This is a genomic window from Paenibacillus sp. GQ49, from assembly GCF_059759055.1.
On the sequence record NZ_JCAXEL010000004.1, the window covers coordinates 345,859 to 403,529 of the forward strand.

A 57,671-nucleotide genomic window follows, 5' to 3' on the forward strand; every position below is an offset into this window, starting at 1 on the left:
ATCCTCTAGCGACAGTGGCTCCAGATAATGATCTTCGATAAATGAAATGGCATTTGCCAGATGCATCAGATTATTACCTTCGATCCCTTTCTCCTGCGTATCATATTGCCTCGACAAATAAACAACCATCTCCGTAAGACGTGAGATCAACATCGTCTGATACCCTTGCTGTTTACTCTGATACTCCTCAATCATGAACGATATCAGTGATTCTACATACTCCAGACTGGAAATAGATAACGCCAATTTACTCGGAAAGGAGTGAATATTTCGATAAAACGGTTCCAAAACAAACAGCGCCTGGAAGCCGTTAGATTTTCTCAGATCGGGCCCAGCCGAAGCAAGCATCTCGGGACTGAACATAATGTTACAGATCCTAAAATCATGAGGGTCTTTATACGCGTGATGGGTGTCGCCATTAATCACAAATGCATTCCCTTTTTTAATGAAAAATTCCTCGGTGTTCACCACATGGGTTGCATGACCACTCAGAACAATGACAAGTTCCGTAAAGTCCACATGATTATGAAGTTCCATGTCCTCAACATGTCCACCGTACTGAATAAAAAACGGAAATTGTTGATGGTCCGAGGTAAACCATCTCAAATATGCATTACTCAAAAGCATTCCCCTCCGCGAACAAAGTTGGGTTGAATGTCTATATCATGCTATTCCAAGACCGAAAAATCAAGGTTGGAAATGATTAAAGACGATATAATTCCCCTTGTAGCAAGGATACATCTCATACGTTCACGTTCAGATCCATATTAAACTTTCGAAATGATTAGGAGCATAACATGATGAAATATACCAATCCGGTGATTCCGGGGTTTTATCCAGATCCAAGTATCTGCCGTGTAAACGAAGACTATTATCTGGTAACCAGTACCTTTGAATATTTCCCCGGTGTGCCTATCTTCCACAGCAAAGACCTTGTGAACTGGCAACAGATCGGCCATGTCCTCACAACAACTGAGCAACTCCCTTTAGCGAATGCAGGCAGCTCAGGCGGCATTTTTGCCCCAACACTCCGGTACCATGATGGCTGGTTCTACATGACAACAACCAATGTCAGCGGCGGCGGAAATTTTTATGTGCGTAGTGCCCAGCCTGAGGGACCATGGTCTGCTCCGATTTTTGTTGATCAGGGCGGCATTGATCCCTCTTTTCTCTTTGATGAAGATGGACATGTGTATTTTCAAACGGCCTGTAACGGCGATGAAGGCGAGGGCATCTATCAGTGCGAGATAGACATCACGACCGGAGCCAAACTAACCGATAGCCGATTGATTTGGACCGGAACCGGAGGAGCAGCCCCTGAAGCTCCACACATGTATAAAATAAACGGCCTCTACTATCTGATGATCGCCGAAGGTGGAACCGAGTATGGTCATATGGAGACCATTGCTCGTAGCACAGAGCCATACGGACCATTTGATCCGTGTCCACATAATCCGATTCTGTCCAATCGGAGCATGAAATCCAGCATCCATGCAACCGGTCATGCAGACCTTGTCCAGATCCAGGATGGAAGCTGGTGGGCCGTATCTCTTGGCATTCGTCCAGCAGGTTACCCCATGCGACACCATCTGGGACGTGAAACGTTCCTGGCACCTGTCACTTGGACGGATACCGGTTGGCCAATGATCGGTGTGAACGGACATATTGAGCAGGAGATGACTGGGCCTTTGTTGACTGAGCACCCTTGGTCGCCCCAGGCTATTCGGGATGATTTTGACGAACCATCATTAGGTTTGAACTGGATCTTCTTACGTAATCCGGCTCCGGGTAGTTGGACGCTCACTGAAAATCCCGGGCAGCTCATCCTTCGTGGTCATTCGGTTTCACTCGATGATGGACAAAATCCAGCCTTTGTCGGGCGTCGATTGAGCCATTTTTTATGCAAAATGGCAACCGAGCTGCATTATGAACCAAGTGCGAGCGGCGGAGAAGCGGGATTAACGGTATTTATGAATGATAAATATCATTACGATTTGGCTGTAACACAGGTCGATGGGCAGAAGAAAATCGTATTGCGGCGAACCGTCGGCTCTCTGCGAACCGAACAGGCGCTTAACTGTGACAAGGGGCCGGTTGTATTACAAATCAAGGCTGACCGTAATCACTTCACGTTCCTCTACCAGCAAGGTTCATCCGATGCCATCGAAGTGGGTTCAGGAGAAACACATCTGTTATCTACCGAAGTGGCAAGTGGTTTCACAGGTGTGATGATCGCCATGTACGCTTATGCTCCATCGGGGGAGTGTACGCCTGCAAGTTACGATTGGTTTGACTATGAACCTCTGGACGAATAATCGTTGTAACTCCCATATTCAGTAATAGAAAATATAATATATGATCAGCTAGAATTATCCCCTTAAAGTAGTTACTCTTTGAAAAGCCTTGTGTGGTAGCATAAGGAAATGAGTGAACTTTGAGGGGATTTTACTATAGCTATATCTTTCTTACGGATTGCACTGGAATTTATAAAAGAACCATTGCTTTATTAGAGAAGTTCTCCTAGTATTTTTAGAAGGAACACCCCAGCAGCTCCCATCTTGGCAATAGCTTCACTGCCCATATGAGAGCGCTATCGCTGCAGCACTAAGATAAACGGGAGGTTGCAGATATGAAATGGAATCACTTCAAGTCCAAGCTTCTGCTTAAGTACACCCTATCCTATATCTCCATTTTCCTTATCCCTCTTGTTATTTTAACCATCATTATTTATCACAACGCTGTGGACACGCTCCGTTCAGAGATTGAACAGACCAATGTCAACCAGCTCACTCAAGCCAAAACTGTCATTGATGATCGCATGAAGGAACTCCAAGACATTGCTTTTCGCATCGCTTACGATGAGCAGTTAACGCGGTATTGGACCCACCATCCGTACTATAGCCGGGAATCCATCGGCGCATTGGTCAAATACAAAGCTACCAGTTCCATTATCGATGAGTTATTCCTGTTCTTCCGTGGAGATGATAACATCTATTCTTCTCAAGGTTCTGAGAACCTGGATGTATTCACTGGCCGCTACAAATTTACTACGTGGAACAAAACAGACATGATCCGGGATTTGAATAACGTACAGTCCCCCACAATACGTCCAGCGGAGCAGGTCGTCCAAGGAACCAGAATACCCAATTCCATGCTGGCATACCTTGTACCGATTGCACCTAACAATACTCCTGCCCATGGAACTGTCATGTACTTGATTCACGAGTCCAATCTGACGGGCTTAATTGATTCCATCCTTAGCGACTATCACGGGATGACTTATATTTTCGATAATTTCGGGCAAGTACTGGCAGCCAATTACAAGGGAGAAATCATATCTGAACAGGAAGTCAACGCTCTGTTTGCCCTTGAACCCGGGACGCACAGCATCTCCTTAAATCAAGAACCACATTCGGTTGTATCCGTTAAATCGGATGCGGGTTGGACTTATGTGACTGCTATGCCCAGCAACCAATTTTTTAGCCGAATCGTTCATATTCGCACCTTTGTTGTTCTCGTTTTCTCCTTCATGGTGGTGATGGGCACGTTCCTCGCCATTATGTTGGCCCGAAGACAGTACCATCCGATTTCAGACTTAATGGAGTTCATTCGGTTGAAAAATGATCCTGATCCATCCTCCACCACCAACGAGCTGGAATGGATTAAGAAAACACTGCATGATTATAGTCAGCGCGTAGATCTTCAGGAGCCCTATGCTCGCAATCACATTTTGCTCATGTTGCTGAAGCACGGTCACACCGGAGATTTCCCCTCTGAGTTTACGGATAAGCTTGGTATACGCTTTAACCGATCCCATTATTTTGTCATGATCATGGGCTGGGAAATGCATGCTTTTCCTATCGGTGATAACCCCGAGCAACCTACTGTCATGCAGCTGATGAACGATGTGGAGCTGCCGGAGTTGTCTGCATATGCTTACGGCGTAGAGCTGCCACAGGCAGACCAATTGGCCCTTATCGTGGGATTCGATGCCGAAATCGGGCATGAAGGTAGCCTGAATACCCGTATGGAGCCTATCGTTGAAAAACTGCAATGGATGGTGACAGAACACACCAGGGTCGCGCCCGCAATCGGGATAGGCAATCGGTACACTTATCCGAAACAGCTGAATCAGTCCTACATCGAGGCCTCGACCGCTCTGGAAGCATCGATGCTGCATGGACAGGGCAGCAGTACATACTTTAACAACCTTTCCGGTTCCGGTGTACAGGATTCTTCCTTCTGGGTCCCTAAGGATGTATTGTTGAAGCTGGTTCAGAGCTTAAAACAAGGCAGCTATGATGTGGCAGTTCAGATGGTATCAACTGCGTTGAATACCCTGAAATCCGAAATGCCATCTGTACCGCTGCTGCGTTGCATCTGCTTTGATATTCTGAATACAATGCTCAAAACCGCTTCGGAGCTTGGAATCCATCATGTGGTTGATCAACTTCCAAGGATCACTTCCTACGACTCGTTGGAGGATTTGGAGAAAAAACTGACAGGCCTTGCCGCCGAAATCTGCGCCCATGTCGAGGCGAAGAGCGAGACGGAAGAAAGCTCTCTTATGGATGAAATCGTGGCTTATATCGATGCCAATTTCTCTGATTATGATCTCAGTTTAGGTACGATTTCATCGAAATTCACGATCTCTTCATCCTATTTCAGTCGTTCTTTCAAAGAAAAGATCGGCATGAACTTTACCCAATATATCTGGCAGAAACGGATGGATGAGGTCATTCGACTACTGCTGCATACTACCGATCCGTTAAAAGATATCATCACGCGTGTCGGTTACCTGGATACACCAAACTTCATCCGCAAATTCAAAAAAGAGACGGGTTATACCCCAGGGCAATACCGTAAAATGCACCGTCCCAATGGCTCCGCCGATTCTCCTGATGATGATGACGAGGAATGTATTGGATAAATGATGATATCGTCTAACATGTGCCAGATTCATTAGACCAAAATATCGCAAACAAGGGGCCGTCCTATACGTCATGAGCATGACGTATAGGACGGCCCCTTCGTATGTTTTTAGTCCGTAGACATAATCTGATTCGTCGCGGCCGGCGGCCTTATCCGATTTTCCCAGCCGGAAGATCCTTCAGCCCTTGATGCACTGCACCCAGCAAACGGTGAGTTGGATCACAACCGTACTCCCAGAACATGATCCCGGCCAGACCTTGATCCTTTACGTAATCACATTTGCATTGGATCGATTCTTCATCATCATAAGATATGAGGCTGGACCCATTAAACAAAAACGGTGCACAGGCTTCTTCATCCCAATAACGGATGTATCCATTCTTGTTAATGTACTTCGCTTCCAGCTCGGCAAATGATGGTCCATATCCGCCTGTACTACCGGCCATTTGATGGAGCCCGTGGTTTCGGTCAGGAACCTCAGTCCAGATCCGGGAATAGAACGCGGCTCCGATCACAATTTTCTCCTTCGGAACGCCTGCGTGAACAAACAGGTTCACGGAAGCATCCGTGCTAATCCGAAACAGATCTCCTGTTGGCGTGTACAGATTCGTATGGTGTCCGGTCAGAACCTGAAAACCGCCGCGCATATCATAGGTCATCAACTGCACGTAGTCCAGGTACTGCTGCACCTCAGCCATCTCTGTACCATCAACGTAGTATTGATCAGCCCCTGCCGCAATGGTGAGCAGATAATGACGGCCATCCGCTTCTCCCTTGGTACTCAGTGCCTCCCGCATCGTCTTGAGAAGTAAAGTGAAATTCCGTTTATCATCTGGGCTGGATGCGATACCAGCTTCACCGTAACAAGGATATTCCCAGTCCAGATCGATCCCGTCAAAAGGAAATTCCTCCAGCACCCTTACCGCCGATGCAGCCATGCTGTCCCTCCCCGCCTGAGTTGAGGCGGCTTCGGAAAAACCGCCAGCGCTCCACCCACCAACAGACAGCAGCACTGTAAGATTCGGATGCTCCCGCTTGATGTGCTGGATCACATGGCCGTTTTTTAAATGCTCGGTGGTGATTGCATCATTCTTGACATGTCCGAAGGCTACGTTGAGATGTGTTAACTTCGACAGGTCTTCATGTGTCATATCGGGAAGAACCGAATCAACGGCATAACCCGCAGCAATATATTTCGTCACCCTCTTCACTCCGATCCGTTCGATGATTGAGATATCGCAGCAGCAATCTGCAAGGCTTCCTTCCCGGTACCAATCTTATACCCGGAAGCCGAATAACGAACTTGATGCTGAGTATCCAGCACGAACAGATGTGGATAACCCGCTTCGTGAGTTGCAGGCTTCGAAATGAAGCCGGACAAGGAAGCATAACTGGAATCTCGTACAAAAACCGTGCGCACAGGAAGATTCGGATAACCAACAGGACTAAAGGCAGCGTTCCATTCCATATCTCCGATCATGAGCACGATTGGTATACCAAGCTTATCCAGCGGCTCTGCCAGCTCACACAGTTCACGAATCAGATGTTTGGTCGGTTCCCGCTCCGGCTCAATCCAGGCAGCAATGGCACCCTCCGATCCCAGAAGTTCCTCCAGTTCTACCTCTGAGCCATCCAGACGGGTCAGAATACTTTCTGGTACCAGTTTACCCAGTACAGGAATATCAACCTCAGTCTCGCGATAAGACAAGACAACCTCAGCGGTATCTCCGGCGTTCACGGTAAAGTAAACGAATCGTACTTTTGCCGTTCCATCTTTCAGACGAACGCCTGTCGTTAAACGATAAGCTCCTGCCTCAACCTCATATGGCTCACTATAGACATCCGTACTGCCATAAGGATAAATCAATGTCTTGTAGACGCCATCTTCCAGACGGGCAAACGTAAAGTTCTCGAAATAAGATGCTTCAGCTGTATCGTGTGGAGCTTTTATATCCCTATGAAGTTGGAGCATTCCCCAGCTTGTGCTCTCCTGAGTTAGAGGTGAGGTGAGACTAAACACTGCATCCTCCCAGCCTCTGTCACTTAGATACTGTGGTTTCTGTGCGCTCGGATGTAATCGGGCCGGAATACCCAAACTGCGACATACAGCCACAAACAAAATATCCAGCGACTGAGAGTCTCCCTTCATTAGACTAAACGTCCCTATTGGATTCCCTTTGCCTTTTAGATTAGGAAGATCTTCATAGTATTCATATTGCTGTTCCAGTATTCGGGCAAGTGTCGAGGGATTCTCCCTGAACGCTGCCGCCTCATCTGCCGAAAAGGCGCTCTGGAATACACCCCGATAAGGGACCAGCATCTCATAGGAGATCCGCGGACACAGGATGTATCTCACAAAAGTATCTTCCGCCCATGATCCTTGCTGCGAGAGCGCACCGATCAGATGATCGTCCAGCGTCTGCTGGAAGGTATCAATTAAATCTTTTTCATTCATCGACTCCAGCAACCGGAGCGGCCACTCACCGTATGGATTGGAACGTTCCTCTAGGAAAGCTGCAATCTCCCGGCTGTTCCCCCGTGCCTTGTGGAGAACATCCCACACACGTACCGAGGGCAGTCCAACCTTTTTAGCCAGCGAGATAGCTTCCTCCTCACTCAGGAACGTGTCCTCATACTCGCTCCGGGTCTGCGCTCCTTCCTCCAGACGACGATTATGAATCTCAATCTTCTCTTCCGGTAATGCAACCACAACCTCTCCCTCCCTTTCCGGAGGAGGAACCATATCGAAATCTACACTCCCTGTGGGCTGCTCTGACGAGTCCAGCACAAGCTCTATAACCTTGTTTTCCTGAGCCTTGTATAGGATTTCACTCCACTTGCCGTCGCTGACCACACGAATCAAAAGGTCGCCACAGCCTGTCTTAAAGGTCGCTCCCCCTTGTGCGTCCGTCCTGATTTCGGCAATTGGATAGAATTCAGCCGTATTGTACAGCTCAAAACGGACACTCGCGCCCGGTACGGGCTCTCCCTGTTCATTTTTCACCTTCACATAGATGTTGCGTGTGGGCGCATAGTTCTCAAGTAAATTAATTTCCGTATATCCCTTTTCCGAGAGCGTAATATCCTCTGGTCCGGGATAGTCGGCATAGATCCTCGTATTAATCAGCATGGCCCTGCGGGCTGGCGGGCTGAACCACCCTTGGTTCAGACGGGCTTCCGGCTCGCATGCCCCGATGTAATACCATTGACCATCTGCCCAGGCTTCTACCCAAGCATGATTGCTGTCACAGTGAGCCCAGCGCGGTGTGTAGACCTGACGGGCAGGTATGCCGATGCTGCGAAGAGCGGCTACTGCCAGCGTGGATTCTTCGCCGCATCGGCCACGAGCATTTCGGATCATCGTCAGCGGTGATATCGTGCGCAGATCGCTGCCTATATAGGTCGCTTTTTCATGACACCAGTAATTGGTCTCCAAAATTGCATCTGCCATGGATAAGTTCGTAGTCCGCTCGACTAATTCGCCATACATCAAGCCGCGGTAATCTTCAATATTTTCCGTATTTATCCGATAAGGCAGCACAAAATGAAGGAACAGATGATCCGGAACGCGATCTCCCCAAGGCACACGTTTACGGGTGTCCAAAGCCCGGCGCACATGGCTCAAGAACAAGTCCCCGTTATAATCAGCCATGTCGTTTACCGGCATATAGGCATAGACATACTTCAATGCCCATGTCTCTTCTTGTGTTAGCTCCTGCTGAAAAATATGAAACAACTCCGATTTGCGGGCCTCTGCAAAACGTACCTTCTCTTGGAACTTCTGCTCGATCCTCTCCAATGACTGTGCATCAAGGGAAAATACCAAGGTTTGGCTGGTCATTGTGTTCTCACTCCTTCCACAGCTTTCCGTCTTCCCGAATACAGATCAAGGCCGTGGCGTCCGAAGACGGCGCAGTAATCTGGAACAGGCTGCGAGTCGTTTCAATAACAGGATTACAGCTCAACAATTCCTCACCCATAAGCAACTTCATATCTTGGGTAAATTCACCATGCTTTTCATAATAATTACGTTCACGGTAATAAAGCTTGCGAAGCTCCCATTTGATTCGTTCGTCTTCCGGCAACTCAAATGACTGATCCGTTCCGTCATCCGAGAATACAACATAACCCCACAACTCTGGATAATGCATGTTGATGATGCCCATAGGTGACCACACCCAGTTGTCCTCCGGATAAGGGTTGCCCGTATCCGGATTAAGCACTTTGCGGTACTCATCGCCCTGTACCTCGGTCTGCCACTCCACACGCGAGAAGTTGACACGCCAGAACTCACCCGGCGCAGGTGGACGGTTTCCCTCGGCGCATTCCTTTAGACTGGTCCAGGGAATCGCGACTTCCACGCTCCATTTTCGGTTATCAGCCCTAGGTCTGTTCAGTTCCCCATCGATATATACAGCCGTCTTGAGACCGCTGATATCCCAACCGTTAACCGGAGGCCCACCATCCCGATAAGGCTTCACTAATAACAGGTCCCATACCGTATTGAGCGCATTGATCTCGAACTCATAATATTGATGGGAATCCCCGTCGGGATCGATAAAAATCTCAAAGTCATTGTCATAAAAAATAACGGAATCACGTTCAGTCAGGGTAGCCCATATCTGATCTTCAATCAGCTCTGCAGCAAAATAGAAATAGTCGTCATCCCACAGCATTTTTACCCGTGTCTGTTTCTCTGGCTTCGGACGAAGATCACCTTCGATATCAACGAAATCCTCCGTCCAATGAGCCGCATTCCAAAATGCCTTATCCACACGACCGTCTAACACCAACGGTTCCTGCGCACGCTTGCATATATAATGTTTGGGAGCATACTCAATCCTGGGTTCTGGCACTCCACTTCTGTTCATGTCACTCTCTCCAATTCGTAAGGGAGGGCATGCATCTACCAGCACACGCCCTCCCCGTAATGGTTAGTTATGGGTGACAACGGCTCCAGAGCCGCCGTACATTTCCAGCTCCTCATCAAATTCGAGCTTAAGAACGGTCACCTGTTCATGCGTGTCCTCCGGGGTCATCTTGATCCACGTTGTCCCCGGGATATTGAACCAAGGCACGCCCCCATGAATCTCATGATTAAGCTCTTTGCCCGAATGCAGCACGGTAATTTTCTTGATCGGATTACAGAGACCCTTGATGCACACATTCTCTTTTGGATCGTCATACACAAACAGGTACAGCGTCTTTCGATCCTCGGATACGGTGCTTCCCCCCAGATAATAGCGAGGCATAATGCCTTCACCCGTGCCAAAGACGGCCTCTTCATGGGTTCGGATCCAAGCTCCCAGTCCAAGCAGAATATCCTCCTGCCTCTGATCGATGGTGCCATCTTCACGCGGACCGATATCCAGCAACATATTACCGCCCATCGAAATGCAGTCGCAGAACATTCGAATGATCTGAATTAACGATTTGTATTTATGATCTGTTGGCACATAACCCCAAGATCTATTGATCGTGGTGCAGAATTCCCAGGGTCCCTCCGGTCTTGTGATCGGAATGCCTTGCTCAGGCGTTTTGTAATCCCCATAACCTTGAAGGCGGGAGTTGATGATGATATCCGAGTTAAAAGATTGCAGATAATGCTTGAACTCCGGCAGATTCCACTGCTCGGCACTCCGTTCCCAGTCCCCATCGAACCACAGCAGATCCACCTTTCCGTAATTTGTTAAAATCTCTCCTAGTTGATGGTTATTGAATTGCAGGAACTTCTGCCACTTTGCCTGATCCTGAACGCCGTCCACAGGACTTGAATGCCGGTTGACACTGCTGAGGTCCTCCGGTACTTTCCCACCTTCATACACGCTAGGATAATCCGGATGTGACCAATCAATGAGCGAGTAATACACCCCCAGATGAATGCCCTTTTCCCGAATCGCTTCCGCATATTCCTTCACAATGTCCCGATTCGCTGGTGTCTGTTTGACAACATTGAGATCGCTATATTGCGTATCCCATAACGCAACGCCATCATGATGCTTCGTTGTTAATACGGCATACCGGGCACCAGACTTCTCAATCAAGTCCGCCCACTTCTCAGCATTGAATTTCGATGCCGTAAAACCATCCAACTGTTTCATATATTCTTCATAGGATATCCTGCCATTATAGAAGGACCAGGATTCCGCAACCCCGTCCACCGCATAGATGCCATAGTGAATGAATATCCCCAGCTTGGCTTCTTCAAACCATTTCTGCATAACGCGCCACACCTCCCCCGAGAATTAGGCTTTTTTATTGCCCGGAATTCCAGCGGTCATATGCCGCCTGATACAGTTCGATGATACGGTCACTGCCCATTTTCTTCATCTGTGCAATGTACTTATCCCAGTTCTCAAGTGCTTCCTGGCCGGTCACAAACTTCGCTTCCATCTGTTTGACGTACGTATCCAGATCAGACAATAGAGCGGTTGCTTCGCTTTGCTCTTCATTCGTCAAATAAACGTTAGGAAATGGTGCTTTTCCGATAGGTACCAACTTCTCTTGATTCTGCTGGTCAATCCACTCATCAAATTCGGTGCGTAGACCCTTCGCTACATCCGGATCATTGATACCCGGTGTCAGGATACCAAAGTTCGGTGTGATTTTACCCCGGTATTCCTCACGATCACCGCCGCCAGGAACGGGGAGCCACTCTTTAACATGATTTTCCTTGTCTTTGAATTTCCACAGCACACCTTCCGGACCTTGATTGAACAGTGTCGCACCTTCATAGCTGTATAAATAATCGATCCATCGCATCGTCGCCTCGGGTGACGGGTTGCTGCTTGTAATAGCAAAGGTACCGCGAGCCGACATACCCGGATGCTTGCCGTATACCGGAGAGTCTGCCACCTCGCTCTTCACGGGTGTCATCAGCGGATGATCCGTGCTAGGTTCACCGCCAAGCGTGAAGTATGGATGATAATCGTTGAACAGTGCAAGTTTGTTGCTTTCACCTTTTGCTTTTTTCTGATCACCTGTTTGAGAAAAGGTCTCATGATCCAGCAAGTCTTCTTTCCACAAGCGGTTCATGAATGTCAGATAACCTTTGTAACCTTCTTCTTGATAAGGATAGTGAACTTTTCCGTCTTTATCGGAATAGATGCCTTCGTTGTACATTCCCCAGAAGCCGAAGAAAAACATGCGAAGATCATCCAGTTTTACAGAAGTAAGCGGAATTTCATCTTGCTGGCCATTGCCATTAGGGTCTTCTTCTTTTACACGCTTGAGATACGAATACAATTCCTCCGTAGTCTTGGGCTCTTCTACGTTAAGTGCCTTCAAGAATTCCCCGTTGTACCACATTGGGCCTCTATACCACACGGCCGCTTTATCAATGAATGGGAGTGCATACATATGCCCATCAGGTGTTGTAAATGATTTGCGGACATCCGGGTTCTCATCGAGGATCTTTTTGATATTGGGTGCGTAACCTTCGTCAATGTATTTTTCCAACGGAATCAGGATGCCCTGGCTGCCATAAGTCACCTGCTCAGCTGGCTTGAGGTCTGCAGCATAGAACATATCTGGCAAGTCCCCGCTCGCGAAAACCAGATTTTTCTTCGTTTCAAAGCTGTCGATTGGTGAGAGCTGGTACTCCAGCTTGATGCCCGACAGTTTCTCCATTTCTTGCAGCACAGGCATGGTGCTCCAGTCGGCTACGCCCGCATCTTGGGACATGACCTTCAACGTTAGTGTTTTGTCTACAATGGGGAACCCTTCTTTTTTGACCCCCTCTACTTTGGAGGTCGTGCTTCCGTCCTCATTGGTTGAACCACAAGCTGCAAGCAATGTTGCGAATAAGGTGAGACAGAGTGTAATGGATGAAGCCTTGCGAAGCTTTTTCATAACAACAACTCCCCTTGTTTAATGTGGTATATGGATTAAGATCATCCCTTAACGGAACCGATCATAACACCCTGTACAAAGTAACGCTGGAGGAATGGATACACCGCAATGACCGGTAGGGTGGCAACAATAATGACAGCATATTTGACCAGTGCAGCGATCTCCGCTTTGGTATTCATCGCTGTTGCTGAAGAGGTATCGATAGCGCCTCCCCCTTGAGCCGCCATTTCTTGAAGCACCAGAATCTGGCGCAGAAAGAGCTGCAGTGGGTACTTGGAAGAATCATTCAGATAGATCATGGCACTAAAATAGCTGTTCCAGTGTCCGACTCCATAGAAGAGCGCCATCACTGCAATGATTGGCATGGAAAGCGGGAGCACAATCTTGATGAACAACCGGGTGTTGGTACACCCATCAATATGCGCCGCTTCCTGTAACTCCTTGGGGATGGTCGATTGGAAGAACGTTCGGCATACGATAATATTCCAGATGGATGCAGCTCCAGGCAGAATAAGTGCCCACATGCTGTTCACCATACCAAGATCCTTAACCAGCAGGTAACTTGGGACAAGCCCTCCGCCGAAGAACATCGTTACCATAAACATCGCCATGAAGAATCCACGTCCCACAAAGTCCGAGCGGCTGAGCGCATAGGCTGCGGGTAGTGTAACAATCAGGTTAACGATGGTGCCTACAACGGTATAGATAATCGTATTTTTGTACCCAATCCAGATGTTGGTGTTCTCAAACACCCGGGCGTAACCTTCAAACGTAATCCCTTTTGGTAGCAGCCACATCTCACCGGAGGCTACATATTTGGGATCACTGATTGAAGCACTGATGATGTATAACAGCGGATACAGCACAATGACGAGTGCTACCGTCAGATAGATGTAATTGCACAATAAGAACAATTTATCACTTCTGCTTTCTTTCACAGCGGATGACATATGTATTCCCTCCTTTTACCATAGGCTGTTTTCACTGGTGCGGCGTGCAATCTGATTCACGGTAATAAGCAGAATCGCATTCACTACGGAGTTGAACAATCCCACCGCCGTAGAGAAACTGTACTGCGCATCGACCAGACCGGATCGATAGACAAATGTTGAGATGACATCGGACGAGCCCATGTTCAGCGGATTTTGCAGCAGCAGGATTTTCTCGAATCCGACGCCCAGAATACTGCCCATATTCAGAATTAACAAGATGGTGATCGTAGGGATGATCGCTGGAATGTTAATATGCAAAATCCGTTTGAACCGGCTCGCACCATCCACCACAGCCGCTTCATGCAGTTGCGGGTCCACACCCGATAGAGCGGCAAGGTATATAATGGTGCCCCAGCCTGCACTTTGCCAGACTCCTGACAGTACATACACTGTTTTGAACCACGCAGGGTCCGTCAGGAATTGAGGTGACTGAAATCCAAGGGCCTGTACCAAATTGACAATCATGCCTGACGAGGGTGATAAAAAGGTAATGATCATCCCCGACATCACAACGACCGAAATGAAATGCGGTGCATACGTGACGGTCTGCACAGTACGCTTAAAGAAGGAATCCTTCACTTCATTGAACGCTAACGCCAGAATAATCGGCAATGGAAAACCTATAGCCAGCTCATACAAGCTGATGCTAAGGGTATTCCATAATAAATCCCAGAAATAATACGAATTGAAGAAACGGATGAAATGATCGAATCCGACCCATGGGCTTCCTGTGACACCAAGCGTTGGGATAAAGTTTTTAAATGCAATTTGTATGCCGTACATCGGACCATAATGGAATATCAGAAAGTATAAAAAGGCTGGCGCAATAAACAGATACAACTCCCAGTTCCGAATCGTCCTTCTCCATAATTTATTTTTCTTGCTATTCGGAATCGTGTTTACCGTTAAGTTTTGCGTCGAGGGAGACTCCCCATTTAGCTGCATCAGTTGTTTCCTCCTTTTCTAATGAAAATCCGGCCGTTTGTGAGGAAGAGCCCAGCACGCCTGTTTAAATATAAGGAAGGATTTCCGAACCGCGTTTCCATGACGAGCAGCTCTGTTCCACTTCCTAATTGGTAACGCTTACATATCGAGTTTATGGTTCATTTTCTAATCCGTAAATATGCCATTTCCATCTTCACTCTTAAAATCACGGAATATACTGTTACAACGGGGGTTTACACTTTTGTGATCAGCTTGTCATTGTCATTTTGGGGAAGTAAAACATGTAGAATTTGACCCTCTTCCCTCCTTTAGATGTCATTTGGAGTTGTATCCTACGAACCTGGAAAGATGTTGGATCTAAACGGAGGTTAGAAAACAGGCCTTAAAGTCAAAACCCACATACTTACCTGACCAGGGTGTTCATGTCTAAACGCATCATACTGCAGGGAAAGCCACTTAAATGTTAAATCGAAGTGTAATATTATCTTCCATATACCTATCGCATATTACAAACCTGTAATTGCTTGCCCTTATTCTATAATTCTCCTCCCTCTTTCGTATATATGTTGTTTTTATCTTTGCCTATAGGATACACAAACGCCTGTAAACACTGGGGATATCGAGTCGTATATGTAGATTTTGCACAAGGCTTGTAAACTGGGTCCTGTGAGTTTTTTGGAAAAGACCATAATGTATGCCGCTACGATAACACAAATCTAGCTATATAACCCTAACAAATACCCATTATATATTTCATCGATTAGAGAATTCATGTTAATAAAAATAACACAAATGATTTATAAAACTTCATAAAGTGTAATTTAAATTATCATACAAAAGAAAAGTTGTCATGTAACCCGACTGAGATGAATTCACTTCAACTCAAATGAAAAACCCACCCTCCATACATATATGGAAGGTGGGTTTGAGGATACATATCCGTTTAATTAGCGTTTAGTTTGTATGGTTTGCAGTGAATTTACTTACCAGAAGGTTGAGCTTCTGCCGTATATCCCGTTGGGATATCCGTTTCTGCAGTCACATTGGTGATAACCATCGGATACATCATGTCTGGATCAGGTTGAATAATGGAATAGAGCACGATAGCGCGTCCATCCTTCTCCAATTTCACATCATCAATCTTCAATCCATAACCAGGGTGCGGCATTTCAGCACTGAGTTTAACTTTGGTTGTTTTGTCATCTACCTTCGTCGTTGTCACTTCAGGTACGATCGCTTGCTGGCCTTCACCTGGAGTGGTTGGAGCTGGCTCTGCTGAGCCGCCATTGCCGTGTTTATCCACAAATTCAAGTGCATTGAAGATCATGCTTGCAGCCTCCATACGGGTAAGCGACTGATCTGGACGGAAATTCCCGTCCTTATCCAGTTCAATGATGTTCATGTTCAGCAGGTTCTGGACTGCAGATATGGCGTCCTTACCGATTTTATTTTCGTCCTTAACAAGATTATACTTCATGGTGACCGGATAATTCCCGGTTGTGTTAATCCCTTCATGTAGCAAAATGACAAACAGTTCACGCGTCATCTTGCCCTGCGGGTTCACTTCAACCGGAATGGACAGGCCATTCTGAGTAGCGGCCTGCACCGCATCGGCATACCACGTATCCGGACTGATTTTATTCTGAGCGGATGCTTCCGCAAATTCATTTTTCAGACCAAAAGCATTCACAATCAGTTGAACACCTTGTGGCTCGGACAATGCAAGATCTGGACGGAACAGATCCGCTGTTACTCCGTTAACAATACCTTTTGATTTCAATGAATCCACAACCGACTTCTGCCCTTCATCCTTCACATCTGTGAAAGCAAATACCGATGCACCTCCTGCTGTCAAAGAAACGCAGAGCGCTAGTGTTGCGGCCAATCCTTTTTTATGTTTCATTTCCTGGCACCTCCATATGATTAGTAAAGCCTATTTTTTACCTCTTCTTTCCTACAGACGGGGTATCCCTAGAAAATGTTTCAGTAATTTCGACATCTGGTGAATACAACACGAGAACACGGCATAGAACTCTTCTCCAACGCCGATAATCTAAATCACCTGCTTTTTGGTAAGTGGCTTCGTTGACATCCCATCGGATTAGCGCAAAAATAAGAATAGAGAAATCCATCGGATGACGGATAAACAACGAACCAGATCGCATACAGTAAGAGGGCACGACGCGCTAAGAACAGGTGTCGGCCCTTTTCTTGACTCCACCTGCTGAACTGACTTCACCTATAACAAAAGGAGAACAACGCTTATGTCCAAGAAAGGATTACTTCGCGGTTATGTTGTGTCGAACTGGCCTGTTTATCTGGTTGCTGTTCTTCTGATTATTGCCTCCAATGTCGGGCAAGCATCCTTGCCCCGCATACTCGGTAGCTTCACGGATCAGTTGATGCAGAACACGCTTCAGATGCAGACGGTCGTAAGGTACAGCCTGTCCCTTCTGGCTATTGCCATCGGGTATAATCTGCTGTTCGGTACCGGGCAATTCATGATTATGAAGCTCGGTCGACGCTTCGAATTCATGACACGTGAGCGTATATTCAGTAAGTTTTCCGAACTTAGCGAACATTATTTCTCCAAACAGGGTAACGGAAAGCTGCTCAGTTATGTCATGAATGACGTTACTTCCGTACGTGAAGCGATATCCAATGGCGTGACACTCATGACCAATGCTACTTTCCTGCTGTTATCCTGCATTGTCATGATGCTGCTTAGCGGGATTCCGTTGACCCTCATTCTAATCAGTGTTGTTCCTTTGCTGGCGATTCCATTTCTGGTCGTGTTTTTTGGTCCGCGGATTCGCAAGCGCTCTCGCGACGTTCAGGAAGCTCTTGCTACCATGACGGAATCGGCGGAAGAGCAACTGGGTGGCATTCGCGTCACCAAGACGTTTGCCATCGAAGACAGTGCCCGTGAACGTTTTGGAACCACCGTCGATGCGATCAAAAGCAAACAGCTGCGGCTTGTTCGCCTGTCTTCCCTGTTTCAGGCTTTGCTCCCGCTGCTGGGAGCCATCTCATTGGTCGTTTCTCTACTTGTTGGAGGTATTATGACCATGCAGAACTCTATTACACTCGGGAGTTTTGTCGCTTTAACCTTATATCTGCGCATAATCATGGGACCGCTTCAACAGATCGGCAATGTTATTAATACCGTTCAGCGTTCAGGCGCATCACTGGAGCGGGTGAATGACCTGCTCAGCGAAGTAGCCGATGTGCGTGAGCTTCCTGAAGCCACAGCGCTCCAAACCGTACAAGATATCACCATGGAGAATCTAACCTTCTCCTACCCTGGCAGTTCATCTCCTGCTCTCCAAAACATTCAACTCCATATCCGTGCAGGGCGAACAGTCGGTATTGTAGGCAAGACCGGCTCAGGTAAAAGTACCCTCGTTAAGCTATTGCTGCGTACATATGAACCACCTGAAGGAACGATTCGCATCAATGGTACCGATATTCGGCAGCTGTCCCTGGAAAGTCTAAGATCGCGCATCGCCTATGTCCCTCAGGATGGATTCCTGTTTAGTACCACCATCCGGGATAACATCGCATTTAGCGATCGGGAAGTATCGCTGGATACAGTGGAACATAGTGCACGACAAGCCATGATCTATGATAATATTGTCCGTTTTCCTGATCGCTTCGATACACTGCTTGGCGAACGTGGACTCACCCTGTCTGGTGGACAGCGTCAGCGAACCAGCCTTGCAAGAGGACTGATCAAACAAGCACAGTTACTTATTCTGGATGACAGCATGAGTGCGGTTGATGCTGTCACCGAGAGTGGTATTCTGCGCAGTTTGCGCGAGATCGGCAAGGGCAAGACTACATTAATCATCTCTCACCGCATCAGCGCAGTCCGTCATGCCGACGATATTATTGTTCTGGATGAAGGGCGAATTGTTGAGCAGGGAACACATACGCAGTTGATGGCTGCCAAAGGGTTATATGCGGCCACCTACCGTTTGCAGGAGGAGGGATTACATCATGTCTAACGCTAACCCTGAACTTCGCCCAGACGCAGAAGACGATCAGAGTAAAAGAACTTCGTTTAAAGCGATGATGGCATACGCCAAACCGCATAAATGGGCTTTTGCCGGTATCTTCTTCTGTTCACTGCTTGGCATATCGGCAGATTTGTTACAACCCTATCTGGTGAAGATCGCCATCGATGATCATCTGGCCGTAGGCCAGACCAGTGTGGGCTTTCTCGTTCAACTCGCAGCCATCTTTCTTGGGCTGGCTGTCATCAGTTTTATTTTTACCTATATCCAGAATAATCTGTTGCAGCACGTAGGACAGAACATTGTATCCCGGATCAGAAAGGACCTGTTCAAGCATATCTCCAAGATGTCCATGTCCTTCTTTGACCGTTTTCATATCGGCAGTCTGGTCACAAACGTATCCAGTGATACTGAGACCATCAGCAGCTTTTTCACTCAAGTACTGCTCAGTCTGATTCGGGATGGTATGATGCTGGTGCTCATTATCGTCTTTATGTTTCAGCTTGATCCTGTTCTGGCAACATACTCCCTGATCGTTCTGCCCGTCATTGCGGTGGTTGCGGTATTATTCCGTAGTCGACTGCGGAAAGCTTATCAAAATGCGCGCACCCGGCTTTCCCGTCTGATCGCTTTTACGGCGGAGAACTTGTCCGGCATGTTTTTGATTCAAGCTTTTCACCAGGAAGAAGAACAGAAGAAACGTTTCTCGGAACAAAATGCGCTCCATCTGAAAGCCAACATTGCGCAAGCCCGCTCCAATGTCATCTTCAACCGCACGTTTGATATCCTGGGCAATGCGGCTCTGGTCATGATGGTCTGGCTTGGAGGTCGCGCTGTACTGGGTGAGTCCCTGCAAGTCGGGGTATTGTATGCATTTATCAGCTATATCCGTCAGTTCTTTCAACCAATTAACCAGATTACGATGCAATGGAATACATTCCAGTCCACCACCGTATCAATGGATCGCATCTGGAACATTCTGAATACGCGGCCCGAAGTTGCTGATCCCAAAACCGGTATGGCCTCCTCGCTGGAACCACAAAATGTGATGGGCCAGATTGATTTTAACGATGTGTCGTTTGGTTATCGGGCAGACCGTCCCTTGATCCAACAGATGAACCTGCACCTCTATCCGGGTGAAATGGTAGGTATCGTGGGAACAACCGGCGCTGGTAAAAGCACACTGATCTCCCTGCTCAATCGCTTCTATGATGTAGACAAGGGCAGTATCGAGATTGACGGTACCGATATCCGGCATCTGCCGCAGGCTAAGCTTCATCGGATCGTGGGTCTGATTCAACAGGAACCCTTCCTGTTCTCCGGCTCCATCATTGATAATGTGAGAATGTTTCGTGAGGATATTACGCGAGAGCAGGCGATTGAGGCCTGCCGGTTTGTCGGAGCACATGCGATGATTTCACGTTTGCCTCAAGGATATGATACACATTTATCCGAACGCGGAAGCGGACTATCCGCCGGGGAACGCCAGTTGATTTCATTTGCCCGAATCGTGGTGTTCCAGCCCCGAGTGCTCATCCTGGATGAGGCAACCGCCAATCTGGACTCACACACGGAACAACTTGTGCAGCAGGCGCTGGAATCGGTATCCCAAGGACGCACCACCATTGTCATTGCTCATCGCCTGTCCACAGTGATGCATGCTGATCGAATTCTGGTGATGGAGAATGGTGAGATTGTGGAGGAAGGACCGCACCAGGAACTAATCGCAGCCAAAGGTGTATATGCAGACTTGTACACCCATGCGCGTGATGCAGGTAAAAATTCAGCTATATCAGGGTAATGAACCTGAGTTATAGTAAATACAGAACGTTGAACATGCCGCTCTGCTTATGCAGGCGGCACGTTTGGCATATCGATCAGCATTGTTAATTAGGAGGAACATCTATGCAACAACCCGAAACACCCAAGCGTGACCATCAGCAGATTCGTTACCAACGCAGCACAGCTCTATGGAAGGGAAGTCTATGCTTCCTTTTCCTTCTCTTGTGCGTGAGCTTGTTATGGATCATCGTGGACGGACAAGCGGAAAGACTGGAGACCATATACTATTCCATCGCTGCCGTGCTGGGTATGTGGTTGATCGGACCGCTATTCTTCATGTTTGTGTCACGACTAACCAGAACCCCTGCCGTATTGTTATCCTGGGATGAGGATGCGTTGAGCACAGGCAAACAGAAGATTGCTTGGAGCCAAATTCGCAAAGTTGAACTCGCTTCACCTGCCCGTAGCAAGTGGCTCCTGTCTGCTTCTCCCATGTTTGTCCTGTACTTAAAGGCCGGCACACGCTCTCATATTCAGACAGATCATCTGCTGAGCAAAAAAGAGTTGAACCAGGCGGTGACCTTGCTTCAGGAGACTTTGCAGCAACAGAAGCAGGATTGTTGAGTACCGGGATGGATGAGGGCAAGTTCCCCACATATCACTGTGATTTCTCAACACCTATGGACAGACTGACTCTGTAATTGCCGTAAGATAGCAACGCTTCAAGCAGTTGGCCAAGCTGCTCTGTGGTGCCAGTCTGCACTCTCATCAGATAACAGCCTTCTCCGCTGACGCGATGGACTTCAACGATGTCCTTACGATCAGCAATGAATGTACGAAAGGCGGCATGTCTGTCGCCGGAGTTCAAGAAAACTGTGACAAAGGCCTGTAGACCGAGGCCAAGGCGTTCCGGGTTCCATTTTACCGTGTACCCTTCAATCACACCCAGATCTTGCAGCTTGCGCACTCTTGCACCGACGGCCTGTCCTGTGAGATGAACCTCTTCACCGATCTCTTTGTGAGAACGTTTGGCATCCTGAATCAGAATCCGCAAAATACGTATATCCGTGTCATCTATGATTTCATTCATCTTGCTTCAGCAATCCTTTCACGGTGAAATTAGTGTGGCCTAATTCCATTCATCATGTTATGTACGCCGTTAAACGGGTTGTATACCATATAGGGTAATACTATTAAACAACTCGAAGGAGTGCAAATATAATGAAAATTCAATTGATTCGCAATGCTACACTGTGGCTGGAATACGGAGGGCTGAACATTCTCGTTGATCCGATGTTGATGGACGCCGAAGTCATGCCTGCTTTTCCAAACACACCGAATGAGCTACGTAATCCAAGAGTGAGTTTGCCCGAAACCGAAACGGATTATCTGAATCCGGATCTGTTGATTGTTACACACACCCATGTGGACCACTGGGATGAAGCCGCGGCAAAACAACTTGGCAAAGACATTCCCCTGATCTGCCAGCCTGGGGACGAGAATGTATTTCTGGGTGCCGGATTCACGAATGTAACAGCTGTAGATGAAAAACATGAGCATCACTCTGTCCGATTCGCCCGTACATCCGGGCTTCATGGCACAGGTGAAATCGGTGAACGTATGGGCAAGGTGTCCGGCTTTGTACTTGAAGCAGATGGAGAACCTGTCACCTATATTGCGGGGGATACGATCTGGTGTGAAGAACCCGCCGAGGCTATTCGCCAATATAGCCCTGAAGTCATTGTCCTAAACGCCGGAGGAGCTCGCTTCGTAGAGGGTGATCCCATTACAATGGACGGGCCAGACGTTGCAGCCGTGAAGCGCCATGCACCATCTGCTCATGTCATCGCAGTGCACATGGATGCGATTAACCATTGTGTGATGTCTCGTAGGGATCTTGCGACTTATCTGGCATCCGAGCAGTTGGACGGTCAGGTGCTCATTCCACGTGATGGCGAAAGTTTTGAGTTTAAAGCGTAAGTGAGACCGTAGCACGTGACGAAAAAAAGCTGGATGCGATGAACTCGCACCCAGCTTTTTTGATTGAAGGAACACGCTGAACCGCTGGCTTCCTTCTCGAGCATCATGTCTGCCATTGCGCTCTCACGTGTCCAGTGCCTTTATGCTATCCCTTACTGGACTTTCAAACGGATTACGTTCCATGATGCTTTTGCCAAGCTCGCCGTAATCAGGGTATCGGATACAACTGCACCCCCGCGATTATGAGGAGCAACACGGTTTGGTTGTGCTGCCGTATTCGATGCTTTGAGATCATCACTTTCCAGCACGATGTGCTCGATCACGGTACACTTCCCGAAGCTGCGCAGATCCACTTCGAGCGGAAGGGATTCTTCCAGATGACGGTTGACTGCAAATACAGTCACTTCACCCTGCTCTTCGTTATGAACCGCAATAGCTTCCAGATAAGGAACATCTGTGATTTGTTTAGTATCGTATTTTGGAGACTGAATCAATGGCACCAATGCTGTTCCACGTCCGAAGAGGGACGTATGCATGAATGGATAGAAGATTGTCTGTCTCCATGAACCACCGCCCGTATCTGTCATGATCGGTGCAATTACGTTAACGAGTTGTGCCAGACATGCCATTTTGACCCGATCCGCATGTTTGAGCATACTGATCAACATACATCCAACAAGCAGTGCATCCTCGTGGTTATAGATATCCTCCAGCTGTGGCGGAGCAATCTGCCAAGGGTCCATCTTCGAATCATTTTCATTGGAGTGATACCATACATTCCACTCATCAAAGGACAGATACATCGTCTTTTTGCTGCGTTTCTTCGCTTTGATATAATCACAAGTCGCCTTCACGGTATCGATAAAACGATCCATTTCAAGCGAGCGTGCCAGGAACGTTGGCGTATCTTGCTCTTGATTGCCGTAGTATTGATGCAGGGACAGATACTCGACGTGATCATACGTATGATCCAGCACCGTTGCTTCCCATTCCGGGAACGATGGCATATTCAGATTCGAACTTCCGCAGGCTACCAGCTCAATCGTCGGGTCCGTCCACTTCATGACTTTTGCCGCTTCAACAGCTAACCGTCCATACTCATCTGCCGTTTTGTGACCAATCTGCCAAGGACCATCCATCTCGTTGCCCAGACACCATGTTTTGATCGCATGCGGCTGCTTGTATCCATGCTTGATGCGAAGATCACTATAGTACGAACCTTCCGGATGGTTGCTGTACTCCACAATGTTGCGAGCTGCATCCGTACCCCGTGTTCCCAGATTGACCGCCATCATCACTTCAGAATTAGCCTGTTTTGCCCAGTCCACGAATTCGTTGAAGCCAAATTCATTCGTCTCAATCGTTCTCCAGGCCAGTTCCAGTCTGCGTTTGCGTTCTGACACAGGTCCAACCGAATCTTCCCAATTGTAACCGGATACAAAATTACCTCCAGGATAACGTACAATCGGTACATTCAACTCCTTGACCATCTCCAGCACATCCGTGCGGAAACCCTGTTCGTTCGCTGATGGATGGCCTGGCTCGTAAATCCCGCCATAGACGGCACGTCCCAGATGCTCAATAAATGATCCGTACAAGCGCTTATCCACTACACCAATAGTAAAATCTTTATCTACCGTCATTTTTGCTTTTTCCATAATGAATTTCAACTCCCTAAGATTAATATAAAAATTAATTGATATTCTATGGATCAACGTTCATATTTATATTAAAATCGATTATAGCCTTAATTTCAACCTGAATTTTGCAAAATGTTATTCTTTTTACTGAATTTATGTTTAACTTAATTCTATACAGATAAAATGGAGGAACAATTGTGATCAGAGCAAATACCGATGCCGAATGGCTACCCCTATATGAAGCACTTGCCAGTGAAGTCCGTTTACAGATCATCCGCCTTGTTGCAGAGACTCCGATGAATGTGAAAGACCTTGCTGCTTCACTGGGTCTGAGTAGTGCCATCGTGACCATGCATGTCCGCAAACTTCAGGATGTGGGCATTATTCAGTCCAAAATGATACGCAAAGACGGCGGCACACATAAAATGAACAGCCTTGCTGTAGACTGGATTGGCATCTCCATGCCGCAGGAAAGTGGCACAGCCCGCAAGCTGCACGAGGTTTCCGTCCCTGTGGGACACTACACCCACTTTGACGTCTATCCGACATGTGGTCTGGCTACATCCAATCATGTTATCGGTCAGTATGATGACCCTCGTTATTTTCTCGACCCCGAGCGGATGCATGCGCATATTCTGTGGTTTGGCCGTGGATTTGTGGAGTATAAAATTCCAAACTATATTTTATCCGGACAACAGATCAATGCGATTGAATTGTCCCTTGAGATCGGATCAGAAGCCCCTTCGGTGAATCCGAATTGGCCCTCGGATATTACATTTATGCTGAATGGCATCCGATTAGGGGAATGGACAAGCCCTGGAGATTCAGGCAACGGACGCGGCATGTTCACTCCGGAATGGTGGAGTGACAGTGTCAATCAGTACGGCATGCTCAAGGTACTGCGAATTACCAATGAGGGTACGTTTATTGATGGACAACATCTATCCGACATTACACTCACAGATATCCCGGTTGAACGCAACCAATGGACTCTTCGTCTTTCGGTGGAGGAAGATGCTCAGCATGTAGGCGGGCTTACCTTATATGGCGAGGGATTCGGCAACTACAATCAGGATATCCTGTTCCGGCTGTACTATCACGATTGAGTTCTTCAAAATAATAAATAACACCAAAACACCTCCCACTCGCCTGTCAAAGGCAGAATGGGAGGTGTTTTGTATGCATATGAACATGCGTGGATTATTTAAGAAGGTTCTTGTTAACCTACAACGCACTGCCACCAAACAGGAAGCGATACTCCCAGTGTTTGCCGGAGATATCACTAGTGGTTACACCACCGCCAGCGTTGGAATAGGTGTGTAATACTTTTCCGTCGCCCAGGTAAATCCCTGTGTGCGTAATGGTTGCGCTAGATTTATTCACGCCCGAATACGATGATGCAGAGCTGCCTTTATACGACATGAAATACATCAGATCACCGCGTTTCAGGTTTTTCCAGTTCGTCTGAACTGTACCCTTGGCTTTTACATAGGCTCCCTGTTTGCGGGAATCCGCTGGAAGCTTGATGCCAAGTGCATCGATGAAGGCCTGGCGTACAAAGCTGGAACAGTCAAAAGTAGCTGTGCTGTTACGACTGGCTCCGAACTCATAAGGTGTTCCCAAATATTTCATTCCCGCCGCAATCACTTTTTCTACAGATGCATTACTGGTCACCGATGTACCACTATTCGAACCCGATCCGCTTGTGCCGCCACTAATCGCTTGTGTGTATTTGGATGAAGAAGATATGTAGCCTGTCCGGTTAGCAGAATCCTTAATCTTATACCAATCCGAACCGGATTGCTGAAGCACCGTTACCGTTTCCCCTTTAGCAACCATGCGAACAATCTTCGCAGAAGAAGAAGGTGTTGTGCGTAGGTTTACGCCCCAGATTACTTTTACTTGTGAATTGTCAACAGCAGCTGCCGATACCTGTGCCGTTAGTGCTCCTGTCGTCAGACTTCCCATCAGCATCGTTGCTGTGACACTTGCTGTAATAATCGTTTTCTTCCAGTTCATGATGTCGAGTTCCCCCTGATGTTACAGAATTTTAACCTGGCTTGGTTCTCCCGGGCTTGCCCCATTGTAAACGGGCTATCCATAACGTTCATCAGTCGAAAGTCCTGTATTGATATAGGCGAACTTGAGCACTAAGTATCAGGGTCTGTCCATGATCTTCTGGAAAAATTCACTGCTGATTCCTTCTTTTTGAAAGGTTAAATTATTGTAACTATTTGATATGCTTGATTTTACCGCGATACAAGAGCTAGGCCGTTTCTCATTCAGGGTATATGCCATATGACCTAGATTTTAATTTTTAAAATCGCATATATGGTAAACATTACTATGATTCATTTGCTGATTACCGTTCCCCGAATTCACATTTTTGCCTCCAGCCTCAATACGGATCGATTTATCAGCGGTGTCCGTTTGATTATTTCGTATTTCATTTTTGCTTTTCCATAAAAAAAGAAAAGCCAGGGATTTCTCCCCGGCTTAACCTGTATGATGAGTAACATCACTCTACAGCTGGTCGATCAACTCATTTAAGGTTCAATTCCCCATACCTTGGTGCCATCCTGATAAGCTGTCACTTTCGTCCAGGCACTGAAGGCCGTTTGGGTGGAATCAAAGGAATAATCATTGGTTTGATCAAAATTCGTCCAGTTGTTTTTCGAGAAACGTCCCTGGATGATTCCGGTTTCGGCACCCGCGGCCAAACTGCCGGCACCCGATTTGAATCCAATCTCCAGATACGTATCTGCCGTGCCCGTGGCCGGATCTATCGAAACAAAATGCCCTTCTACGTTACCGCTGCCAATCTGTGCATAATCACACCAGAAACTTAGATCAGCGGCACTATCCTTCGTGAAATAATACCGGACCTTCACTTTGCTCAAGTCCACATCAGTTGTACCTGTATTCTTCACATTGAACTGCGGAGTAATCGCATTGACCGAAGTTCCTGAACTACCATTACGGTATTGTACTTCAAGCGTTCCCGTTGTGACTGGAGGTGCCAATGGGGTCAACACCAATACATTTGAATTCGTCTGACCACTCGTATTAATGGCTACGACTCTATAATTATAAGCCGTACCATTCACCGCTGTAGCGTCGGTATACGTCAGTGCGGTCAAACCTGTTGCCAGATCAGCATATGCCCCGGTGCCTACCGAACGTTGTACCTTATAACTTGATGCTCCAGTTGATGCAGTCCATGTCAGTACCGCCTGGGCATCGCCAGCCGTTCCAGTAAGGTTGAATACGCCTGGCACAACGGTACCTGCGAGTGGTGTTGCAGATGCCTGTGTCGACGGTGCAGACTCACCTACGGCATTCACCGCAGTGATGACATAATAATACGTTGTGCCGTTGGTCAAGCCTGTATCCGTGAATGTTGATCCTGTGACCCCTGTTGCTACAGACGTATAAGGACCACCATTCACTTCTGCACGTTTCACGGTATACGAGGCTGCACCAGCGGCTGCGTTCCAATTCAGAACCACTTGCTCACTTCCTCCAGTTGCTGTTACGCCAGCAGGAGCAGCGGGTACTTCCACTTCCGGACTATCGGAATCTCCGAGGAGACGATCATACTCGCCGTACGCTGTAGCCATATCCACTTGTGACCAGAACCGGTGATACGTAAAGGTAGGTGCACCGTTTTCCCACTGCTTCGTAGTCGGATTATATGACGTTTTGTACAGATTATCCAGGTAAGCCCATGCCGGATCTTGCTTGATGGCCGGACGCAGATCGGAGTATCCAATGTATACGCCATTGCCGCCTTTTGCCGGATCGGAAGGTACACCTGCTGTACCAGGAATCGTGTTGCCTTGACCAAAGGTTCCGGACCAGTTCGCCGGGATATAGATCTCTTTGGCAAAGAAGCGGAAGTAGTCTTTACGCTCTTCTTCCGTAACAATCCCCACACCATCATTGTAATCCCAAGCTGTATCCAGCAGAGCCTCGGCCAGATCCTTGGCTTCTTGGCCTTCCGCGCTAAGTGTGCCGTTCTCTGCCTGTGTTCCCGCTGCGAAGAAGGTCAGAGCTTTAACGTAACTTCCCAGAACTCCTGTGTCCTGCACTGGATCTTTGGTCGTTACACGGAAGTTCGGATTTTCCGTAAACGAACTGAATCCATTCCACTTGTCCGGTTGACCCTGCCATTCCTGACCACCCGGAATCCAGAACTCTCCCAGAGCCGGCGTTGTCGCTACCTGAACATTAGTTCCACCCAAAATGCGCTGTCCAGCCGCATTCAGATAATAACCTTGCGCATCCGTCACCGGACGCTCACCTACAAATACATAATCCTTACTCCAGTCGATCCACTTCGTGATTACCTTCTTGGCCATCTGGAAGTTCTCAGAGGTCAAATCACCGCTCTCCGCAAGAATATAGTACATCTCGGCTACACGCTCCAGCGGCCATGCCTGGAATCCAAACCAGGTGTTGGAATCCGGATCACGATATACAGGTGCCTCCTGATAAGCCATGTCATAGAATGTACTTACGCCTGCCGGATAGGCTTTGTATGAACCATCCAGACTGTTCGTTGCTCCCCCGCCGATAGCTCCTTCATGGGATTGTAGCCAAGTGTAGAATTCCAACTGACGTTTCAGCGTAGCATTCCAATCTGCCTTCGCTGTTGCTGATTCCGGAATCAAGCCGCCAGCCGGGTCAGACAAAGCATAGGCTGCAACCGGGTTTTGATAAGCCTGATGGGTATGGCTCGCTCCAATGCGCCAAGCCCAATCCCCACCTTGACCCAAGCCACCGCCCCAAGACGTATACCAAGCCATGAGATACATATTGGAATCCTTGCCTGTACCCGGAGTTGGTGTACCACTCTTTGCGCTACCAATTTTCTGGAAGTATTTATCATACATACCATAGCGCAGATAGTCCCCCATCTTCTTCGCTTTATCCAGATATTCCGGATTGTTGTATCCCATTTCCTTCGCCCAATACAGCACCTGTACAGCACGCGCATCGGCATCCGTTGCGTTGGTGTAACGCCATTGCGCTGACGGTACCTGATTTTCCTTTGTGAACAAGCTCATGAATCCTTCGTTTGCCTTACCAAAAGATTTATCATCCTGGGATGGATGCGGAATGGCTTCCCACACAGACTCCTGCTCCCCACGCTGGAACGTGTTCACATAGGTAGCCGTATGTGATGGATTCAACAGGTTGCCATATCCATACCAGTCATCCACATCGACCAGCCAGTGCATGAGATAGGTCTGATTGTCACCATAGGTCGCCTTAAGTTCGGCATCAATCGGGTCTTTACCCGCTGCATATTGACCATTAAGTGGCGATGGATATTGATCAGGAAAAGGTTTTTCCGCTGCATACGTAGCAGGGCTATTCGGGTTGTATGAACTCATCGTAGGCTGCTCTTCCTTGCCGTCACCTTCGTTGACCGGGATAATGTATTTCTCCATACTGTCCCAAGCTGCTTCCAATTGGGACCAGTCTCCCGTGTAGTGACCATACATGGTTTCCAACCACAGCCAGTAACTGTACGCCTCGGACGTCGTCATATGACCATAATCCGGGGCCTCACTGAGCAGGGTCTCAATGGAATGATACGGTAGACCCTCTGGCGAAAAATATCCGTTCGCCGGATCTTTCAACTGATCATACAATTGCAAAAACCGGGCTTCATTAATGCTGTCTGCCTGAATCTCGATGGCCTGATCTGCGGCATGTGCCGTCTGCGGCCCTGCCCAGAGTCCGGTGTATCCAGTCAACATGACGGTTCCCGCCAGCATGGCTGTTAAACTTTTCTTCGCAGCTGATTTCAACATTAATATATACCTCCCTGGAATAGTGGAAATTGAATATAAACGCTGTTGGTCTGCCCATGCTGCTCTTCTTCGGCCAATGATCTTGAGCTAGTTACGGCTCCAAACCCCATACCTTGGTGTTTCCCTGATACGCGGTTACCTTGTTCCATGCGGCAAAAGCCGTCTTGGAAGCATCATAGGAATAATCATTACTTTGATCGAAATTGCTCCAGTTATTTTTGGAAAAGCGTGTTTGAATCACGCCGGTCTCTGCTCCAGCGGCCAAACTGCCTGCTCCCGACTTGAAGCTAATCTCCAGATACGTATCTGCGGTACCCTTCGCCGGATTCACTGCGACAAATGTACCTTCAACATTGGCCGTGCCCATCTCGGCATAATCACACCAGAAGGTCATTTGATCCGCACCATCCTTGGTGAAATAATATCGGATCTTCACGGTACTGAGATCAATCGCTTGTGTTCCGGTATTCTTCACGTTGAACTGCGGAGTCACCGCATTACTTGAATTACCGGACCCTCCGCTGCGGTACTGCACTTCGAGTGTACCCGTCGTCACCGGAGGTGCAGAAGGCGTCAGTGCCAGGACATTGGACAGCGTCTGTCCGTTCGCATTCACGGCTGCAATCCGGTAATTGTACGTGGTGCCATTCAGCGCTGTTGTATCGGTGTAAGTCGACACGGACAATCCGGTTGCCACATCTGCATATGTCCCGCCTGCCACCGAACGTTGTACCTTATAGCTAGTCGCGCCCGAGGCTGCTGTCCAAGTCAGGACTGACTGCGCATTACCAGCTGTCCCACTTAAAGTCAGTGCTCCCGGCACCGTCGAAGCTGCTTGCGGGGTAGCCGACACCTGTACAGAACCCGATGATTCCCCTGCTGAATTCACAGCAGTCACTACATAATAATAAGCTGTCCCGTTGATCAGTCCCGTGTTTGTGTAGGTCAATCCATTAACACCCGTCGCAATAGTTGTATATGGTCCTCCACTCACCTCGGAGCGCTTCACCGTATACGATTCGGCCCCGGATACAGCGGCCCAAGTCAGGTTAACCTGACTGCTTCCCGCCACAGCCTGCACGCCAGCAGGTGCGCCTGGAACCGTGACTGGTGTAACACCAGGCTCCTGTCCATACACCTTCACCCCTGCATCATAGACTGGAAGGTATATGCTCTTCACAGGAGTGCCTGTGGTCAGCGTCTGGAACGAATGATCATTGCTGGCATTCCATGCACCCTGTGGGCCTGTAATGCGGAACTGTACTTCTTTACGATAATTCCCTTCCCCACCTGGATAGATCTTGGTATTTCCGAAGTTCGCCGTAATGGCATAGATATGCTGGGCTGCATTCACCACAACTGGTTGGGATACCGTCGCCCCCTCCGTATAGGAGGTTGTCACTTGCACGTCCGATACCGTACGTCCGGCAGCATACACTTCACTCAAATCCAGGAAATACTTAAAAGACAGTTGATCTCCCATTCGAGCAGGCCAAGCGGAACGATTATTAAGCTGTGCTCTGATTTCCGTATAATTGGCACCTGATGATTTGATCGCAGCCTCCACATAGAACTCATCTCCCTTCACCTCAGGTGCAGGGAAATTCGCCAGGGGCTGATGATTCTGACCAAACAGCAAATTCATCTTTGCCAGTGCGCCGGTAAAACCAGCATTGTAATCGGTTGCGACCTCATTACTCACATAATCCCCGATATCATCGGTATATCCATCCGATGCATCCGGTCCACCGACCATGGCACCATACAGAATGTGGCGATGGTTAGCCGGGATATCTTCGTTATTCAGCCATGAACTGTGAGCGGTCCGATGATGCGGATGTTGAGGTGCATTTTGCCCATATCCGACCACATAACTGCTCTGACGCGGATTATCGCCCAGAATATAATTCATCTGTGAAACAGCAAAATCCTGATATCTCGACTTTTTCACAGGATCACTGACCCAGTCGGAGTATACAAAAGAAATAAAGGATGCATTTGCTGAATATCGGAGCGAACCCCACTGATCCAGCCACGCCAGACCTCCTGGCGTATACTTGACTCGTGTCCCATTGACTCCAACTGTCCAATAATCCAGATTGCGCTCAGTCGACTGAATAAATCTTGTCGCCTCCGGCATGTTCAAACTGGACGTAATACGGGCAAGCAGGATCTGGGCACCATAATGTTTACTGTCCCAACCTTGTGTCCAGGTATACGGCCAATTGGCTGAGCCTCCGCTAGAAGACCACCGGTCCGTAGCTGCAATGGCTTTGGACAAGTAAGCGCTATCATTAGTAGCTAAATAAAGCCATGCTCCCCCCCATGCCAGCTCGTCTTCGTATCCTGTCCACGAGTTATAGAACGCTGCAGCATCAGTGATACAATCGGTGTATTCCCCCCGATATGTATCTGCGAAGTTGTACAGCTCTTTCGCATGTTGGAGCAGTCTGGCCGAATATGCCGGATCATCATCTGCAAATACAATCGATGACGCTGCCAGCGCTGCAGCCGTTTCTGCCGCCAGATCACTGCCCGGGCATGAAGCATCTATCTTGAACGAAGGACGGTTCATCTGCATGACTTCAGCAGGACCCCACCAGGCATGGTCGGTATTCCCGGCTCCGACTTGTCCCCATAATTCATTAGGTTTCGTATGCGCTTTCATAAAATAGTCGGTCGCCCATCGGATATTATCCTTGATCTCCTCCAGTTGTCCGGCCTGTTCATAACCGTCGCCGTATTCCACGACAGACCAGGCGAGCATCGTTGCGGAAGCAGCCATCGGAAAGCCAAACTTCACGTGATCTCCGGCATCATACCATCCCCCGGTCAGATCAACGCCTACATCAGCCCCATCCTGCATGCCCGAATTACCACGCCATTCGACCCGATTACTGGCTGGCAACGGACCTGAGCGCTGTGCCTCATAGAAGTAAATGGCCTTTTGCAGTGCTTCAGCATAGTTCTGATTTCCGGCGGCCGCATCCGCCTTACGAATTCCTGTGCCCATCGATAAACTCCCTGCCAGTAGTCCTGCCGATAACGCGATCATAGCGACTCGTCTCCACCAGCTCCCCTTCATGTTCAACTATTCATCTCCTCTTCATCAATATTCCGTATGCATTACTCTGGACTGCAAGTTTATATCGCTCCTCCCCATGGTGTATTTCAGTGTAAGTTCCACCATTAATTACCATTATAGCCGTTTGTTTCTCCAGCTATATAAGCGTTGGTGACTTCTGAAATAACATTGTTGTGACCTGCTCTGCGTCATGTGACAAAAAAAGCTGTTTCTCTAACGCATATGCGCGTTAGAGAAACAGCTTCTCACCCTTGTTATCATCAACAGTACAAATCAAATGGCATTCTGACCATCCTGTCTGTATGTTTCTGTACACTTTAGGTATCAGAATATCTCATTGGTTACACTTTGAACTTGTTAATCTGCTCCTGCAGTTCTTCGGCCATTTTGGATAATGAACCTGCGGATGATGCAATCTCTTCCATCGAAGCCAACTGCTGCTGAGTTGCGGCAGATACATTATGAACCCCGCCCGCTGCCTCTCCAGCAATGTTGGAGATTTGACTTACATATCCTACAACCTCAGTTGTACTCGCCGACATTTCCTCTGAACCTGCAGATACTTCCTGGATTTCACCCGCTACTTTGTTGACCGCATCTGAGATCTGCTCGAACGCTTGTCCTGCCGCAGTAACCATCTCGATTCCTGCTTCTGTCTCACTGCTGTTCACTTTCACTGCCTGAACAGCATGATCCGTATCTTTCTGAATCAATTGAACGAGATCCGTAATTCTTTGCGCAGATGTAGAAGATTCCTCAGCGAGCTTCCGCACTTCTCCCGCAACTACGGCGAAACCACGTCCATGCTCTCCTGCTCGTGCGGCTTCAATGGCTGCATTCAGTGCAAGCAGATTGGTCTGCCGGGCAATGTTGTTGATTACCTCGGTAATGGTTCCAATCTCTGCTGAACGTTCCCCCAGCCCTGTAACCAATTCAGTCAGCGAAGCAATGGAATTTCGAACAGAACCCATCTGTTCGACCGCTTGCTGAATAATCATATTTCCTTCGGAAGACTGATTCGCCGCATCCACAGCAGATACGGATACACTCTGAGCAAGCTCGGCAATCTGCTCCGATCCAAGAGCCATCTCATTCATCGCCTGTGAAGAACGCTTCACAATATCAACTTGATCAGATGTACCTACAGCCAATTCCTCGACTGTTTGGGAGATCTGTTCCGAGGCTTGAGTATTTTGCTCTGCACTTGCAAGAAGCTCCTCCGATGAAGCAGCTACCTGTTCGGAAGTCATCGATACCGATTCAATCATTGAGCGCAAATTACCACTCATAGTATTGAAAGAAGCCGCGAGCGTTCCCAATTCGTCTTTGTTCTTAAGTACAATCGTTTCACCCGTCAGATCACCATTGGCAATAGCCATGGCCGCTTCATTCATCTTTTTGATTGGACGTGAAATGATGCTTGCAATGAAGAAAGCAATGAATATCGCAACCAGGAAGGCAAAAATCGTTACTACCAAAATCACATTAAATGTATACTCCGCCATCACGACAGACTCATTCGTTGCCGCGTCTGATCCTTCATTACCTAAAGTGATTAACTTGGTGATCGAGTCGTTTGCTGTGTACCACATTGAGTAAGCTTCCTTATGTAAACGACTAGACTCTTCATAATTGTTCTTCAAACCAAATTCGATAAATGCTGGCATTTTCGCCACATAAGCATCATAATTCGTACTGAAATCATTGTAGAGCTTCATCGCTTCATCATTGCTCTCAATGAACGTTAGCAGCTGTTTACGCTCATCCTCCATCTTGGTAAGCAGCAGCTGTAATGCTTCATTTAACTTAGCTGTTTCATCTTCGTTCTGCTCAACGATGATCGCCAGCGCCAATCGTTCTACATCTGAGATGTCACCATTCATCAATCCCAAGAGGCTTACACTCGGCATCCAGGTCTGATCCACATCATTGGCTTTGCCAGACATTTCATGGATCTGAATTAGCGCATAGCTACTTACAATAATCAACAAAGCCACGACTATGAGAAAACCAGTCAGTAACTTGCCTCGAATCGTTAACTTCAATATCCCCAACTTATTCCCCCGTGTGTCTTCCATGTGTCCCACTCCTCAAAATAATACATATTTATAATATATCGTCACCTTTCGTCATGAATTGTAGATGTTAGGATTCAATTTCTATAAATTTCATGTAACTTCGAACATAACACAAAAGAAGCCTCCCATCTTTGGCAGAACCAGAGATAAGAGACTTCTTTCATTAAACTAAACTACCAAGACTTCACTAGACATTGCGATCAGACGCTATCGGAAAACACGTCGGTGTATGTTAATGAAAAAGTCGGGAATCGACTTGGTATAATTGCGTGTTGTAATCAGAACCACACTAAGCAGACTTCCGAGAATGAATCCTCCCAGAATATCTACTGGATAATGCACACCAACATATACACGCGACACGCCTGTCAACACAGCGAGTAACAACATCCATAACCCGAAGCGACTTCCAATAAAGAATGAAGCAGCCGCTAGAGCAAACACAAAGGAAGCGTGCTTACTTGGAAAAGAAGGATCAGGTACATGGGCAACCAGCTGATGCACAGTCCCTTCCACAAAAGGTCTTGGATGACCGACCGCTGGTGATATCCCCCATTTGGCCAGAACTAGGGCTACAATGGAAGCCACACAGGCATAAAAAACAATTCGTTGTTTCGATGGATCGCCGAGAAACCATACGATAACGAGCAGTGCGATCATGACCCAAACCGCATACTCGGATGATGTGATCATAAACCAGTCCAGAAACGGTATTTGGTCTGCATACTGATTAATCCAATTAAATAGTGATTGATTCATAACCGGCTTTTAATACCCCCATTACACAAAACAAGATTATTTTTTACATATTAAATATACACTAACTATTTGTCAAACAATCCTCACATTGACCGAAGTTACGAAATCAAAGAGGACATTTTGCTTTCTTTTTGTTAAACTAGTTTGGGTTACATATCAGTTCAATCATAGAAAGGTGAAGATTATGCTTAAAAAATGGTTATGGGGTACAGCCCTGACCCTGGCACTTGCGATTACAGGTGTCGTTGTATATTACGGATATTCGATTGTTCATTTTGCCAATAGCATCTCCACGGCTTCCGGGACTTCATCCAACTCGTCCTCTTCCGGCACAGACAGCGATTCAGACACCCCATCTACAACGATTCCCAGATGGGAGGGCCAGGAACGGGTGAACATTCTGCTCCTTGGTGGAGACTCAAGAGGAAATGATGCAGGACGCTCAGATTCGGTCATGGTCGCTTCCATTGATCCGGTCACCAAGAAAGCCCATCTATTCTCTGTACTGCGAGATACCTATGTAGCCATTCCAGGGCATGGCAAAAGCAGACTTAATGCAGCCTTTTCCTACGGGGGTGCGGAGTTGACCAAACAAACTGTAAGTGATCTGCTCGGTATTCCCATCCAGCATTATGTCTACACAGACTTTACAGGTTTCATGGCACTTGTTGATGCGGTAGGCGGTATTGAGATCGATGTGGAGAAAGACATGTATTACACCAGTAAAGCGGATAAACATATGTACGACATTGACTTGAAAAAAGGATTGCAGCATATGGACGGCAAGACCGCCCTGCAATATGTTCGGTTCCGGCATGATGCCACCTCGGATTTTACCCGTACCGAACGGCAGCGGATCTTCATGACCGAGCTGGCCAAGAAAATGCAGAGTACCACGTCGCTCTTCAAAATCCCGGATATCCTGGAGGCGATCGCTCCCTATATTGAGACAGACCTCAGTCCAACCCAGATGTTAAAACTCGCATCACTTGGCTTCGATATCCATGTGAACGATATTGATCAGCAGCAGATTCCACCGAACAAGCTGCTCACCAATGAACTGGTTGGCTCAGCTCAGGTGCTGGGTGTTGATGTAACCAAACTTCAGTCTTACATTCAGAAACTGTTTGAAGAAGATACCGCGTCCTCAGAGACCCCATCATCAGAGGAACAGAACTAAAACAAGCATGAGATATATCAAAATAAAAGACGGCCAAAGCCGTCTTTTTTAGTACCTATTTTCTCCATTTAATGCAGCCTTAATGTTTAACGGGTACCCTTATATGATGAACTCCGGTTCCCGGAGGGAGGTTTACAATGTGAAAAAACCGCGAATAACGGAATGGACCGAACTGCGGGGCATTGCCTTTATGGCAATTGTCATGCAGCATAGTATCGCTGAGTATATCTATCGCGCTGATATTGAACAACCGGATTCCATTATGCTGACCATGATTTATCATCTGACCCGATTTGGTACGCCAACGTTTGTTTTTCTATCGGGTGTAATGTTGTTTTACCATCACCGGAACACCAAACCGGAATATCCTCGCTTCATTCGGAAACGATTTGGTGATATTTATATGCCATTTGTCGTATGGACGCTGATCTACTGGCTTGCTGTCCGTATCTTCACCCCCGCGTTCTGGCGTGCAGGCATACCTGATTTTCGCAGTCTTGTTCGCGAACTATTTGTACCACAGACGGGATATCATCTCTGGTTTGTCATTATGGTGTTTCAGTTCTATATTCTGTTCCCCCTCTTCTGGACAGGAGCAAAAGCCATTCAGAGACGTATCCAGAACCCCTCACGTTTCACGCCCATGCAAGTTATGATGGGGCTAATTCTCTTTGCAGCAGCACTATATGCCCTGCTTATGAAATGGTCCTACTATAATATGGGGGGCTGGACAGAATCCATGTCTGAGCCTTGGTCAACGTTGCTGCAATATCGCTCCTATTCATGGGTGATGTACTGGTTTTACTTTTTACTGGGTGCCGTATGTGCCTGGTCAGTGGATAGCTGGAGGAGTTGGACCACGAAGATCCTGCCATGGACGATCTGTCTGTTTATAGGGATGTATATATGGCTTGGTTACGATGTGCTGCGTGGGTCCGGGGATGTTGTTAATCTGAATATCTCCACCTATCTGAAACCAACCACATTCCTGATCATTATGGCTCAGATGTTTATGATGTATGGTTTCCTTGTACTGATGCGAGGCAAAGATACACGGTTTCAGCGCCTGTTATCCTGGATTGGCCGCTATTCATTTGGTGGATATCTGGTTCATGCACTGGTGATCTACGCAATCGCTTATGTAACCAGACCGCTTCAACTCAGTGGATGGCATCTGCCTGTAACGTTGCTATCGTTCCTTGTAACAGTTGGTATTGCTCTTGCAATCAGTTGGACATTATCCAAGCTACCTGGCTCACGTTTCACGGTAGGGTTAATACGCAAACCACGTTCAAACTCCAATTCATCAGCTGCTGTGGATAAAAGAAATTCATCTGAGCGAACTCCGTCACCCGGCCCAACTCGCAGTCCGGGAACGAGTGAGCCATTTTAAAATAAAGAAGAGCGTCCCCTCACGAAGACGCTCTTCTTTATTTCACTTCGCTCGAAGTTGATCGTCCAGGAACAGGTTCCTGGGGACCCGGGGCTGGATGCACGTTGCCCTTCTGATTCACAAATCTCTTCAGATCACCCGTTAATTGTTCCTTCAGCTTGTCCACCAGCTGCGTTTCGCTAATGCCTTTTGCTTGAGCAATCTCAGCCAGAGATTTCCCTCCCTGAAGCTGCTCGTGAAGTTGAGCAGGGGTGACTCCAATAAACCGGGCAATTTCGCCCTTATCTACCATGGAACGTTTGCCATGGTGGGCAAATTCACGCCGCAAATCACGCAGCGGTGTATTAATGACCTTTTTCAACTTGGTATCCATGTCTGCCTTCGTGGCTGCAGCTTGTTCCTTGGTGAGACAACCTTCTTCCACAGCTTGATCCAAACGCTGTGCCAGTGTAGGCTTCAACTTCTGCAATAACTGCTCCTCACTAAGTCCCTTACGCTCTTTCGCAATCTGGGACAAAGTTTTGCCAAGTTCCATCTGTTCTTTCAGATCCCGAAGTCCAATCCCAAGCAAGTCTGCCGTCTCACCAATCATGAACAGACCGTGTCCTGCCTGCATGCATGGCTTCGCTGGTTTGCCGGAGGAAGAAGCTTTTGACGCATCGTCATGTTCCTCAGCCCGAACGGTTGAATTAGCGAATGCTACATGTCCTGTTGCTGCTGTTATAACTACGGCTGCCAATCCGGCTGCCATCCATGTTTTCCATTTCAAATTCATTTTTCTGCCGCCTTTCCGATGTCGAAATCCTGTGCCTTCCTAGTTTGAGCCTAAAATCCACTTTTTTATGCCATAAAATACAAAAAGTCATCATTTTTCTCACAATTGATCACAAAAAATCCTATTTTTTTCAGTTTATTTCCGCTATACTGAATGTAACTTCATGATCTAGTCGAACAGTCCTGGATTACCTTAGTCGCAGGAAGGACGAGATGTAACAATGCGGAAAGATTGGTTAGATCCGTTTAGATCCGATCTGGAGGTCGTGTTTGCTTCAGCGGAACAACTCGTACGGGAATATCCCGAACCCTTATCAGGACATGCATTAGAGCAGCTTCGTTCGGTTAATCCGCTGTTACGAGATTCGGGACACAGCTACATCGGGTACATCATTCCACTTTGGATGCAACACTCAGATAAACTACCCCAAGAGAAAGCACACCAATTAAGTACAGCCTGTCTCATTCACATGTTATATTTTCTGAATCAGGACGACGTGATGGATGAACAACCGGAGAATGCCACATTGAAGTTATCCCTGGGTAATCTATATTACATGGATGCACTTCAATCTTACGCGGTATTATTCAATCCTTCCTCCACGTTCTGGGTCTATTTCAGACAATATGTAGTGGATTGGGCCGTGAGTGTTACGGGTGAGCACTCCATTGATTATTTCCAACAGAATCCCTTGTTGATTGCGCAAAAGGCTGCCCCTCTCCTCATTGGAGCTACTGGTGCACTGCTTCTGCTGAATCAGTCCGACCGGATCATCCCGGTGTGTTCTACCATCAACATCACACTTATGACACTCCAGATGACCGATGACTTCACAGACACACAACAAGATGCTGTGCATGGAAACTACAACAGCTACCTCTCCCACATATCCGCAGCACTGAATCACAACTATCCAGTTCATCCTCTAAGGGACCGTATACATGACAATGTATACAATACACAACTCATGAACTCTTACGTAGACATTGCTTATCACTATAATCGTACATTAACATCGTCTAACTTAGGAATATCGCATCTTGAGGCGTTTAATTCTTATTTATGCAGCACTTTAGTACAAGCTGTTCAGGACATTACACAACGGAAGAAACAGCTCCTCCAAGGCGGGTTTCATCACTGGATTAGCGAGCAACAATTGGGATTCTAAGCATAAGGACTAAGCTGATTCAGTTTAATTTTAAATATGAAGGGAATGTTGACGATGATGGTATCAGAGAAAACGTTGCATGAGGATATTATTGAAAAGGCTTGGACTGACGAGCACTTCAGACAACAATTGCACTCCAATCCGAAGCAGGCGCTTCGTGAAGCGTTCGGCATCGTAATCCCGGAGCACATTCAGGTGCGTACCGTTGAGGAGCAGCAAAATGACTATGTGCTTGTCATACCTCCCAACCCTTCCAAAGTAAATTATGATGTGAATTGCGGACCTTGGAGAAGTTAAACCGGGTTAGTTATTGGTAATGTAAGAAATTAGGGGTAGGAACAAAAAAAGCCGCTGTATCCTTCTGTGAGTTCGTCAATCGACGAACTCGGCAAAAGATACAACCGCTTCTGTTCCTACCCCTTTGGTGCTTGTAAAGCTGATCTGTCCTTGCATCGCTTCAACAATTCGGAATGTCACCATCATGCCCAGGCCTGTGCCTTTGATTTTATTGGAGAAATAAGGCTCGCCCAACCGGGAGAGTGCTTCCTCGTCCATTCCTTCTCCGTTATCCCTGACATGCACCTTAATCATTCCATCCTGCTTGTACGCCCAGATATCAATCTGGCCTTGTCCCTGCAGAGCTTCAATACTATTCTTGATAATATTGATAAAAGCCTGCTTAAACTTCGAGGAATTCCCCCGAATATATAGATCTGGCGGAATGTCAGTGGTGATTTTACCACCTTCCAGATTAGCCATCGGTACAAGAATGCCTTCAATATGATTGAATTCATCCGAGATATTGAGCGAGATAATATGGTCAAACTCAGGTTTGGCAAAGGTAAGAAAATCCGTTATGATGCCCGAAGCCCGATCAAGTTCTTCCAGTGCAATTCGCACATACCCCTTATTTTTGTTGTCTTCCTGTTCTGTCATCAGCTGCAGGAAGCCTCTTGTCACCTGAAGTGGATTACGTACTTCATGGGCAACGGAAGCAGCCAGTTCGCTAATAATCTCCATCTTTTCGGATCGCTGCAACTCATTGTTGAACAGCTCGAGTTCCTTGGAATACTCTAGAACTTTAGTATGTTTTTCGGCAAAACGACTTCCGAGAATGGCAATCAACGAGATCACAAATGCAACCATGGACCATTTCCACCATAACAGATGATACGTCCCACTCCGCTGATAATACCACAACAGTTCAGCCACACTGATCAAGGCAAATGTACCAAATCCTGTCGCAAGCAGCATAGCTTCCCGATTTCGTTGCAGCGCTTTGGCGATGGTACCAACCAACAGGATTGTCAGCAGAATGACCAACACAATGCCAACCACACGCTGTACGAGCAGATTGTAGAGGATCTCCCATTGCCCACCTGAAGTAACATAGATACATAGAGAGAACACAGCGATAACTGAATATATGAATAGTATTTTTCGCAGTTTGGTGAAGATTCCATGCAGTCCTGGCCCGATAATCTGTTCAAAAAAATAACATAGCGCTGGCATACCCAGCAGCATCGCCAGATCAAAGACTACGGAATACAGGTCACCATATACCTGATAGAACGTATACAAAAATTGCGAGTACGTGATGATCATCGTGCCGATGGAACCCATCACGATGCATAGCGAGATCCATAATCCCTTATGGAATTTGCCAAGGAAGAATGTACAACTCAGCATCGTAATCGCTGTGAACACAAAGGTCGCGCCCAAAATTACATCAATAAGTCCGTTATGAATATATTTCTCCTGTAACGCGGCATAAGGTCCAACCTGAACAGTACCTTGTATCCCCAGACGGCCTTTTTCATTTTGCGACCATACATAGAGCGTGTCACCTGAATTTTCGCTGGATAAGGGCAGCAACACAGCATTATTATCATAATTGTAATGGTAGTTCTCGTAGACCTTGCGGTCTTCCAGATAAACAACAATATGATTGCCTTTAATGTTCTCAAATCGAATGGCTGAACTTTCCTCACTCAACTCAGGAATGGTCAGGCGAGTCCATAAAGAATTCGAGCGATCCGTATTGCTATACTCTAACTTATCGCTGCCCTGCTTTTCCCATATCTCGTCTGCTCCCTTAACCTCACTGATGAACCCTTGATCGTCAACGTTCCCCCATTTTACTTCCCATCCTGTAATGGATACAGGTTGCTGAACCGCTCCTGTAGTTGCAAAGACTACCCCATGTGGCATGCCTAGAATAATCAATACACTCATCCATAAGATGACGATAGCTTTGGGCACATTTTTCATTCACAGCACCTCAAAGTTCTAATTTTCCCTATCTTAGATTCTCTCATTTATCATTCGCCACCGTTTGTCACGTCACCTTCTTGAGATAAAATGAAATTTCACATTTAAGTCGATTTATAGTCTTATTTCCATTTTATTGTTAAAGTTACCCGATTAATCACGCAAGTCTTCGAACTGGTTCACTATCATTTCCCGTTCTTTCTGTTCAACTTGACTGCGAAATTCAAGCCACTGCTCTGTCTCCTCATCATCATAGATGGTCCATATGTCTGAGAAAAGGAAATCCCGTAACTGTACAACTTGCCCGGACCATATACCGCCTACCCAAAACAAACCATCCGGACGACGGATGACGGTACGGGAGAACCCGGGTGTGGACGCCTTTTGTCCGATACGGATGCGTGTGATCATATTGCCCAGTGTGAACCAGTCCACATGAAATTCCTCCCTTACATATTCAAGCTTCATCATAACATAGGCAAAACAGGAAAAGCTGTAAAAACGGTGGCTGCGATTCAATCCTTTGTTCCGGGTGTAATGGTTTCTCAAAGCAAACAAACACGCTAAGGAGATGATTACAATGAATGAGCCACATCGTACGGTTGAGGTGGAACATAAGGATGTTCAGCATAAATCGGATTCAAGTATGGTCGCTTCCACATTTATTAAATATGCCGCATATATCATTATCTTTTTCGGATTCTTATACTTCTTGGTTAAATATGTATTCCCCAAATTCTAAGGCATTCATATCGTAGTGAACACCCGGAGATAATAACCTGTGCAAGATTACAACACTAGCGCTTTGGGTAACTACGGGGTAAGAAGCATTTGGGCAACCGACAACGAAAGGAAGTGTTACTCATGTCTGACAAACCAATTAGTAACGAAGAGAGCGACCGCTATTATGACCGTTATCAGAGGTCCCGCGATATTCCGCCAGAGACGGAAGTCCCGGAAGGCGATATGGATACCTTTGATGAAGTTTCCGGCAGACGGATTGTAACGGAAGATTCGGATCTGGCACCCGTAGCCGCAACTGCTGTGGACGAGCCGGAATTGGATTCACGTTTGGCTGAGACACCGCTTGAATCTGTACCGGATGCAGATCTTCTGCAACCGAACAGTCCGGTTGATCCTGCTGCACCCGATCCGGATGCGCTGCATGGTACCGATCTGCTTAATGGTGCTGGTGCGGATGCCAAACCGGAGAACGACATTCCACCACGCCATTAACGGCTGTTATGACATCCTGAATGAGGAGGTGCATACACGATGAAGGAAGATCGCCAAAAGAAGGTGCATGAACCGGATAATCTCGTGACCGAACGGGATATTGACCCGGATTTCGGACTGTTCACTGAGGACTCCTTCCCCGAAGCACTTGAGGATGAGGACCAACGTGATGCGGTCGAGCATGCCATTCCCAAAGAGAAGGCTTCTCGTAAGCCCTCTTCAGAAGACTAACTTATATAGATCCGTAGTAGACTTAAAAAAGATGACGTCTGTAATTTCACAGCGTCATCTTTTTTGTTACCTGTAAGTTCACTTACTCTTAGTGATTCAGCATCATCGCTTAGCGGAAACCTTACTTGTCACGGGCAGCTTGTGATCCAATCCTGACCACTTGGCTACAATCGCAGTGATGATCAATGCCGCTCCATTAATAATAAATATCCAGCGTATCGGCAGCCAGCCACCGAGAACCCCACCAATGATCGGTCCCGCCATCGTCCCGATCTGGGCAGCGGACTGATTCAGACTAAAGGCCCTTCCCCTGAAACTTGATGCGGTAGCCTGCACAATCATGGCGTTAATCGCCGGAAATACAGCCGCAAAGAATAAACCATACACAAATCTTAAAATGCCGAATGCGATATAACCTGTTGTAAAGAACTGCAGAAGATTCCCTACAGCCCCACCAACCAGTCCAATGATCAGCACTTTACCGTATCCAATCCTTGAACCAATCTTGCCCCACCGCGGCGCCATAATAACTGTTGCTACCCCCACCGCTGAGAAAATAATACCCGAGCTGAGCGAGGCACGATCCGGCTGAACGCCCATCTCCATCACATAGACCGTCAATAGTGGCTCCAGAATCATGACAGAGAATGTACATATGCCCATCATGCCAAGCACCGTCATAAACAAACGATTTGCTCTCGCTTCACGAATGTCATCCATGACGTGGGAACGAGCTTTGTTCCGGTTGAAGTTCTCTTCTTTTACCCAGAAGGTTGCGATGATTGCTGAGACTAACACAACAATAGCCGAAAACAAAAATGCATTCCGGTTGCCATAATAATGACTCACCACGCCACCAATTAACGGTCCGATAATACCACCAGTGGCTCCTGCAGTGGACATAATACCAAGTGCATAACCAGTCTTCTCTTCAGGTGTATTCGTGCCTACCAGGGCAATCGCTGCTGGAACAAACCCTGCAAGCAGACCCTGAAACAATCGAACAACAATCAGCGAATATGGGTCCTGCACAAAATAATTGATTAAATACAAGACGGCAAGGCTGTATCCCGACCGGATCAGCATCGGCTTGCGTCCGTATTTATCAGCCAGTGATCCCCAGAACGGAGACACGAGTGCACTCGCCAGAAACGTAATGCCAAATGCCAGTCCTGACCATAACTCCAGGTGATCACGAACCCCCAAGTCAGCACTTAGAAACAGGGGCAGAAATGGAATCGAGATCGAATAGGCGGTGCTGCAAAAAAATACACCAATCCACAATATGACCAGATTGCGCTTCCACGAGAAGTTCATATACCCGCACGCCCTTTCCGTTACTGACGCCGGGACTGCCGTGTATTGGAGCGGACGGAACAGACCCGTACGTCCCGATGCGGAAGCATTTTCCTTATTTTACACCCATCATTCCACGAAGGCCATCCCTTGTTCACCACAAACACATGTATTACATTGCCATCCTGTCCACAAAAACGGTATGATAGTTGGGTAAATATCCAAATATGATTTGGAGAAAATATATAATGCAGAGATGCAAGGAGGAACGTTTTCATGTCTTTACGGTGGAAAAAAAATACAGTGGTCTCGCTGGTAATCGCGATGCTGCTTATCGTCCTTAGTGGTTGTGGACGCCCTTCGAGTGGCGCTACAGAAACACCAGCTCCAGTTGAACCAACGGGCCCTAATCCAGTAGCTACTATTGAAATGGCAGATGGACAGAAGATCGTCATTGAGCTATATCCGGAAATTGCACCCAATACTGTGAATAATTTTATTTCACTAGCGAATCAGGGTTTCTATGATGGCACAATCTTTCACCGCGTTATTCCAGGTTTCATGATTCAGGGAGGAGATCCAGACGGTAATGGTCGAGGTGGCCCAGGGTATGCCATTAAGGGTGAATTTACATCCAACGGTCACAAAAACCACCTGAATCATACCCGCGGAGTCATTTCCATGGCACGCGGAGATAATTTGGATTCGGCTGGTTCTCAGTTCTTCATCATGTTAGCTGACGCGGATCATTTGGATAATGCTTATGCTTCCTTCGGTAAAGTAACCGAAGGTATGGAAGTTGTTGATAGTATTGCTGCTCAGGAAATAGGTCAAGGTGACAAACCGGTTACGGATCAAGTTATGAAAAAAGTTACGGTAGATACCCACGGTCTGGAGTATCCAGAACCGGTAAAAATGCCTTAATGAACTTCCTTTCCAAACGGATAATAATCCATGGTTATGACTTGAAAGGAACTCTAAACAAACAAAAGCTCTGTCCTGTGCGTATCTCGCAAGGCAGAGCTTTATTTATTGATTTTAATGATAACGGTTACATATATGACTTTATAAAAAATGACCTCTTCCGGCATCATCCTCAATACATCCATCCCATCAAACGTAACCAGCCGATAATCGCAATCCATAACGGGCAGCTAAAGGCAACGCCCCATGCAAGCCCTTTCAGTAAACCACGGTTTACTTCCACGAACAACGACTCCTTTCTCCAGGGAATAGTCGCAGTATCGGTAATAGTATATGATTTTATACCCGTTTTCATTCGTCACGCAACCCTCGTTTTCCTGCTTTTGTTCCGCAGATTCATGGAATGCTTTACGGGAACCTGATATACTATGACTACTGTACGATAAATGGAGCCTGATTCATGTTTGGAAAGGAGATTTTCCTATGGCAAAATCCAAAAAACGCACTCCTGCTCCCAAAGCAGCAGTAGCACAGGATAAACCCACAACACTGAAAGATCTACTGAGCAGTGATGTGCTGGAGAAGCTGAAAGCTCAGGCGGATGAAGCCAAGGCTGCCGAAGCGACTCTTAAAGAGCAAGAACGTCAGCAAGCAGAAGAAGCTCGCCAAGCGGAGCAGAAGCGCCGGGATAACGACTTCGAATATTTGCTCAATAACAGCGCTATGGACTGGAAGAAACATAAGTAAAGCAAGGCATGACCTAAGGGTGTCTCCTATCACACATGCCAAAATAATATTACAGCAGACGATCATGAAGATGATCTGCTCACAGAACAGGGCCGCATTGCGGTCCTGTTCTTTTTGATATAGACACATATGATTCACGCATCTTGAGCCGGGTATGTTAGAAGTAGAGCGTACAACGATAATCTAACTCTTGGAGGGATCAGAGATGACAGAACAACGTTTGGAAGGCAAAATCGCGATTGTAACCGGAGGTGGATCCGGTATTGGTCAAGCTACCGCTATTAGTTTCGCCGAGCATGGAGCCAAAGTGTACATGCTGGATCGCACACCCGAAAATGCGGAGGAAACAAAACAGACGATTGAAAAGGCTGGCGGAGAAGCGTATGTGATCGAATGTGATATCTCCAAACCGGATAATGTGCAGAAGGCGATCAATCAGGCTGCGGCTGAAGCGGGTAAACTGGATATCATATTTGCAAATGCAGGCATTAACGGAACAATGGCCCCGATTGAAACGATGGAAATTGAGGACTGGGACCAGACGATGGAGATCAATATGCGCGGAACCTTCGCAACCGTCAAATATGCCATCCCCCATCTGAAAGAACATGGCGGCAGCATCATTATTACCAGTTCCATCAACGGTAACCGGGTCTTCTCAGGGATCGGTTTCTCTGCATACGCTTCCAGCAAAGCAGGACAAACTGCGTTTACGAAAATGGCCGCACTGGAGCTGGCTCGTTATAAGATCCGTGTTAACGCTGTCTGCCCAGGAGCCATCGATACCAACATTGATGATAACACCTACCCGTCCGATGATCTGAAAGAAGTACAGATTCCTGTTGAATTCCCTGAAGGTCATGAACATCCGCTCAAAGGCGAACCTGGAACGTCGAAGCAAGTGGCAAACCTCGTTCTGTTCCTCGCTTCCGATGAAGCCTCTCATGTTACAGGTACACGAATCTATGTGGATGGTGCGGAATCTCTGCTCCGTGGATAAAAATATAAAGATAAGTTGGCCCTATTCAGGTACAACGCCCAAACATCCCGTAAGCGATCTGATCTGGTCAGATTGCTGCGGGATGTTTTAGTTTATAATGCGGCCCAGGCGCAACTACTAGGATTATCCCTATACCGCGGAGCTTTTACCTTTTTTCACACGATGCTTCAACCGATCTGGAATGGCAAAGAGCAAAATGTACATTAGCGAGAACAAAACTAGCGCAAGTATCTCTTCCCCAAGGATGTACATGGGATACGGACCTAACATATCAAGCACCGAGGGTGTACTCGGCTTGTGTCTCAAAAACATATAATTCGCGTCAAGCATGACATCTACAACGTATACGATTAATGCTGCCACATTCACAAATATCATCGAACCTGCTACAGATCTCCAGCTAGGTCGCAGCTGTTCCACCCAGGTCATGTAGAGTAAAGCCAGAATGATGCAGGCATGAGCAACGAAAAATTGAATGAATCGAAAATGTGCATAACCATAACCCAGATTAGGCGTCAGGATCGCCATAAGGGCTCCAGCAATACCTGCAAACAGCAGTGCAGAATGTAACAGTCGACTGCGTGTTAACAGTAACAACGCCGATAATAGCAGAGACAGACTGCATAGTTCGAGTGGCAGTGACGTTCGCAGGCTCCATATCCCTCCATACACATACCAGAGCTGCAGCACGATTTCGGAGGCAAACATGATACAGGCCAGAACAATCCGCAGTATGCGGCGTGCCCTCTCTGACCATGATCGAAGATGGTGTCGAAGCAAAAACATCAGTACAATCAATGCTGTAATTACGCTAATTGAAACGATATGTGAACGGGAGAACAGGATAAACGGCTCTGCATCATACGGGTCCAGCCATGGTGGATACGCCATGCATCTCTTCTCTCCTTTACAAGGATCTCACCAACATTATCTCTCTTTAATGTTAACTTTTTCATTTTGCCATTGAATGAAAGTGCTGTCCAGTTGGAATTCTAAATAAGCATTGTAATTTAAATATCTTTATGTTAAGATAATTCCAGAACCAAAACAAACGAAAAGTTAGTAACTTTCTTAACCGAAATAAAATATAAAGTACTTAACAAATGTTCAACTGAACTTTTACACGATAACGGAGAGGACAGAAATAATCTGAAGAAGCAGAGCTTAAAGCTTTCTGAAAGAAAGCTGCATCGGAAGCATATGCTTCGCCTTTATCCCCGGATTTCCCCTTTCAAAAAAGGAGTCAAAAAATCTGGGGATAACAGCGATCGGAAGGTTGTTCTGTCATCGAAGTGCCAGTGTAAATAATCCTTTGTTGAACGTATAACCTAACTAGGAGGAATTATTATGCAAATCAAAGGACTTCATCACGTATCAGCTCTAACAGCACATGCCGATCAGAACTATCATTTCTATACCAACATCATGGGTTTGCGCCTCATAAAAAAAACGGTCAACCAAGACGACGTGTCCGTCTACCATCTCTTCTATGGCGATGAGAAAGGTAATCCAGGTACCGAACTTACCTTCTTCGAGATTCCGATGGCCGGACAGACTCGTGAAGGGGTGAACAGCATATCTGGCACGTCACTGCGCGTTCCAAGTGATGCGGCACTTACTTACTGGCAGCAACGTTTTGACGAATTCGAAGTCCCACATGGAGAGATTGTTGAACGGGGTGGTCGTGCCACGCTCTCGTTCACAGACTTTGAAGGACAACGTCTGATTCTGGTCTCGGATGAAAATAATACAGGTGTCACTGGTGGTAAACCATGGAATCAGAGCCCTGTGCCTGCCGAATATGGCATTGTAGGCCTAGGCCCTATCCATCTTACAGTAAAAGATGCTTCCCTTACCGCTCCGGTTCTTACCGAACTGCTCGGTTTCAGAGCTAAAGGAAGTTACCCTGCCTTTACTCCAGGTCAACCTGATGTACTCGTTTTTGAATCCGGCGAAGGTGGCAGCGGCTCCGAGGTCCATGTTGAGGAACGGAATGACCTTGTCCAAGAGCGTCCTGGACGTGGCAGCGTACACCATGTTGCGTTCCGTGTGGATAATGAGGAAGAACTGAAACAATGGGTGGAACGGGTTCGTAACTTCCAATTCCCTAACTCAGGGTTTGTAGATCGCTTCTACTTCCGCTCCCTGTATTTCCGTGAAGCAAACGGTATTCTGTTCGAACTTGCAACCGATGGTCCGGGATTTGATACAGACGAAGAATTGGAGCATCTGGGTGAATCACTTGCCTTGCCTCCATTCCTTGAAGGTCGCCGCGCCGAGATTGAAGCCAATCTCAAACCGCTGGATACCGTGATTCGTTAAACATTAAAAACGATTATCACCATGTGTGTTATGGACTTGATCCAGCAACACCATTGTTGATAATCGTTTTTTTACGTCTATTTTATTTAACCAAATACGATGTTGTAAGAGGTACAAATAGCGATGAACCTGGATCTTCTGAAACAATCTCAACAAACACAGCTTCAGTGCCCGATACATCCACGTCAAGGCTAACCAATCCGCTTCCCGGTGATATACTCAACTTTTTGAGAAGCGTATTGTCCTGGTTAATTACCTGTATCTCCTGATTCCCTTGAAGAGCGGCCAGTTCCAGATGCAGGGAAGAATACTTTTTGCCCGTCATGATCTGGAAGTCGTCTCCTTGCTTCACGGAATCTGTATGCAGATATACATCTTTATAATCCTTGCCTTTGTAAGTAGTCTCCGCAGGATCTTTGGTATGCCATGCGGTAGATCCCAACACCGTTGTTCCCAGTGTACTTAATGTTACTTTATCGTTGGTTACTGGCCCGGTTTCATTTTTGCCACCAATCAGGACGGATGAAGTTGCACTGTCATAAGTGATCTCTGTCCCAAGCAAGGATCCCACAGCACGCACAGGCAAATAAGTCGTTCCGTTGTAAGTGATAGGCAACACTGTTTTACCATTGGCATCTTTGGCTGTCACCGTGGCACCATTCATTTTTAGCGTAATCTTGCTGTTCAGATAGGCTTTAATCTGTTCCAGTCCTGTTGCTGCGAGTGCACCTGTTCCGATTCCAAGCGTTAATGTGCCTACCATCAAACCCAGTACAACCTTTTTCTTCATCAAAATCCCTCCTGAATGTTAAAATGATTTGTCCTTTATACATTTAAACGACTAAAGTGATAAAGTCAATTGTTTCCTGCATTTTTAGTGCACAGTGCCTATTTCCGGGCAGCACAAAACGAGGCTGTATGTCCCAATTTTTTTCAGCCTCGCCCTGTTTCCCACTGTCCGTATACGGAGTAAGGAAGATATTATTGTCAGATGTTCACTTAACTCCACACTCGAGAACTTTCAATTCCCGCTATATTACGATATCAACATGACGCCATTAATCAAAAGTTTCATAATATTCTTCTTCATACACTTCCATACTGTACTTCAAATCTACAGCCTTCCACTCACCATCTTGATACTCATAAGTGAATGTCAGATCACCGGCATATAAAGCCGCACCGTAAGATGCTGCTGCTGATACGACAAGCTGGCCATCTTCTACACTGTAATAGGTTACTCTACCGAATCCCAACTCTTCGTTATATACGCCGCCACTCGTATCTTCCTCGATCCGTAAAGGTTCTGCTTGAACGCCATCAACGGTGACATCAACATCCACGCGGTCTGATCTAACCGTAACTTTTGACTTCACATGCTGTTTCGCAATCTCATCCAGAGATTGCATCTTCATCTCTTCCAGCGTTACCGGATTAATGATACGTGCTTGTCCCAAATAAATACCTGTTCCATGACCTTCCGTGTACAGAACAATAATTTCTTTCTGGCCGTCTCCATTCAGATCCAGCTCGTGCACTTCGGGTTTGTAAGACCCACCTTCTCCCTGCCACTCACTAAATTCTCGCGTTTTGCCGTCCACTTCCAAAATCATTCCGTTATATATATAACCTGAACCCTCAACTTTCATAGGATATAATCTGACTTTCTCATTCTCTGGAGCTACCGAAACGTATTCCTCTTTCACGGGAATGGATTCCTGTGTTGTCTTCGCTGTGTCATGCATTTTATCTATATTGGAAGCCTCGACCACTGCGGTCTGGCTGGATTGATCATCTATGTTAAGCTGTTTTTGCGATTCATTCATGGTTCTGGCAGCCGAAGTTGTACTAATCGTAGCTACCGCCAAAATAATCATCAGCAGGATACCTGTCCAAGTTTTCAATATACTGGGCTCCTTTATCTGTTGTGATAATCCTATTATATCTTCATTTATCGCCTGCAAGTTGCGAATTTGTTAATCTTTCATAAAATAATCTTTACAAATTTTCGTTTTCACGAAAGAACGTTCGGTTTTAACCAGAATAAGCAAATTCTCATGCCAAAACTGTTCTCCAAAAACAAAAAAAATTCCGAACACAGCTTAAGGCTGCATCCGGAATGCTTTGGTTTTGTCCAATAACCGATCGGTTAATTGTCTCAGTTCTTCAGCCGAGGATGAAATCTCCTCCATGATGGCTGTCTCTTCGTGTGCGGCATCCATAATTCGTCTCGCCTCATCTGAGAACGATCCGGCTTTCCCCTGGATTTTCTTCACATGACCGTGCGTTTGCTCCACGCGACCGGTCTGTTCTGCAATCTTGGAGCCGATATCATGCGCACCCTTCATAAATACTTCCACTGTGCCTGTCAGTTCATGCAATGTCTGATCCACAGAGACGGTCCGCTCCGATTCATTAACCACGAGACCATGCTGCTCATGAGACAGTTGGGCTGTCTCCCTGATCCGCTCTTGCACACGACTAATCAGCTCATTAATACGGTGTACCGATTCCTTACTTTCGTCTGCCAGCTTGCGGATCTGCTGCGCCACGACTGCAAAACCAGAACCCTCTTCTCCAGCTCGTGCAGCCTCAATTGAAGCATTCAGGGCAAGTAACCCTGTTTCCTCAGCAATGTTTTTGACAGAATGGGTAATTACCTCGATATCGGAAGCTTCCTTCTCCAGCAACAACATAATGTCGCGGGAACGATTGTGCGACTCGGCCAGCTCGTCCATCCCTTTCATCAACGATGAGAAAGTCTGTTTGGTATGATCCACCGATCGTTCCATCTGACCGGACATCTCTGTCATGTCCATGGACTGGCTATGCATACGCTGGAAATCGTTCAGCATCTCATCCGCAGTGATCAGAGATTGATGGGAAGTGACCTTCTGCTCTTCTACGCCTACCGCAATATGATCCACTGCATCCGACATCATCTCGATCTGTTCGGCAGCCTGGGTAATCGCTTCACTCAGAGACTGTGCGTTCTGTGAAGTCGTTCTTGTGCTGTCTGCAATATCATTTACAATGCTTCGAAGGTTAGAAACCATTGCGCGAAAAGCATCATATAATACGGTAAGTTCATCCTGCGTGCGTCGCTGCGGAATTTCGGTTGTCAGATCACCCGCTGACACCTGCTGTGCAGCCCGGGACAGGTGAACGATTGGACGAGTCAGCCAGCGTGAGGCAAACCAACCCAAAATCCCGTTCCAGCATACTCCCATGATCAGGATAATCGATATGTACACCCAATTCGGAATATCTAATGTAATCCAGTCTTTGACAAAAAATATAAAAATGCCGCTAGTTCCGTAGGTAATAATCGAAATCAGTACCAGACCTGCGACAGTCTTTGCTCCTAAAGTCCATTTCATGTGCACACCCCGTAGTCCTTTTTTCCTATTTTACCAATCAAGTACCAAATTTCATGTGATATACATCACTGAAAACGTTCTATCCCCCCCTTACTTGCCGTTCATGCATGACTTCTCTACCATAAAGCGCATAATGTATAAGACAAGCTTGGCCACTCCTCCCTTTCTTAAAAATTGAATAATATCCCATTTAATATCCCTAATTTTATTTATTATCGGCACAAGAGGCCAAATGATTTAGATTGGCATCCATTTTGCTTAAATGATATACTGAGTGCGCTTCAGCAACGCTGGAGCCGAACTATTTTTATTGATGCCACTGGAGGCGAACGAGATGTCTACTATGTCCACACGGACGGAGAAAGATTTTATCGGTGAAAAAGAAATCCCGGCTTATGCCTATTACGGAATTCAGACGGTACGGGCCGTGGAAAACTTCCCGATTACCGGCGTTCCGGTACACCGGGAGCTGATCACGGCTCTGGCTGCGGTGAAGAAGGCAGCAGCGATTACCAACATGGAGTTGAAGATGCTGCCGAGCAAGATTGGCGATGTAATCGTCATGGCGGCTGAAGAAATGATGAAAGGCCATCATTTGGATCATTTTATTGTAGACTCCATTCAGGGCGGTGCAGGCACCTCCATGAATATGAATATGAACGAAATTTTGGCCAACCGCGGGCTGGAACTGTTAACGAAAAGCAAGGGAGACTACTTCCATTGCAATCCAAATAATCATGTGAACATGTCCCAGTCTACCAATGACGTGGTACCTACAGCGCTGCGCATTGCGGCGTACCAACTGTCGGAGACGTTACTCGCTACCATGAGAAGACTACAGGATGCGTTCCGTAAAAAAGAAGTGGAATTCAACGATGTGGTCAAGGTTGGCCGTACCCATCTTCAGGATGCCGTACCTATTCGCCTTGGACAAGAATTCGGAGCTTATGCCCGCGTAATCGGACGGGATATTGAGCGTCTTGAATTCGCCAATCGCCGCTTGCTTACCATTAACATGGGTGCAACTGCCGTAGGTACAGGACTCAATGCCAAACCCGAATACATCGTCAAGGTTACAGAGCACCTGTCTGATGTTACCGGACTTCCACTACAAACAGCTGAGGATCTCGTGGATGCAACGCAGAACACAGATGCCTATCTGGAACTTTCAGCGGCGCTGAAGGTATGTGCGGTTAGCCTTTCCAAAATCTGTAATGATATTCGCATGATGGCTTCAGGTCCGCGTGCAGGATTCAATGAATTGCGCTTGCCACCACGTCAGCCAGGTTCGTCCATTATGCCGGGCAAAGTTAACCCCGTTATGGCGGAAGTCATTAACCAGGTATCCTTCCAGGTGATGGGGAACGACCATACAATCTGTATGGCGTGTGAAGCCGGTCAATTCGAGCTGAATGTCATGGGCCCAGTTATTGCGTTTAACTTGCTGCAATCGCTGAAAATTATGAATAACGGCATTGATGTTTTCACGCGTTATGCAGTTGAAGAGATGGAAGCTAACCGTGAGCGCTGCGAATTAATCATGAACCAAAGTTTCAGTGTGGTTACGGCGTTGAACCCGCATTTAGGTTATAATGTAGCAGCTTCCATCGTGAAGGAAGCGCTCAAGACTGGACTTTCCTTGCAAGAGATTATTCTGGAACGCGGATTGCTCACACCGGAAGAACTGGAAGAGATTCTTCATCCGGAACAGATGACTACACCAGGGATTGCCGGAGAACACTTCCTGCGTAATATGGAACGTTTGTAGGTAATCAGGAAAACTGGTACAGCAACCCATACACGAATGATTAACAAGAACCCCCGCAGACCGTTCATCCGGTTTGCGGGGGTTCTTGTATTCAGAGATGATAAGACGCCACCTACTCAATTAAGCCCACCGTTTACGCTCAAGGGAAGGCAGAATCTGAAGTTCCTCCCTGTACTTGGCAACCGTTCTGCGGGAGATGACAATCCCCTCCTCCGCGAGCAATGTGGCCAAATGACTATCCGAGTATGGACGCTGAGCCTGTTCCGTGCGAATGATTTCTTTTAATCTACGTTTCACCGCTGATGCTGATGTTTTATCCCCTGACGTTGTACTGATTCCCGAGTCAAAAAAAGCCCTGATTTCATATACACCATGCGGGGTCTCAATGTATTTACCGTTCACCGCACGACTAACCGTTGATTCATGCATGCCAATCTTCTCTGCAATAACAGCCAGATTAAGCGGTTTTAGCGCGGATAGGCCTTTGACCAAAAAATGCTTCTGCTCTTCCATCACTGCCGTCAGCACACGTACTAAAGTTCTACGCCGCAAGTGTACACTCCGAATGATAGCCCTCGCCTCTGCCACCCGGGTAGACCAGATTGCGTCCGGAGCCTCTTCCCTGATCCAGCGGAAGCACGCTTCATTCATCGATACACGAGGGTTACCTGCTGCATGCAAACTATAATGGACCTCACCGTTACGCAATCCAACAATGGCATCCGGAATAATGTAATGTGGCCGTTCTGTACATCCGATGGATCGACAGGGCTTGGGATCGAGACGTGTAATATAGTCATAGGCAGTCTGAGCTTCCTGCGAAGTCATGCCTAATCGACTCCCTGTTCTACCTGGGTGAAAAGGAACCAGTGCTTCCAATCCGGCTTCCACCATCCGCTCCGCATTCAGCGCGGCTGATGGATCACGTCTAATCTGGAGCAACAGACATTCTTGCAGATTCCGCGCCCCCACACCAGCAGGGTCCAGCGATTGGAGAAGCTCCAGTCCCGCTGCAATCTTGCTCATCGGAAGCTCAAGTGTTGCTTGCACCTCTGCCAGTTCAAACGTCAGATAACCATCGTCATTAACGCACCCTGCCAAATATACGGCCATATTTTCCAATTCGTCTGAAATTGTCATCACTCGAATTTGCGTAATCAGCAATTGTTCCAGAGTAGGTTCGGCACCTTTGGCCTGAAGCAGCGGATCATAGGAATCATACCTGCGCTGATCCATTCGCCGCGGAATCCGGGCGAGGGGCGCGGCTTGTTCTTCCAGTTCGAGTACTGGATTTTCCTCCGCCGCTTCCAGCAAGTAACGGGTCAGATCCTGGCCAGACATGGTTAGCAAATGAAAGGATTGTTTCATCTCCGGCGTGATGGACAGCCGAATACGTTGTTCCTGTACCAACTGAACACCTAACATCCGTTTCCCTCCTTATGCCTTCGGCAATAAGCATCTGTGTTTCTTATACGAACAAAAGGATTTGCAGGGATAATAGCATACTATTCAAGTGAATGTAAGAAGTTTTTAGTCGGATCATGGGTTTCTGTCTTAGTATTTCTCCGATACCAGCTTTGCCTGTGTAAACAGCAGCAGATAGTCTCTTCCACCTGCCTTGGAATCCGTGCCTGACATGTTAAATCCGCCAAATGGATGTGTGCCTACCAGTGCTCCGGTACATTTCCGGTTGAAATACAGATTACCCGCAAAGTACTCGCGTCTTGCCTGTTCCAGATGTTCACGATTACGTGAGATTACCGCGCCGGTCAGGCCATAGTCGGTATTATTGGCGATATCCAATGCATCCTGAAAGGAGTCTGCTTTGATGAATGCAAGCACAGGTCCAAAAATCTCATCTTGAGCAATCCGGGCTTTTGGGTCCACATCCGCAATTATGGTTGGTTCAATGAAATAACCTTCAACGTTCCCTGTACCGCCGCCGTGCACAAGACGCCCCTCCCCCTTGCCAATTTCAATATATTCCGTGATCTTTGCATATGCCTTGTCATCGATAACCGGTCCAACCTGACTGCCAACTTCAAGCGGACTACCCATCGTCAGTTTCTGTGTCCGTTCAATCACTTTTTGCAATACT

General features: G+C 47.1%; 45 protein-coding genes (2 of these 45 only partly in view). 19 read left to right on the top strand and 26 right to left on the bottom strand.

The features are described 5' to 3' along the window. A protein-coding gene (locus tag AC6CIF_RS10905; RefSeq protein ID WP_339189318.1) for a helix-turn-helix domain-containing protein crosses the window boundary here: on the bottom strand, window positions 1-621 show its 5' portion. The gene continues 246 nt to the left of window position 1, outside the view; 621 of the gene's 867 nt are visible here — the first part of the coding sequence; its start codon is at window positions 619-621; its stop codon lies beyond the left edge, outside the window. Between the two features lie 179 nt (window positions 622-800). Between AC6CIF_RS10905 and AC6CIF_RS10910 the strand changes: the two genes are divergently transcribed. Then, window positions 801-2,315, top strand: coding sequence for a glycoside hydrolase family 43 protein (locus AC6CIF_RS10910; RefSeq protein WP_498199699.1), 1,515 nt, complete (start codon window positions 801-803; stop codon window positions 2,313-2,315). A 314-nt stretch (window positions 2,316-2,629) separates the two neighbouring features. Then, the gene (locus AC6CIF_RS10915) at window positions 2,630-4,930 is read left to right on the top strand and encodes a helix-turn-helix domain-containing protein (protein ID WP_498199597.1); all 2,301 of its coding nucleotides are present in this window, start codon (window positions 2,630-2,632) and stop codon (window positions 4,928-4,930) included. Between the two features lie 151 nt (window positions 4,931-5,081). Here the strand turns inward: AC6CIF_RS10915 and AC6CIF_RS10920 are convergent, their stop codons facing one another. The 8 genes from AC6CIF_RS10920 to AC6CIF_RS10955 all read right to left on the bottom strand — a co-directional run bounded on the left by AC6CIF_RS10920 (window position 5,082) and on the right by AC6CIF_RS10955 (window position 16,623). Further along, window positions 5,082-6,134, bottom strand: a complete 1,053-nt coding sequence (locus AC6CIF_RS10920; RefSeq protein WP_498199599.1) for a glycoside hydrolase family 18 protein — start codon at window positions 6,132-6,134, stop codon at window positions 5,082-5,084. Between the two features lie 5 nt (window positions 6,135-6,139). After that, window positions 6,140-8,773, bottom strand: coding sequence for a transglutaminase domain-containing protein (locus AC6CIF_RS10925; protein ID WP_498199600.1), 2,634 nt, complete (start codon window positions 8,771-8,773; stop codon window positions 6,140-6,142). Window positions 8,774-8,780: 7 nt separating this feature from the next. Next, complete coding sequence (locus AC6CIF_RS10930) at window positions 8,781-9,803, bottom strand: carbohydrate-binding family 9-like protein (protein ID WP_498199601.1); 1,023 nt, start codon at window positions 9,801-9,803, stop codon at window positions 8,781-8,783. Window positions 9,804-9,866: 63 nt separating this feature from the next. Beyond that, window positions 9,867-11,153 carry an alpha-L-fucosidase gene (locus AC6CIF_RS10935; RefSeq protein WP_498199602.1) on the bottom strand — a complete coding sequence of 429 codons (1,287 nt, stop codon included), beginning with the start codon at window positions 11,151-11,153 and terminating at the stop codon, window positions 9,867-9,869. Between the two features lie 34 nt (window positions 11,154-11,187). After that, window positions 11,188-12,783 (bottom strand): extracellular solute-binding protein, encoded by a 1,596-nt coding sequence (locus AC6CIF_RS10940; protein ID WP_498199604.1) that lies wholly within the window; start codon window positions 12,781-12,783, stop codon window positions 11,188-11,190. Between the two features lie 41 nt (window positions 12,784-12,824). Next, the gene (locus tag AC6CIF_RS10945) at window positions 12,825-13,733 is read right to left on the bottom strand and encodes a carbohydrate ABC transporter permease (RefSeq protein ID WP_036668765.1); all 909 of its coding nucleotides are present in this window, start codon (window positions 13,731-13,733) and stop codon (window positions 12,825-12,827) included. A 15-nt stretch (window positions 13,734-13,748) separates the two neighbouring features. Beyond that, window positions 13,749-14,720 carry an ABC transporter permease gene (locus AC6CIF_RS10950; RefSeq protein WP_498199606.1) on the bottom strand — a complete coding sequence of 324 codons (972 nt, stop codon included), beginning with the start codon at window positions 14,718-14,720 and terminating at the stop codon, window positions 13,749-13,751. A 979-nt stretch (window positions 14,721-15,699) separates the two neighbouring features. Continuing rightward, on the bottom strand, window positions 15,700-16,623 hold the full coding sequence (locus AC6CIF_RS10955) for an S-layer homology domain-containing protein (RefSeq protein WP_237176659.1): 924 nt from the start codon (window positions 16,621-16,623) through the stop codon (window positions 15,700-15,702). A 361-nt stretch (window positions 16,624-16,984) separates the two neighbouring features. Between AC6CIF_RS10955 and AC6CIF_RS10960 the strand changes: the two genes are divergently transcribed. From AC6CIF_RS10960 to AC6CIF_RS10970, 3 genes are all read left to right on the top strand, one after another. Then, window positions 16,985-18,727, top strand: coding sequence for an ABC transporter ATP-binding protein (locus AC6CIF_RS10960; protein WP_498199607.1), 1,743 nt, complete (start codon window positions 16,985-16,987; stop codon window positions 18,725-18,727). Then, on the top strand, window positions 18,720-20,537 hold the full coding sequence (locus AC6CIF_RS10965; protein ID WP_498199609.1) for an ABC transporter ATP-binding protein: 1,818 nt from the start codon (window positions 18,720-18,722) through the stop codon (window positions 20,535-20,537). Before AC6CIF_RS10960 ends, AC6CIF_RS10965 begins: the two co-directional genes overlap by 8 nt. A gap of 104 nt (window positions 20,538-20,641) precedes the next feature. Next, window positions 20,642-21,142 (top strand): hypothetical protein, encoded by a 501-nt coding sequence (locus AC6CIF_RS10970; protein ID WP_498199610.1) that lies wholly within the window; start codon window positions 20,642-20,644, stop codon window positions 21,140-21,142. Between the two features lie 34 nt (window positions 21,143-21,176). Here AC6CIF_RS10970 and AC6CIF_RS10975 read toward each other — a convergent pair whose 3' ends face one another. Beyond that, window positions 21,177-21,608 (bottom strand): Lrp/AsnC family transcriptional regulator, encoded by a 432-nt coding sequence (locus AC6CIF_RS10975; protein WP_498199611.1) that lies wholly within the window; start codon window positions 21,606-21,608, stop codon window positions 21,177-21,179. A 131-nt stretch (window positions 21,609-21,739) separates the two neighbouring features. Here AC6CIF_RS10975 and AC6CIF_RS10980 point away from each other — a divergent pair, with 131 nt between their 5' ends. Further along, window positions 21,740-22,498, top strand: coding sequence for an MBL fold metallo-hydrolase (locus tag AC6CIF_RS10980; RefSeq protein ID WP_498199613.1), 759 nt, complete (start codon window positions 21,740-21,742; stop codon window positions 22,496-22,498). A gap of 152 nt (window positions 22,499-22,650) precedes the next feature. On the opposite strand, the gene arfA is transcribed toward AC6CIF_RS10980, so the two are convergent. Further along, window positions 22,651-24,156: an arabinosylfuranosidase ArfA gene (gene arfA, locus AC6CIF_RS10985; RefSeq protein ID WP_100526926.1), complete on the bottom strand. Its 1,506-nt coding sequence runs from the start codon at window positions 24,154-24,156 to the stop codon at window positions 22,651-22,653. A gap of 182 nt (window positions 24,157-24,338) precedes the next feature. Between arfA and AC6CIF_RS10990 the strand changes: the two genes are divergently transcribed. Continuing rightward, window positions 24,339-25,244: an ArsR/SmtB family transcription factor gene (locus AC6CIF_RS10990; RefSeq protein WP_498199700.1), complete on the top strand. Its 906-nt coding sequence runs from the start codon at window positions 24,339-24,341 to the stop codon at window positions 25,242-25,244. A gap of 118 nt (window positions 25,245-25,362) precedes the next feature. On the opposite strand, the gene AC6CIF_RS10995 is transcribed toward AC6CIF_RS10990, so the two are convergent. The 5 genes from AC6CIF_RS10995 to AC6CIF_RS11015 form a co-directional block, all read right to left on the bottom strand. After that, window positions 25,363-26,157 (bottom strand): C40 family peptidase, encoded by a 795-nt coding sequence (locus tag AC6CIF_RS10995; RefSeq protein WP_076214569.1) that lies wholly within the window; start codon window positions 26,155-26,157, stop codon window positions 25,363-25,365. A 527-nt stretch (window positions 26,158-26,684) separates the two neighbouring features. Beyond that, on the bottom strand, window positions 26,685-29,960 hold the full coding sequence (locus tag AC6CIF_RS11000) for a glycoside hydrolase family 48 protein (RefSeq protein ID WP_498199615.1): 3,276 nt from the start codon (window positions 29,958-29,960) through the stop codon (window positions 26,685-26,687). Window positions 29,961-30,051: 91 nt separating this feature from the next. After that, the gene (locus AC6CIF_RS11005; RefSeq protein ID WP_498199701.1) at window positions 30,052-33,045 is read right to left on the bottom strand and encodes a glycoside hydrolase family 9 protein; all 2,994 of its coding nucleotides are present in this window, start codon (window positions 33,043-33,045) and stop codon (window positions 30,052-30,054) included. A 341-nt stretch (window positions 33,046-33,386) separates the two neighbouring features. Continuing rightward, window positions 33,387-35,123 (bottom strand): methyl-accepting chemotaxis protein, encoded by a 1,737-nt coding sequence (locus tag AC6CIF_RS11010; protein WP_498199617.1) that lies wholly within the window; start codon window positions 35,121-35,123, stop codon window positions 33,387-33,389. Window positions 35,124-35,330: 207 nt separating this feature from the next. Then, complete coding sequence (locus AC6CIF_RS11015; RefSeq protein WP_498199619.1) at window positions 35,331-35,882, bottom strand: undecaprenyl-diphosphatase; 552 nt, start codon at window positions 35,880-35,882, stop codon at window positions 35,331-35,333. 184 nt (window positions 35,883-36,066) lie between these two features. Between AC6CIF_RS11015 and AC6CIF_RS11020 the strand changes: the two genes are divergently transcribed. Both AC6CIF_RS11020 and AC6CIF_RS11025 read left to right on the top strand, forming a co-directional pair. Further along, complete coding sequence (locus tag AC6CIF_RS11020) at window positions 36,067-37,062, top strand: LCP family protein (RefSeq protein WP_498199620.1); 996 nt, start codon at window positions 36,067-36,069, stop codon at window positions 37,060-37,062. Window positions 37,063-37,201: 139 nt separating this feature from the next. Then, a complete protein-coding gene (locus AC6CIF_RS11025; protein ID WP_498199621.1) occupies window positions 37,202-38,455 on the top strand; it encodes an acyltransferase in 1,254 nt (417 codons plus the stop codon). 37 nt (window positions 38,456-38,492) lie between these two features. Here the strand turns inward: AC6CIF_RS11025 and AC6CIF_RS11030 are convergent, their stop codons facing one another. Beyond that, window positions 38,493-39,230, bottom strand: a complete 738-nt coding sequence (locus AC6CIF_RS11030; RefSeq protein ID WP_498199623.1) for a hypothetical protein — start codon at window positions 39,228-39,230, stop codon at window positions 38,493-38,495. A gap of 220 nt (window positions 39,231-39,450) precedes the next feature. Between AC6CIF_RS11030 and AC6CIF_RS11035 the strand changes: the two genes are divergently transcribed. Together AC6CIF_RS11035 and AC6CIF_RS11040 are read left to right on the top strand one after the other, a co-directional pair. After that, window positions 39,451-40,398 carry a hypothetical protein gene (locus AC6CIF_RS11035; protein ID WP_498199625.1) on the top strand — a complete coding sequence of 316 codons (948 nt, stop codon included), beginning with the start codon at window positions 39,451-39,453 and terminating at the stop codon, window positions 40,396-40,398. Window positions 40,399-40,452: 54 nt separating this feature from the next. Next, complete coding sequence (locus tag AC6CIF_RS11040; protein ID WP_091015589.1) at window positions 40,453-40,695, top strand: NHLP leader peptide family RiPP precursor; 243 nt, start codon at window positions 40,453-40,455, stop codon at window positions 40,693-40,695. Between the two features lie 75 nt (window positions 40,696-40,770). Here AC6CIF_RS11040 and AC6CIF_RS11045 read toward each other — a convergent pair whose 3' ends face one another. Next, on the bottom strand, window positions 40,771-42,669 hold the full coding sequence (locus AC6CIF_RS11045) for an ATP-binding protein (protein WP_498199626.1): 1,899 nt from the start codon (window positions 42,667-42,669) through the stop codon (window positions 40,771-40,773). A 153-nt stretch (window positions 42,670-42,822) separates the two neighbouring features. Then, window positions 42,823-43,104: a hypothetical protein gene (locus tag AC6CIF_RS11050; RefSeq protein WP_017690238.1), complete on the bottom strand. Its 282-nt coding sequence runs from the start codon at window positions 43,102-43,104 to the stop codon at window positions 42,823-42,825. Between the two features lie 145 nt (window positions 43,105-43,249). On the opposite strand from AC6CIF_RS11050, the gene AC6CIF_RS11055 reads away from it, so the two are divergent. The 3 genes from AC6CIF_RS11055 to AC6CIF_RS11065 all read left to right on the top strand — a co-directional run bounded on the left by AC6CIF_RS11055 (window position 43,250) and on the right by AC6CIF_RS11065 (window position 44,136). Continuing rightward, window positions 43,250-43,411 (top strand): hypothetical protein, encoded by a 162-nt coding sequence (locus AC6CIF_RS11055; RefSeq protein WP_017690239.1) that lies wholly within the window; start codon window positions 43,250-43,252, stop codon window positions 43,409-43,411. A gap of 122 nt (window positions 43,412-43,533) precedes the next feature. Continuing rightward, on the top strand, window positions 43,534-43,905 hold the full coding sequence (locus AC6CIF_RS11060; protein WP_036611534.1) for a hypothetical protein: 372 nt from the start codon (window positions 43,534-43,536) through the stop codon (window positions 43,903-43,905). 39 nt (window positions 43,906-43,944) lie between these two features. After that, complete coding sequence (locus tag AC6CIF_RS11065) at window positions 43,945-44,136, top strand: hypothetical protein (protein WP_133386647.1); 192 nt, start codon at window positions 43,945-43,947, stop codon at window positions 44,134-44,136. A gap of 102 nt (window positions 44,137-44,238) precedes the next feature. Here the strand turns inward: AC6CIF_RS11065 and AC6CIF_RS11070 are convergent, their stop codons facing one another. Then, window positions 44,239-45,453, bottom strand: coding sequence for an MFS transporter (locus tag AC6CIF_RS11070; protein ID WP_498199629.1), 1,215 nt, complete (start codon window positions 45,451-45,453; stop codon window positions 44,239-44,241). A 255-nt stretch (window positions 45,454-45,708) separates the two neighbouring features. Here AC6CIF_RS11070 and AC6CIF_RS11075 point away from each other — a divergent pair, with 255 nt between their 5' ends. The 3 genes from AC6CIF_RS11075 (at window position 45,709) to AC6CIF_RS11085 (ending at window position 48,103) form a co-directional block, all read left to right on the top strand. After that, complete coding sequence (locus tag AC6CIF_RS11075; RefSeq protein ID WP_498199630.1) at window positions 45,709-46,356, top strand: peptidylprolyl isomerase; 648 nt, start codon at window positions 45,709-45,711, stop codon at window positions 46,354-46,356. Window positions 46,357-46,839: 483 nt separating this feature from the next. Then, entirely contained in the window at window positions 46,840-47,103 is a 264-nt protein-coding gene (locus AC6CIF_RS11080) for a YqkE family protein (RefSeq protein WP_498199632.1), read from the top strand. Between the two features lie 205 nt (window positions 47,104-47,308). Then, on the top strand, window positions 47,309-48,103 hold the full coding sequence (locus AC6CIF_RS11085) for an SDR family oxidoreductase (RefSeq protein WP_498199634.1): 795 nt from the start codon (window positions 47,309-47,311) through the stop codon (window positions 48,101-48,103). Window positions 48,104-48,232: 129 nt separating this feature from the next. Here the strand turns inward: AC6CIF_RS11085 and AC6CIF_RS11090 are convergent, their stop codons facing one another. Next, entirely contained in the window at window positions 48,233-48,994 is a 762-nt protein-coding gene (locus AC6CIF_RS11090; RefSeq protein ID WP_353882132.1) for a YwaF family protein, read from the bottom strand. A gap of 456 nt (window positions 48,995-49,450) precedes the next feature. Between AC6CIF_RS11090 and AC6CIF_RS11095 the strand changes: the two genes are divergently transcribed. After that, entirely contained in the window at window positions 49,451-50,425 is a 975-nt protein-coding gene (locus tag AC6CIF_RS11095) for a ring-cleaving dioxygenase (protein ID WP_498199635.1), read from the top strand. Between the two features lie 82 nt (window positions 50,426-50,507). On the opposite strand, the gene AC6CIF_RS11100 is transcribed toward AC6CIF_RS11095, so the two are convergent. The 3 genes from AC6CIF_RS11100 to AC6CIF_RS11110 form a co-directional block, all read right to left on the bottom strand. After that, window positions 50,508-51,215: a stalk domain-containing protein gene (locus AC6CIF_RS11100; protein ID WP_498199636.1), complete on the bottom strand. Its 708-nt coding sequence runs from the start codon at window positions 51,213-51,215 to the stop codon at window positions 50,508-50,510. Between the two features lie 268 nt (window positions 51,216-51,483). Further along, window positions 51,484-52,329, bottom strand: a complete 846-nt coding sequence (locus tag AC6CIF_RS11105) for a hypothetical protein (RefSeq protein WP_498199638.1) — start codon at window positions 52,327-52,329, stop codon at window positions 51,484-51,486. Between the two features lie 198 nt (window positions 52,330-52,527). Then, window positions 52,528-53,805 carry a methyl-accepting chemotaxis protein gene (locus AC6CIF_RS11110; protein ID WP_498199640.1) on the bottom strand — a complete coding sequence of 426 codons (1,278 nt, stop codon included), beginning with the start codon at window positions 53,803-53,805 and terminating at the stop codon, window positions 52,528-52,530. A 334-nt stretch (window positions 53,806-54,139) separates the two neighbouring features. On the opposite strand from AC6CIF_RS11110, the gene AC6CIF_RS11115 reads away from it, so the two are divergent. Next, a complete protein-coding gene (locus AC6CIF_RS11115) occupies window positions 54,140-55,573 on the top strand; it encodes an aspartate ammonia-lyase (protein WP_237176684.1) in 1,434 nt (477 codons plus the stop codon). A 120-nt stretch (window positions 55,574-55,693) separates the two neighbouring features. Here the strand turns inward: AC6CIF_RS11115 and rpoN are convergent, their stop codons facing one another. Beyond that, a complete protein-coding gene (rpoN, locus tag AC6CIF_RS11120; RefSeq protein WP_498199641.1) occupies window positions 55,694-56,998 on the bottom strand; it encodes an RNA polymerase factor sigma-54 in 1,305 nt (434 codons plus the stop codon). A 129-nt stretch (window positions 56,999-57,127) separates the two neighbouring features. Continuing rightward, window positions 57,128-57,671, bottom strand: partial view of an L-glutamate gamma-semialdehyde dehydrogenase gene (pruA, locus tag AC6CIF_RS11125; RefSeq protein ID WP_498199642.1) — the 3' end only. Its footprint extends 1,004 nt past the window's final position; 544 of the gene's 1,548 nt are visible here — the last part of the coding sequence; its start codon lies beyond the right edge, outside the window — the gene reads right to left on this strand; it ends in the stop codon at window positions 57,128-57,130.

Coding starts and splice junctions, on each gene's coding strand:
- AC6CIF_RS10910 (WP_498199699.1), top strand. CDS start 801: ATGAAATATACCAATCCGGTGATTCCGGGGTTTTATCCAGATCCAAGT.
- AC6CIF_RS10915 (WP_498199597.1), top strand. CDS start 2,630: ATGAAATGGAATCACTTCAAGTCCAAGCTTCTGCTTAAGTACACCCTA.
- AC6CIF_RS10925 (WP_498199600.1), bottom strand. CDS start 8,773: ATGACCAGCCAAACCTTGGTATTTTCCCTTGATGCACAGTCATTGGAG.
- AC6CIF_RS10930 (WP_498199601.1), bottom strand. CDS start 9,803: ATGAACAGAAGTGGAGTGCCAGAACCCAGGATTGAGTATGCTCCCAAA.
- AC6CIF_RS10935 (WP_498199602.1), bottom strand. CDS start 11,153: ATGCAGAAATGGTTTGAAGAAGCCAAGCTGGGGATATTCATTCACTAT.
- AC6CIF_RS10940 (WP_498199604.1), bottom strand. CDS start 12,783: ATGAAAAAGCTTCGCAAGGCTTCATCCATTACACTCTGTCTCACCTTA.
- AC6CIF_RS10945 (WP_036668765.1), bottom strand. CDS start 13,733: ATGTCATCCGCTGTGAAAGAAAGCAGAAGTGATAAATTGTTCTTATTG.
- AC6CIF_RS10950 (WP_498199606.1), bottom strand. CDS start 14,720: ATGCAGCTAAATGGGGAGTCTCCCTCGACGCAAAACTTAACGGTAAAC.
- AC6CIF_RS10955 (WP_237176659.1), bottom strand. CDS start 16,623: ATGAAACATAAAAAAGGATTGGCCGCAACACTAGCGCTCTGCGTTTCT.
- AC6CIF_RS10960 (WP_498199607.1), top strand. CDS start 16,985: ATGTCCAAGAAAGGATTACTTCGCGGTTATGTTGTGTCGAACTGGCCT.
- AC6CIF_RS10965 (WP_498199609.1), top strand. CDS start 18,720: ATGTCTAACGCTAACCCTGAACTTCGCCCAGACGCAGAAGACGATCAG.
- AC6CIF_RS10970 (WP_498199610.1), top strand. CDS start 20,642: ATGCAACAACCCGAAACACCCAAGCGTGACCATCAGCAGATTCGTTAC.
- AC6CIF_RS10975 (WP_498199611.1), bottom strand. CDS start 21,608: ATGAATGAAATCATAGATGACACGGATATACGTATTTTGCGGATTCTG.
- AC6CIF_RS10980 (WP_498199613.1), top strand. CDS start 21,740: ATGAAAATTCAATTGATTCGCAATGCTACACTGTGGCTGGAATACGGA.
- arfA (WP_100526926.1), bottom strand. CDS start 24,156: ATGGAAAAAGCAAAAATGACGGTAGATAAAGATTTTACTATTGGTGTA.
- AC6CIF_RS10995 (WP_076214569.1), bottom strand. CDS start 26,157: ATGAACTGGAAGAAAACGATTATTACAGCAAGTGTCACAGCAACGATG.
- AC6CIF_RS11000 (WP_498199615.1), bottom strand. CDS start 29,960: ATGTTGAAATCAGCTGCGAAGAAAAGTTTAACAGCCATGCTGGCGGGA.
- AC6CIF_RS11005 (WP_498199701.1), bottom strand. CDS start 33,045: ATGAAGGGGAGCTGGTGGAGACGAGTCGCTATGATCGCGTTATCGGCA.
- AC6CIF_RS11010 (WP_498199617.1), bottom strand. CDS start 35,123: ATGGAAGACACACGGGGGAATAAGTTGGGGATATTGAAGTTAACGATT.
- AC6CIF_RS11015 (WP_498199619.1), bottom strand. CDS start 35,882: ATGAATCAATCACTATTTAATTGGATTAATCAGTATGCAGACCAAATA.
- AC6CIF_RS11020 (WP_498199620.1), top strand. CDS start 36,067: ATGCTTAAAAAATGGTTATGGGGTACAGCCCTGACCCTGGCACTTGCG.
- AC6CIF_RS11030 (WP_498199623.1), bottom strand. CDS start 39,230: ATGAATTTGAAATGGAAAACATGGATGGCAGCCGGATTGGCAGCCGTA.
- AC6CIF_RS11035 (WP_498199625.1), top strand. CDS start 39,451: ATGCGGAAAGATTGGTTAGATCCGTTTAGATCCGATCTGGAGGTCGTG.
- AC6CIF_RS11040 (WP_091015589.1), top strand. CDS start 40,453: ATGATGGTATCAGAGAAAACGTTGCATGAGGATATTATTGAAAAGGCT.
- AC6CIF_RS11045 (WP_498199626.1), bottom strand. CDS start 42,669: ATGAAAAATGTGCCCAAAGCTATCGTCATCTTATGGATGAGTGTATTG.
- AC6CIF_RS11055 (WP_017690239.1), top strand. CDS start 43,250: ATGAATGAGCCACATCGTACGGTTGAGGTGGAACATAAGGATGTTCAG.
- AC6CIF_RS11060 (WP_036611534.1), top strand. CDS start 43,534: ATGTCTGACAAACCAATTAGTAACGAAGAGAGCGACCGCTATTATGAC.
- AC6CIF_RS11065 (WP_133386647.1), top strand. CDS start 43,945: ATGAAGGAAGATCGCCAAAAGAAGGTGCATGAACCGGATAATCTCGTG.
- AC6CIF_RS11070 (WP_498199629.1), bottom strand. CDS start 45,453: ATGAACTTCTCGTGGAAGCGCAATCTGGTCATATTGTGGATTGGTGTA.
- AC6CIF_RS11075 (WP_498199630.1), top strand. CDS start 45,709: ATGTCTTTACGGTGGAAAAAAAATACAGTGGTCTCGCTGGTAATCGCG.
- AC6CIF_RS11080 (WP_498199632.1), top strand. CDS start 46,840: ATGGCAAAATCCAAAAAACGCACTCCTGCTCCCAAAGCAGCAGTAGCA.
- AC6CIF_RS11085 (WP_498199634.1), top strand. CDS start 47,309: ATGACAGAACAACGTTTGGAAGGCAAAATCGCGATTGTAACCGGAGGT.
- AC6CIF_RS11090 (WP_353882132.1), bottom strand. CDS start 48,994: ATGGCGTATCCACCATGGCTGGACCCGTATGATGCAGAGCCGTTTATC.
- AC6CIF_RS11095 (WP_498199635.1), top strand. CDS start 49,451: ATGCAAATCAAAGGACTTCATCACGTATCAGCTCTAACAGCACATGCC.
- AC6CIF_RS11100 (WP_498199636.1), bottom strand. CDS start 51,215: ATGAAGAAAAAGGTTGTACTGGGTTTGATGGTAGGCACATTAACGCTT.
- AC6CIF_RS11110 (WP_498199640.1), bottom strand. CDS start 53,805: ATGAAATGGACTTTAGGAGCAAAGACTGTCGCAGGTCTGGTACTGATT.
- AC6CIF_RS11115 (WP_237176684.1), top strand. CDS start 54,140: ATGTCTACTATGTCCACACGGACGGAGAAAGATTTTATCGGTGAAAAA.
- rpoN (WP_498199641.1), bottom strand. CDS start 56,998: ATGTTAGGTGTTCAGTTGGTACAGGAACAACGTATTCGGCTGTCCATC.